The following is a 56519-nucleotide window of genomic DNA, read 5'->3' on the forward strand; positions in this document are numbered from 1 at the left end:
AACTTTCTTTTCACGAAACCGCTCCGGAAGGAGCGGCGGAGGCGGCTATCTAGTGAGAGCCGATCTCCTTGTCAACCGGGCTTTTCAGCCTTTCTGCTTTTTCCGAAACCGAAGCTCCGAAGGCCGCAGTAAACCGCCGGGAAAACCGAGAGGCTATCCCTCAACTCAATCCAGCGATTCGATTGAAGCGCGGAGCCTAACCGATCCAACCACCCGAAGCAAGACGCTTTTTCAAACCCTTGCCCCGAACAAAACCCCGAAAACACCGTCTCCGAAGCCCGCTGGGCCAGCCCGTCTCCGAGCGAGGCGGCGATATACGAGACGCTTTTCCCGCTGGCAAGCGCCTAAAACGGCTTTCCCGATCTATCCACAGAACGGGCGCTTATGCACAGGATGGGGCCGCCCTACCCCGCCGCTATATAGGTGCGCAGGCTCTCAGCTTCCTGCGTGGCCTGGGCGATCTGGCATTTGACTACGTCGCCGATCGAGACGACGCCGGCCAGCCGCTTGTCCAGCAATACAGGCAGATGGCGGATTCGGCGATCGGTCATGCGCGCCATCAGCGCCTCGACCGTTTCGGCGGGATCGGCGAAGACCACTTCGCTCGTCATATAATGGGAGACGGGACGCTTCAGCGCCTCGGGGCCGTCGCGGGAGATGGCGCGGACGATGTCGCGCTCTGACAGGACGCCGACCACGCCTGCGTCCTGACAGACGATCAGCGCCCCGACCTGGCGTCGCTCCAGTTCGGCGCAAGCGTCATTCAGAGAGGCGTCCGGCGCCAGGGTGAAGACGGCGTCTCCCTTGCCCTTGAGAATCTCGGCGACCAGCATGGCGACTTCCTCCTTATGGGCAGGCCGTCGTCCGCGCGTGTCGCGGACCGGCCGCAAGGCGGACAGGTTCGCTCAGACGCCGCCGATAGGCAAATCACGGCGCGCGGCGAACCAGCCGCCGATGGGGCCGATGGCGAGGATGCCGAACAGGAAGCCGACGGCATGCGCTTCCCAGGCGATGCGGGCGCCGTCCGCGCCCGGCGCCAGGCCGATCAGGCCCACAATGAGATTCACCGCCATCCACGCAGCGGACGCCTTCAGAACCATGGGATGAAACAGCGGCAGGACGCGCCCATGCCCGCCCATCAACCGGGTCGCGGCGCCGATCAGGCCGAAGACCGCGCCCGAAGCTCCGACCAGCGGCGCCATACTGGTGGGATGCACTAGGCCATAGCCCAGCGCCGCCACGGCGCCCGCCGCTATATAGAAGACAATGAAGACCAGCGGCCCCGGCCCGCGCTCCATCAGCCGCCCGACCGGCGCGCCGAAGGCCAGAGCCCCCACGGCGTTCATCGTCACATGGGCCCAGCCGCCGTGCAACAGCATGGAGGTGAACAGGCCCGCCCATTGTCCGCCCCACAGCTCCGCCGGGACGAAGGCCATGGAGAGTCCCTGATCGGGAAGCCGTTCCTGCAGATAGAAGAGCACCGGCATGGAAGCTGCGATCAGCAGAGGCAGGAAGGGCGCGTTGAAGATCTTTTCGCGCGGCGGCCGCGGCGAACGGGCGTCAGATTGGGACATTCGCCCTTGATGGGGCCAGTCGCATCCGATCTCAAGACGCCGTTTTGCGCCAATACGACACTGAAACCGTATGGCACGGTCATTGCGTGAGCCGTTCCAGAAGTTCTCGGGAGCGCCTTATGTCGTCTCATAGCCTGACACCCATGACCCTAGCGGCCGCCGCCGTCCTGGCGGTCCTGCCCGCCGGCTCGGCCGCCGCGCAGTCGACCGGCTCGGCTGGAGCGGGCCAGTTCCAGGCCGGCTACGGCGCCTCGCGCTACACCACGGCCCAGGCCAGCCGCGGCACGACCCGCGACGCCAACGGCAATCGCCTGGTCGTCGACGGCATCATTCAGCAGAACGGCAGCGCCTATTCGCGCAGCGACAGCAACGCCTCGTCCAGCTACCTCAACGGCGGCGTCGGCTCGGGCGGCGGGACCAACATCGGCGGCTCCACCGCCATCGGCAACAACCTGAATGTGGTGGTCCAGGGCAACCGCAACACGGTCGTCGTCAACTCCAACCAGACCAACAACGGCGCCATCAACGCCGGCACCACCCTGAACGGGCCCCGTCCATGAACATCTCCGCCATCCGTCGCTCGCCCGTGCGCGCCCTCGGCTGCGTCGCCGCCGCCGCTGCTCTGCTGAGCGGCTGCGCCACCTCGGCCGGTCCCTCGGGCCATTACGCCAAGCCGATCGGCAATGCGCCGGTCACGTCGAACCCGACGCCCTATTCGACCGCGCTGTACTGCCTGGCCGACTATGCGCGCCGCTACAACCTGCCCTCGCCGCGCATGGCGGTGGGCCGGATCAGCGACTACACCGGCTCCATCTCCTCGGACGGCGGCCGCCAGATCACCCAGGGCGCGTCCCTGATGGCCAACACCGCCTTGGCGAAGGCCGGCGCTCGCATCGTTGAACGCTACGACACCTCGGTGTCCGAGCTTGAGCTGCGCTACGCCAACAACAAGCTGATCGGCGACGACGTGCCGAACGGCGCCCCCCAGGACGCCGCCTTCCGCCGCATCCTGGCCGGTCAGGTGCCGGGCTCGGACTTCTATGTGGTCGGCGGCATCACCGAGGTGAACTACAACATCCGCTCGGGCGGCTTCGACATCGCCGGCGGCGAAGTGGGCCAGAACGGCGGCTCGGGCCTGCTGACCGGCAAGGTGTTCGTGATGAATGTCGCGATCGACCTGCGCCTGGTGCAGACCACCACCCTCGAAGTCGTGGACGTCGTCTCCTATCAAAAGCAGATCGTCGGCCGCGAAGTGTCGGCGGGCGTCTTTGACTTCCTGAACGGCAACGTCTTCGACATCTCGGCCGGCACCAGCGGCCTGGAGCCCGTCCAGTTGGCGGTTCGCGCCCTGGTGGAACGCGCCACGGTCGAATTCATGGCCAATCTGTACGGCGCCCCCGGCCCGGAAATCTGCCTCAATCCCGCCAATGACCCGCTGGGCGACAGCCCGGTCGGCGCCACCGGCGGCTACTATCCCGCTTACGCAAACACGGACACGAACAATGGCCAAACTCGCGCCGACCCGTCTCGCTGGCACGATCGCCGCGACAGCGCTGTGCGTGGCGGCGGCCGCTGAGGCTTCCGCTCAGGACCGCGGGCTGGTCCTGAATGAACAGCTCAACCTGGGCGACGTCATCAGCGGTCAACGCCTGAACGTCGTCAACGTCAACGACAACGTCGCCGTGTCGAACGCCGCCATGGGCAACGCCCTGTCCGGCGGCGCCGACGGCCGCGCCGCCGACATCCGCTCGACCCAGGACATGCAGGGCGCCGCCGTGGCGGACACCTCCCTGACCCTGCGCGGAGAGACCGGCTATGTGAACAGCGTGACCCAGGCGCGCGGCAACTATCTGGCCGGGACTGCGGTCAACACGGGCATCGATGTCGACGCCGGTCAGAATCTGAACGGCGACGTCACGGCGCGCAGCCAGATCGTGGAGACCGGCGCTCGCCTGAACTACGGCGGCCACGTCTCGGCCGACGCCATCGGCAACACCGTCGCCCTGGGCGCAAGCGGCACGGGCGAACAGCGCGGCGCCGTCACCGGCCGCACCGATCAGAACTCGACCGGCGAGATCTACGCCGAGAACGAGGCCCGCTTCACCTACGCCCCGGCGCCGGCCGTCTTCAGCAGCCAGGCTTCGGCCAACGCCGTGCAGGCGACCTCGACGCCGAACTCGCACCAGAATCTGGCGGTCAACCAGAACGCCTCGGGCGCAGGCGTCACCGCCTGGACCGGCGTGTGGGCGGGCAACGCCTGGGACATCGCCGCGCGCAGCCGCGCCGCCTCCAACCAGGCCGCCTTCTACAACCAGGGCGGTTCGCTGGTCGTGGACGTGGATCAGCAGAACGCGGCGGAAGTGCTGTCGCGCACCGAGCTCAGCTCCTATGACTTCGGCGCCGCCCATTCGACGGCCGAGGCCGTGGGCAATGAGGTTCATGCGGGCAACAACGACATCTATGTCAGCATCGACAACACCCAGATGAACACCGGCGGCGTCACCGCCAGCGCCGGTTTCACGGGTCGGAACGGTTACGACGCCTACGTCGGCGCCAATGCGGCGGGCAACGCCGTCACCGGCTTCGGCTGCTCGACCTGCGGCAGCGACCTGAACGTGCGCAACAGCCAGACCAACATGGGCGACGTGCGGGCGACGGCGACGACCAACATCAACGGCTGGGGCCGCAATGTCGTCGCGGGCGCCAACGCCGTCGGCAACACGGCGAGCTTCTACGTCACCAATCCGGGAAATTAACTTTCGGTAACTTGAGGTAGTCAAGCTCGTTTGTCACCGTGAACAGGCGTGGGGCTGAAGAAGCTTCGCGCCTGTCTTACGTGCAGGGCCGCAATCAGTCCCGGGGGCCGCCCGCTCGCACGTCGCGGAGACTACTGAATGCGATCCCCTCGCCGCCTGCTCCTGCTTGCCGCGTCCAGTCTCGCCCTGATGGGCGGAGCCGCGCTTCCCGCCGTCGCCTTGACCCCGCCGTCAGCGGTCGCGACGCAGGACGCCCAATCTTCCAGGCCCTGGGCCCAGGCGACCAGCGACATTCCCGCCGACGCGGCCGTGCGCTTCGGCGTCCTGCCCAACGGCATGCGCTACGCCATCCTGAAGAACGCCACCCCGCCCGGTCAGGCGTCGCTGCGCCTGCGGATCGCGGCCGGTTCGCTGATGGAGAACGAGGACCAGTTGGGTCTGGCCCACTTCATGGAGCACATGGCCTTCAACGGCACGACGAACGTGCCTGAAAACGAGCTGCTGCGGATTCTGGAACGTCTGGGCCTGGCCTTCGGCGCCGATACCAACGCCTTCACCAGCTTCGACCAGACCGCCTATACGCTGGAGCTGCCGCGCACCAACGACGAGACCGTCGACACCTCGCTGCGGATCATGCGCGAACAGGTCTCCGAAGCCCTGATGAAAGCGGAAGACATCGACGCCGAACGCGGCGTGATCGAGGGTGAAGAGCGCCTGCGCAACACCCCGGCCCTGCGCTCGCTGAAGGCGCAGATCGCCCTGCTGGCGCCCGGCCAGCGTCTGTCGAACCGTCTGCCGATCGGCGACCTCAGCATCATCCGCAGCGCCCCGCGCGAGCGCTTCGTCGAGTTCTACGAAGCCTATTACCGCCCCGAGCGCGCCACCATGATCGCGGTCGGCGACTTCGACGTCGATCAGATGGAAGCCAAGATCAAGGCGACCTTCTCGGACTGGACGCCCAAGGCCGCCGACGGTCCCGAGCCCGATTTGGGACAGGTCGCCCCGCGTCAGCCCGAGACCCGCATCCTGGTCGAGCCGGGCGTGCAGTCCTCGGTCCAGTTGAACTGGATCCGCAACCCCGACCTTGATCCCGACACGGCCGCACAACGTCGCGACGCCCTGCTGCAGAACCTGGGCATGGCCGTGCTGAACCGTCGCCTGGGCGAACTGGCCCGCGCCGACAACCCGCCCTTCATCGGCGCCGGGGGCGGCCAGGGAACTCTGTTCAAGACCCTGGACCTCGGCAGCGTCTCGGCCGCCTTCAACCCCGGCGGCATCAAGCGCGCGCTGGAGACCATCGAACAGGAACAGCGCCGCCTGGTGCAGTTCGGCGTCTCGCAAGTCGAACTGGATCGCGAAGTCGCCAACACCCGCACCGCGCTGGAAAACGCCGTTCAGGCCGCAGCGACGCGCAGCACCCCGGCGCTGGCCAACGCCCTGCTGGGCGCCGCCAACGACGACAAGGTGTTCTCGGCGCCCGCCACTGACCTGGCCCTGTTCGAGGCCGCAGTGAAAGATCTCAAGGCGGAACAGGTCAGCGCCGAGGTCAAGCGCGCCTTTGAAGGTCAGGGCCCGCTTGCCCTGGTCATCACGCCCGAACCGATCGAGGGCGGCGAGGCGGGCGTCACCGCCCTGCTGGAAGCCAGCCGCGCCACCCCCGTGACCGCTCCGGCCGCCCAGGTCGAACTGGAATGGCCCTACGCCGACTTCGGCGCCGTCGCCACGCCAGCCTCGACCATTGAAGTCGCCGCGGTCGGCGCCACCGTCGTCACCTTCCCCAACGGCGTGCGTCTGACCGTCAAGCCGACGGCCTTCAAGGACCAGCAGATCCTGATCTCGGTCCGCACCGGCATCGGCGAAATGGGTCTGCCGACCGACCGCTTCACGTCTCAGTCCCTGGCCCCCATGGTCTTCACGGCGGGCGGTCTGGGCAAGCTGACGGCGGACGAGCTGAACCGCGTCCTGACCGGCAAGATCTACGGCGCAGGCTTCGCCATCGACGGCGACGCCTATCAGCTGTCGGGCGCCACTCGCCCGGCCGATCTGCAACTGCAGATGCAGGTGCTGGCCGCCTATCTGACCGATCCGGGCCTGCGCCCGGCGCCGTTCGAGCAGATCAAGGCCGTCCTGCCGCAGTTCATGGCTCAGCAAATGGCGACCCCCAGCGGCGCCTTCAGCCTTCAGGCCAGCGGCCTGCTGGCCAGCGGCGATAAGCGCGAATCCATGCCCTCGCCGCAGGAAATCGCGGCCTTCACCCTGGATGAGCTGAAGCAAGGCGTGGTTCAAGGCCTGGCCTCCGGCCCGATCGACATCGTCATGGTCGGCGACGTGAAGGTCGAGGACGCCGTCGCCTCGGTCGCCTCCACCTTCGCCGCCCTGCCCGCCCGCGCTCCGGCCGCCCAGCCGACGGCCGGTTCGGATCAGCGCCGCTTCCCGGCGCCGACGGCCCAGCCGATCCGCCTGACCCACGCCGGTCCGGCCGAGCAGGGACTGGCCTATATCGCCTGGCCGACCACGGATGCGGTCAACGATCGCACCGAGTCGCGCCGGGCCGCCATCCTGGCCGAGGTGCTCAAGCTGCGCGTCCTGGACGAAATCCGCGAGAAGCAGGCCCTGGCCTATTCGCCCAGCGTCCGCGCCTCGGCGTCCGACGTGTTCCAAGGCTATGGCTCCATCTCGATCACGGCGGACACGGCTCCGGACAAGTTCGGCGCCTTCTTCACCGCCGTCGACGCCATCATCGCCGACCTGCGCGACAAGCCGGTCAGCGAGGACGAGCTGAACCGCGCGCGCCTGCCGGTGATCGAGTCCCTGCGCCGCAGCCAGGCCGGCAACGAATACTGGCTGGGCCAACTGGAGGATCTGGCCGCCAAGCCCGCCTCCCTGGAGCAGATCCAGACGCACATCAGCGACCTGGAATCCTTCACCGCCGCCGACATCCAGGCGGCTGCGCGTCAGTATCTGAAGCCGGATACGGCGTGGAAGGCCGAGGTCGTCTCGGCCAGCGCCGCGCAATAAGACGGCCTTAGACGAAGAAAGGGCCCCGTTCCGCAAGGAACGGGGCCCAGTCGTTTAGGCCTATCGACGGAGAGTCGATGCCTGGACCTTAGGCGTCTGCGCCTGTCGCCAGACTGAACAGCCGGTTCAGAAAACCCGGCCGCCCACCCCGCCGTCCATCATGATCATGCCCGTGGACGCCGCGCCCTCGACCATTTCCTCGCGATACTCGGTGTAGGTCTCTTCGCGCATCATGGTCAGCACCTTCACGCCGGCGCCGTAGCGACGCAGCAGCGAACGTTCGTTGCACTGACGCGCCTGCTTTTCGGGACGGCATTCCAGACGCCCGCCCGCGCCGTGCCACAGGGCGTCGCCCTTGTTGCAGGCCACGGTCTCGCCCGGCGCGCCTTCGGCGTCGCTGATGGTCCATTGCAGCTTAGTGCCGGCCAGGCAGCGATACAGTTCGCCGTCATAGCTGTTGGCGACGTCCCGGCCCGGCGTCACCTGGGACGCGGGGTGCGGCACATTGCGGTCGTCGATGCAGACGGCCTGCAGCACGACCTGCTTCTCGATGCGGCGCGTGGCGGTGAAGGGCACGCGCACCGACTGCATCCCGCCCTGGACGTTCAGGCCCTGGATGGTGGTCGGATAGGGCTGGTCGACGTTGAAGTAAGCGCCGCCGCCGCCCGCGACGATGACCGTCGAAGCCGCGCGCGATCCGGCCCAGGCGCGCGCCGAGGCGTTGGCGCTGGCGTTCGCATTGACGTTCACGTTGACGTTCACATTGCCGCCGCCCGAGCCGCAGCACGGAGGGGGCGGAGGCGGCAGGCAACCGCCCCCGGCGCACGGCGGCGTCACCGGCGGACGCGGCGGCAGACAGCCGCTGGGGCCGCACCCCCCGCCCGGCGGCGTCACCGGCGGGGTGATCGGCGGCGAAGGCGGCAAGATCGGAGGGTTGGGCGGCGGAGGCGGCAGGCAGCTCGAAGGCCCGCACTGCGCCGCAGCGGCGTCAGCGACCGCCATCAGCCCCACAAAGGCCACGGCGCCCGCCAGCATTTTCGTAATCCCTATCCGCATGGGATCGGACTCCTGCATTGATCGTCAGCAGGGGCGATGCAAGCGCCGGGCCGTTTCAAGCGTCCGACATTGGGCGGTTTCATCCCCCTTGAGGCGAGTTTGCGCCATTCCGCCTCGCCTAAGGGGCCGCCTGTCTCATTGTGAGCCGTGCCATTGTGGGGCGGCGGATCAGTCGAGACGTTTCAACCCACCCGCATAACGACGCCAGTTCTGCACATAGTGCTGGGCCGAGAGGCGCAGCGCCTGGATCTGTCCTTCATCCAATTCCCGGACCACCTTGCCGGGCTGGCCCATGACCAGGCTGTTGTCGGGAATGACCTTGCCCTCGGTGATCAGGGCGTTGGCGCCGATCAGGCAGTTCTTTCCGATGCGCGCCCCGTTCAGAATGACCGCGCCGATGCCGATCAGGCTGTTGTCGCCGATCTCGCAGCCGTGCAGCATCACCTTATGCCCCACCGTCACCCCGGTGCCGATGGTCAGGGGAGAGCCGACGTCAGTATGCAGGATGCCGCCATCCTGAATATTCGTGTCCGCCCCGATGACGATGGGGTCGTTGTCGCCACGCAGCACGGCGTTGAACCAGATGCTGGCGCCCGGATGCAGAATCACGTTCCCTAGAACGGTTGCATTCGGCGCGATCCAGTATTCGCCCTCGGGCGGAAGCTGAGGCTTGTTGTCGCCCAGACTGTAAACACTCATCCGCACACCGCCTATTCTTCTTAAAATGAAGGCTTTAACCCTTCAGAAACTACGTTAGCATCAGACTGTTGATGCGATTCGGCAGGCCCCATTCGCCCCCGGATCCGAAGCCGGATCAAGCCCGGTCCGGTCAGACGCTGGAGAATGCGCTTGGCGTGTTCGCGACCAGTTCGGGGACGGCGACGCACCTGTTGCGGCGAAGACCCTGCGACCGTTCGGGACGGCTGCGCGACTTCGGCCCCCACCTCCCCCACCGACGACCAAGGCGAGACCCAGCCGGGCTCGCCTTTTTTCATGCCCTGGAGGCGTCCATGAGCAAACGATCGGCCATCAAGCGTCAGCTGCGCGAAGGCGTGCTGGATTCGCCAGAATTCATTCAGGACGCCAAGGTGCGGCGATTGCCCGCCCGCGTCGGCGGCTGGTCGCCCGTCCCCTCGAACGACGAGCGGGACCAGGGTTATATGAAGACACTGAAGCCCAAGTCGGACGGCCAGGCCGAACTGATGGAGGCGGTCGACCACGCCAATCTGGTGCTGGCGCTGGGGCCGGCGGGCACCGGCAAGACCTATCTGGCCGTCGCCAAGGCGGTCGAGGCGCTGGAGGCGGGCAAGGTCGGCCGCATCGTCCTGAGCCGTCCCGCCGTCGAGGCCGGGGAGTCGATCGGCTTCCTGCCCGGCGACATGGAGGACAAGCTGGCCCCCTATCTGCGCCCGCTCTACGACGCCCTGTCGGACCGTCTGTCCATGAAACGGGTCAAGGCCCTGATGGCCGAGGGCCTGATCGAGATCGCCCCCATCGGCTATATGCGCGGCCGCACCCTGAACAACGCCTTCATCGTCGTGGATGAGGCTCAGAACTGCACCTACGTCCAGTTGAAGATGCTGCTGACCCGGCTGGGCTGGCACTCGACGATGGTGGTGACAGGCGACCCGCACCAGTCCGACCTGCTGCCGGGCGTGTCGGGCCTGTCGGACATCGCCGACAGACTTGAGGCCGTGCCCGAAATCGCCGTCGTCCGACTGGCCGAACGCGACATCGTGCGTCACCCGCTGGTCGCCAGCATGATCGGGGTGCTGTGACCCTCGCCCTCCTCTGATGAGAGAAGGAAAAAATAGAGTCCAATTCGTCTGAATCGTCTGAAATCCCCTCTCGGCCCGGATGCAGTCTAGCACAGGCGCCGAGGGGGGATGGTCGATTGTGATCCGGCGACACCGTGCATCATCCGCTGGCGGCGGGCATGATCAGGGTATTGTGTTCCTTGTCCTTCTCCCCTTGCGGGAGAAGGTGGCGGCCCTCGGGTTTGGCCCGGGGGCTGACGGATGAGGGGTTGCGAGACGTTGGCCTCGCAATCCCTCATCGGATTTCGGAGAAACCCCTCATCCGGCCCTGACGGGCCACCTTCTCCCACAAGGGGAGAAGGAAGATCGGTTTACGCTCGCGCGGCCCGGCTGGCGTCGACGCCCAGCGCCATCACGGCGGCGGCGGCGATGTGTTCGGCGTTCAGACCGGCCTGGGCGTACATGACCTCGGGCTTGTCCTGATCCTGGAAGATGTCGGGCAGGTGCAGGGTGCGAATCTTGAGCCCGCCGTCCAGCGCGCCCTTCTCGGCCAGCAACTGAAGCACGAAGGCGCCGAAGCCGCCCATGGCGCCCTCTTCCACCGTGATCAGCGCCTCATGCTCGCGCGCCAGACGCAGGATCAGGTCGGCGTCCAGCGGCTTGGCGAAGCGGGCGTCGGCGACGGTGGCCGAGACGCCCTTGGCGGCCAGCATGTCGGCGGCCTTCAGCGATTCCTGCAGGCGGGTGCCCAGCGACAGGATGGCGACCGACGTGCCTTCGCGGACGATGCGGCCCTTGCCGATCTCCAGCGGGGCGGCCAGTTCGGGGATGTCGACGCCCACGCCCTCGCCGCGCGGATAGCGGAAGGCGCTGGGGCGGTCGTCGATGGCCAGCGAGGTCGAGATCATCGCCGCCAGTTCAGCCTCGTCCGAGGCCGCCATCAGCACCATGCCCGGCAGAGCGCCCATATAGCCGATGTCGAACGACCCCGCGTGGGTCGAGCCGTCGGCGCCCACCAGACCGGCGCGGTCCATGGCGAAGCGCACCGGCAGGGACTGGATCGCAACGTCGTGGACGACCTGGTCGTAGCCGCGCTGCAGGAAGGTCGAATACAGGGCGCAGACCGGCTTCATCCCATCGGCTGCCAGGCCGGCGGCGAAGGTCACGGCGTGCTGCTCGGCGATGCCGACGTCGAAGGTGCGATCGGGGAAGGCCTGACCGAACAGGTCCAGCCCCGTGCCGGACGGCATGGCGGCGGTGATGGCCATGATGGTCGGGTCGGCTTCAGCGTGCTTGATCAGCTCGGTGCCGAAGACCTTGGTGTAGCTGGGGGCGTTGGAGACGGCCTTGGCCTGCTTGCCCGAGACCACGTCGAACTTGACCACCGCGTGCAGCTTGTCGGCGCTGCTCTCGGCCGGGGCGTAGCCCTTGCCCTTCTGGGTGACGACGTGGACCAGCACCGGACGGTCGGTGATCGCCGCCGCATTCTTGAGGATGGGGACCAGGTTCTCCATGTCGTGACCGTCGATCGGCCCGACGTAGTAGAAACCCAGCTCCTCGAACAGGGTGCCGCCCACGATCATGCCGCGGGCGTATTCCTCGGCCTTGCGCGCGGCGTCGCGGAAGGGGCGCGGCATGTGGTCGACGAACTTCTTCCCGACCTTGCGGATGTTCTGATAGGCGCCGCCCGAGACCTGTTTGGCCAGATAGGCGCTCATGCCGCCGACGGGGGGGGCGATCGACATGTCGTTGTCGTTCAGCACCACCATCAGCTGGCCGCTGGTGGCCTCGGCGGCGTTGTTCATCGCCTCATAGGCCATGCCCGCCGACATGGAGCCGTCGCCGATGACGGCCACGACCCGGTTGTTCCCGCCCTTGGCGTCCCGCGCGGCGGCGAAGCCCAGCGCCGCCGAGATGGAGGTCGAGGCGTGAGCCGCGCCGAAGGGGTCGTATTCGCTCTCGGAGCGCTTGGTGAAGCCCGACAGGCCGCCGCCCTGACGCAGGGTGCGCATACGGTCGCGCCGCCCGGTTAGGATCTTGTGCGGATAGCACTGGTGGCCGACGTCCCAGATGAGGATGTCCTGCGGCGTCTCGAAGACGTGGTGCAGGGCGACCGTCAGTTCGACCACGCCTAGACCCGCGCCCAGGTGCCCGCCCGTCACCGACACGGCGTCGATGGTCTCAGCCCGCACCTCGTCCGCCAGCTGTTTCAGCTGGGCGATGTCGAAGCCCCGCGTGTCGGCGGGAAACTTGACGGTGTCGAGAAGCGGAGTGTGGGGCATGGGGATCGGGGGCCTTCAGACGACGGAGCGTCAACAGTAACCCGCTGAGGGCGGGCGCGTTTCCTATCAGGACCGGCGCTTAAGCACAAAGTCCACGCTGGCCTTGAGGATTTCGGCCTCATGACCGAACAGGTCAAGGTGCGAGCGGGCCTGATCGGCCAGATGCGCGACCCTCTGTCGCGCCGCATCGACGCCCAGCAGGGTCACGAAATTGGTCTTGCCCAGGGCCGCGTCCTTGCCGCCCGCGGCCTTGCCCATCTCCTCGGCCGAACCTTCGGCGTCCAGAACATCGTCGACGATCTGATAGGCCAGGCCGATGTCGTGGGCGAAGCTGGTCAGGGCGTGCCAGGCCGCTTCGTTGGCGTCGGCGATGATCAGCGGAATCTCGAAGGCGTAGGCGAACAAGGCGCCGGTCTTCAGACGCTGCATCCGGGCCACGCCGCCCAGATCGTCGCGCACCCCCATCAGGTCGATCATCTGGCCGCCCGCCATGCCGCGCGCGCCCGAGGCGAAGGATAGACGCCGCGCCAGTTCGCAGCGCACGGCCGCGTCGTCGTGCGTGTCCTCGTCCAGGATGATGTCGAAGGCCGCGGTCTGAAGCGCATCGCCCGCCAGAATGGCCGTCGCCTCATCATAGGCGATGTGCAGGGTTGGGCGGCCGCGCCGCACGTCGTCGTCGTCCATCGCCGGCAGGTCGTCGTGCACCAGGGAATAGGCGTGGACGCATTCCAGGGCGCAGGCGGCGCGCAGGGCCGCGCGCTCCTCGACCTCCAGCATTCTCCCCGCCTCGATGGCGAAGAAGGGACGCAGCCGCTTGCCCGGCCCCAAGGCCGCATAACGCATGGCTTCGGTCAGGCGCGCTTCCGGGCCATCGGCGCGCGGCAGCAGCTGGTCCAGTGCGACAGTGACCAGATCGGCGATCTCGGCCACGCGGTCGATGACGGCCTGTTCCGGCGAATTGGCGGCGAGCATGGTCAAAACAGCCTCCCGCCCAGCGGCAGGTCGCGATCGACGCCGGCCAGGACGACATTCCCCTCCGCATCCGGGAAGCCCAGGGTCAGCACCTCGGACTTCACCGGCCCGATCTGGCGCGGCGGGAAGTTGACGACAGCGGCGACCTTGCGGCCGTGCAGCTCTTCCAGGGTGTAGTGATGGGTGATCTGGGCCGAGGACTTCTTGACGCCGATCGCCTCGCCGAAGTCGATGGTCAGCTTATAGGCGGGCTTGCGGGCCTCCGGGAACGGCTCGGCCTTGATGATCCGGCCGATGCGAACATCGACCTTCATGAAGTCGTCGAAGCCGATCTGCGGCGCGATTTCGGAACCGGACATCAGCCGAACTCGGCCGGTTCGACGCCCTTGGCCTGGCCGTCGGCGCCGACGACGATCTTCTCGACCCGCAGTTGGGCGGCCTTCAGCCGCGCCTCGCAGTGGGCCTTCAGCCGCGCGCCCTCTTCGTACAGGACGATGGATTCCTCAAGCGGCGCCTGACCCGATTCCAGGCGCGAAACGATGCCCTCCAGACGCGACAGGGCGTCCTCGAAGCTGAGATCGGCGGGCACGGCGGGGGAAGCGGATGCGTCAGTCATGATGGGCGCAACCTAGAGAGGCAGGCGCGCCGCTTCAACGGCCTTCCTGACGCCGCGACGTCAGCGCTTCACGAAACGGCGCTGGGACCAGTATTTGAAGCCCTGGTTGTGGGCCAGACGCCAGCCGTGCGCCTTCAGCCGCTGGCCGACCATGTGGTTGAAATAGCCGTGCGCCAGCACCAGCACGTCATGGCCTTCCGAGGCGCGGGCGATCAGGACGCGCGCGGCCTGATCGGCGCGGACCTCGGCCTCGGCGCGGGTCTCCTGGCCCTCGTGGTGGTTGAAAGCGTGCCACCAGATGCGCGAGATCACGCCCCAGTAGCGGGGCGACAGCTTGATCCAGGCCGGAAAATGCGGCGGCGGCAGGGGGGCCTCGATGAACAGGGCGTCGACCAGGACGTCGCGGCCCGGCGCGACGGCGCGGGCGGTTTCCTGCGCGCGCGGCCGGGTGGAGGCGTAGATCGCCCCGGCGCCCTCGGCCGTGCTCAGCAGGGCCTGGGGCGGAGTCTGCCCCGCACGCAGGCCGCCGATCTCATAACGCCCCCACCAGTCGCGATACTGGTCCGAGGTGATCATGCATTTGCGCGACAGCGCCGGCTCGCCATGGCGCGCCAGGGTGATCGCGCCATAGGCGGTCTCCGACTCGGCGGAGCGGGCGGCCGCAACCGGCGTCTGAACTGCGGATTCGGAATGAGTCATGAGTGCAGGAGAAGACATAGCACGGGGATCAGCCTGTGAAACCAAGGCCTTGGCGTCCCTTTACCTCCCCGATCCCAGCATTGGCGTGCGCCGCGAACAGCGCACCTTGGACAAAGGTGGTAGCTTCCGCCGCGCGCCCCTGCAACCACGCAAAGATGACGAGGCTGCAATGAACAGGGCGCGGAGCGTCCCGACGCGCCTTCACCCGGCCTCCGCGCGGCGCTATGCGTCGAAGAATGAGCGAACCCGTGATCCGTCCCGCCCGCCCCGATGACGCCGCCGCCCTGGCCGTGCTGGGACGCCAGACCTTCATCGACACCTTCGTCACCGGCTTTGGCATTCCCTATCCGACCGCCGACCTGACCATGTTCCTGGACGCCAGCTTCAACGCCGAAGCCATCACCAAGAAGCTGGCCGAGCCCGGCGCCGCCTGGTGGGTGGCCGAGCGCGAGGGCGAACTGCTGGCCTTCGCCAACGCCGGGCCGAACACCCTGCCCCACCCTGACGGCCGCGCCAGCCACGCGGAGCTGCGCCGCCTCTACGTCGGCAAGCAGGCGCAAGGCCTGGGCCTCGGCACGAAACTGCTGAAGATCTCGCTGGACTGGATGGAGGCTCACACCGACGGCCCCCTGTGGATCGGCGTCTGGAGCGGCAATCTGAAGGCGCAGAAACTGTACGCCGCCTACGGCTTCGAGAAGGCGGGCGAGTATCAGTATCCGGTCGGCGCCTGGATGGACGACGAGTTCATCTTGCGGCGCGGCTAGGCCGGGGCCAGTCTTAAGCCCATGCTTCTGCCCTTCTTCACCGCCCTGCGCCAGGCCAAGGTGCCTGTGTCGCTCAAGGAATGGCTCCATCTGATGGAGGCCATGGACAAGGGCGTGGGGGGCCGCGACGTCGAAGCCTTCTACCACCTGTCGCGCGCCGTCCTGATCAAGGACGAGAAGCACTACGACCGCTTCGATCAGGTCTTCGGCAAGGTGTTCAAGGGGCTGGAGGGCGTCAGCCCCGGCGAGGAAATCACCGCCGACATCCCCGAGGACTGGCTGCGCCTGCTGACCGAAAAATACCTGACCGACGAAGAGAAGGCGCAAGTTGAGGCGCTGGACGGTTTCGACAAGCTGATGGAGACGCTGAAGCAGCGCCTGGAAGAACAGAAAGAGCGCCATCAGGGCGGCAACCGCTGGATCGGCACGGGCGGCACCAGCCCCTTCGGCCACGGCGGTTACAACCCCGAGGGCGTCCGCATCGGCGGCCCCGGACGTCACGGCCGCGCGGTCAAGGTCTGGGAAAAGCGCGAATACAGGAACCTGGACGACACGGTCGAACTGGGCACGCGCAACATCAAGGTGGCCCTACGCCGCCTGCGCCGCTTCGCCCGCGAGGGCGCGGCGGAGGAACTGGACATCGACGGCACCATCGACGGCACGGCGCGCCAGGGCTGGCTGGACATCCACATGCGGCCCGAGCGGCGCAACACCATCAAGGTGCTGCTGTTCCTCGACGTCGGCGGCTCGATGGACGGCCATATCCAGCTATGTGAAGAGCTGTTCTCGGCCGCGCGGACCGAGTTCAAGAACCTGGAGTTCTTCTACTTCCACAACTGCCTCTACGAAGGGGTGTGGAAAGACAACCGGCGCCGCCACAGCGAGCGCATCCCCACCTGGGATCTGATCCACAAATACCCCGGCGACTGGCGCGCCATCTTCGTCGGCGATGCGACCATGTCGCCTTATGAAGTGACCATGCCCGGCGGCTCGGTCGAGCACTGGAACGAGGAAGCCGGCGCCGTCTGGCTGAAACGCGCCCGCGAACAGTGGGACAAGTCGGTCTGGCTGAACCCCGTCCCCGAACGCCACTGGTCCTACACCCCCTCGGTCAGCCTGATCGGCGAGGTGATGGCGCACCGCATGTTCCCCCTGACGCTGGAAGGCCTGGAACGGGCCATGCGGACCCTGGCGCGCTAAGCCCTAGTTGACGGTGAGAGCCCCGAAGGCAGGCAGGATGCCGGCCGCCGTTTCCTGACGGAAGAAATAGCGGCCAGGGTAAAGGAAGAAGGTCGCCTCCGACGCGTCGGGCGGCAGCAGATAGTGATCCGACGGCGGGCCCGCCGTCCCCTCCCCCATCGGCAGAGCCTGGATCAGCACCCGTTCGTCCGACGGCGGAACCTTGATCGTAACGCGCCGCCGCTCGGGATCCGCCGCCAGCCATCCAGGACGCCCCGCCACAGGCGCCATGCGCGGATGGAAGACCGACAAATCCATCTGTCCGGCATAGTTGGGCGAGGCGATGCTCTCACCATCCTTAGAAACCACGATCGACGCCTCAGGCGCAAAGCGGGCCAGAACAGCCGCCACGTGCGGCGCGTCGTTCTCGGGCGTGATCGCGGGCCAGTTCATCGACTGCTCGATCGTCAACGGATCAACGCGTGTCTTGGCCTTCAGGCGTGCGGCGAACCATGTCCCGCCCCGACCGGGCTTCTCCATCGCGTGACTATAGCCGACGAAGACGAAAACGCGCGCGTCGGGATGAACAGACAGGATGTTGGCGATCAGGTTGTCGGCCTGAGCCTCTTCCCGCGCCGCGATCTGTGCGGCGCCGTCTGCGTCATCAGGCGCCCTCTGATCGAAACGTTGTTCATAGTCCGAGAAGCGATAACCTAACCGAGCCGCCTCCCTCACCGTTTCGGCGAAGACCGGATCGTGAGTGTAGTAGCCGTAGCTGGCCAAAAAAGGCGCGCCCCTAGCGTAGACGCCGATTCGGACATAAGGCTCGGGCTGGGGCGGAGTGAAGGCCTCAGCGGCGAACCAGTCGTAGCCCAGCGGGCGCAACGCACGCATCACCCGGGCGGCGAAGGCGCGATGTCCGGAAATGTTGTGCGCCTCGTTCAGGATGACAATGCGGGTGTTGCGGGCCGCCTCGACGATGGCTTCGATCGCGTCACGCGCCACTGCGCCGTTTAGGTCGGGTGGACTCAGCGACGGCCGCGGAGGCCGCTCATCCAAGCCGACGGCCGTCGCCTCGTCCCCTAGGAAGGACGCGAACTGGCTTAACATCTGTCGCGCCGCTTGATCACCCGCTTCAGCCTTGGCCTTCAGATAGAGGTAGGTCGGCAGATAGCGGCCTTCAGTGAAGAACTGATCGTCGTTCGAAAGCGCTTCCTGCGCCAGGACGGACGCAGGTAGCCCCACGCTCAAACCCGCCGCTCCCAACAAGATCGATCGACGTGCCCACATCTGCTCTCCCCCTCGAGAAACTGACATGACAACGATACTAGAAAAGATCCCGGCGGGACTGTGGCGAAGCGTCCCTGAACAGAAGCGCTCCGTTCACACCCCGACAGCCTGACTTTCAAGAGTGAAAGCCGAGTTGGTCAGAAGGCGCGCGTCACGCCGAAATTCACCTGGGTGTAGTCATAGGTGTAGCCACGGGCGACGGGGGTGTTGCTGTAGGTCAGGCCCGCTGTGAAGGCCCATTCGCGGACAGGGGGGCTGGTGACCTGAGCGTTGAAATAGCGGGCGTTGCGCCAGTCGCTGCCCGTTTCCTTCTGAGCGCCCAGGCCGCCGGCGATCACATAGCGCCAGCCGCCGTAGTAGCGGCGCACCTGCAGCACCGGCATGACCTCAACATAGTTCTTGGGCGAGAAATAGTCGTACTCGCCGGGGTCGCTGCTGTGGAAGTAGCGGGTGCGAAGTTGGGCGGACAGGCCCCATTCAGGCTTCAGCACATGGATGTAGTTGAGGCGCAGATGGGTGCGGACGTTATCGCCCGTGAAATCCTGAACGCCCGCCATGACGGTGAAGTTGTTGCGATCATTGACCGGCAGGTCGAAGGCCCCGCCGAGGAACGTATAGTAGAGCCCCTTCTCCAACCCGAGCGGCGTTTCCAGAATCTCGCGCTCGATGAAGTATTCCTGGCGGAACCGGGCGTCGTTGTGAACGCTGACCGCGCCCAGGACGGTGTCGCCGTCCGTGCCGACCTGCCCCTTCCACGACCAGTCGCCGGTCTTGTCGGCGAAGCGCAGATAGACGCGCTGGTCCTCGGTCGACTTCTGGCCCAGCGGCTTGAAGCTGGCCGTCTCGATCCGCAGGCCGAGGTAGTCGTCCGGCCCCCTGTAGCGCCAGTCCAGGTTCACCCCCGCCTTGATGACGTCCGTGTTGTCGGCGTCGGTCGAAGCGAACAGGTCCGCGCCCACCGCGTAGCGCGGCAGGAAACCGGCCGCCACGCTGTCGGGATGGTCGACGCGGGCGGTCTGCTGGGCCGTCTCCGGCGCGGACTGAGCCTGGGCGGAGGCGGCCGCCGCCAGAATGAGCGCCACGACGGCGCCGCCGGTCAGGGCGTTCATTTGGTGTCCCATTTCTTCCGCATCCCCAGCAGTTCGGCGCCATAGCCCCATACGCAGACCGGTTGCATCACCAGACTGTAGCCCAGGGCGTAGAAGAGAAAGCCCCCGAAGTTGCGGCGCACCTTCAGCCCCTCGCGATGGAACATGCGGCGCTGGATACGGAAGATGAAGATGTTCCACAGGGCCGCCAGCGGCAGAACCGCCAGCGTCAGCGGTCCGGCGATCCAGAAGATGCCGAACATCGCCAGCACCAAACCGGGGATGAAGACGAAGGTGTAAACCAGATCCAGCGGCAGGAAGCACAGGTTCCACCAGATGAAGATGGTGGTCAGGCGCGGCTTGAGCAGCAGGCCGCCGTGCGCCTTGAACGCCTCGATCAGGCCGCGCGACCAGCGTTTGCGCTGCAGGGCGAACTGCTTGAAGCGCGTCGGCACATTGGTGAAGGCCAGGGCGTCCTCAGCGTAGCCGATGCGGTATCCCTTTTCGAGCAGGGCCCAGGACACGACGATGTCCTCCCCCACGCACTCGGGCCAACCGCCGACCTGTTCCAGGGCCTCCCGCCGATAGAGGGAGAAGGCGCCCTGGGCCACCAGGGTGCCATGATACATGGACTGCATCCGCTTCACGGCGGCGATGCCGTGGAAGTAGTCCCATTCCTGGGAACGGGTCAGGAAGTTCTCACGCGAGTTGCGGACCATGACGGCGCCGGCGATCGCCTGGGTGGACGGCGGATCGGTCAGCAGACGCTCGACGATCTGGGCCAGGCCGTCCTCGCGCACCCAGGAATCGCCGTCGATGGTGACGATCAGGTCGTGCCGCGCCTCCTTCAGACCGCGGTTGAGCACCGCCGCCTTGCCCGCATTGACCGAATAGTCGAGCACGCGCACGGCGGCGTTGGGCGGAAAGTCCAATTCGGCGATCGCCCGGCGCGCGACTGCGACCGTGTCGTCGGTCGAACCGTCGTTGAGGATCAGAATCTCATAGGAGCCGGGATAGGTCTGATGCGCCAGACTGGTGAGGGTGTCGCGAATGCCGGCCGCCTCATTATAGGCGGCGACAAGAACGCTGACCGCCGGATAGGTCGTCGGGCGGATGCGAGGCGGCCTTCGATCGAACATCAGCGTGCCGAGCAGGAAGGCGTTCATGAACCCCGGCACATAGGCGATGAAGCCGATGGCGATGAGGGCGAATACCCAGCTGCTCACGCTCGCCAGGTCCGCCAGCCAACGCTGGGAAAGCCAGACGCTGAGCGCCGTCCATGCGATCGCCAACGTCAGCGCCAGAATGAATTTTGCGGGAACCGGCAGATACAATCGCCGGTAGGGGTGCGACAGCCCGGTCGCGCCTTGCACGCCGACCATCGGCTCCGTGCTCGTCTCAGACACTCTATCGGACATCGCTGCCCCCGTGAACGCCTTGTGAATGACGACGGAAATCTTGGTTTTTGAACTTTTACCGCTAACCGAAAGTAACCATCACCCGAATATTACACCGTCCATATCGAATAAATCGTAAATTCTCTTATCAAGCGAGCAACGGGCGTCATGCACAGACAACGCCCGCCTCGACGTCTTAGTCTCGCTCGTCCTTCAAGGCGTCCTTGACGCCGCCAACGGCGTTCTGGACCTTGCCCGCGACCTGATCGGCGCGGCCTTCGGCTTTCAGCTTTTCATCGCCGGTCAGCTTGCCGGCGGCTTCCTTGAGCTTGCCGCCCATGTTCTTGGCGGCGCCTTCGATACGGTCGTGGTCAGGCATGGGGAGCTCCCTGTCTTTGGGATCGCCGGGACTGGCGGTCCGTCAGGAAAACAACCCTTTTTCTCTAGCGAGGTTCCGAAGCGGAGGCCGAGGCGTGACGATCGCGCAACCAGCGCGCAACGGCCCAGCTGTGCGCCTCGTGCCGCAGGCTGAACAGGGCGCGCAGCGGCTCCAGCCAGACCAGCTCATGATCCGCTTCCTGCTTGGCTAAGGGGTCGGCGCCGGTCACATTGACGAGCCAGACGCCGCCGACGTTGTTGACCGGCGTCCCGTCCGACTTGAGGAAATACTGCGCCGCCTCGGTCAGGCGATCAACCGGCTGGATGATCAGGCCCGTCTCCTCGGCGAACTCACGTGCCAGCGCCTGCTGCTCCGTCTCTTCGCCGTCCAGGGCGCCGCCGGGCAGATCGAAATAGGCGTGCCCGTCGCCGCGATCCACACGCACGCAGGCCAGACGGCCGTCACGCTCGGCGATGCCGAAGACGGCGGGACGGTGGATGTAATCGAGACCGGGACGGGCCGTACCGAACTGAAGCTTCATCGTGGGAGATTAACCCTGCCGCGTCGCCGGGCGAAACCCCCAAAGCGTCGTCAGAGATCAAACGCCAAAAGGGCGCGCACGCCGCGATGCGCCGGGTCCACCTCGATCGCCGAGCGCAGTCCGCCGGCCATGGCCGAGATGATCTTGGAGCCCAGGCCCGTGCCCTTGGGCTGACCGTCGCCCAGGCCGGGCCCGTCATCCTCGACCGTCAGCTGGGCGCGTCGCCCATCCTCCAGACGCCTCAGGATCACGCGGATCTCGCCCGCAGCATCCGGCTCATAGGCGTATTTGACGGCGTTGGTGACAAGCTCGGTCACGATCACCCCCAGGGAGACGGCCTGATCGGTCGTCACCTGAAGAGACTCGGCCTGTAAAGTCAGTCGCGGACCACCGCTGTCCGGGCCGATGGACTTGCCCAGTTCATCGACCAGACCGGCCAGATACTCATCCATCTGCACCCGCTCGACATCGGCCGAAGTGTAGAGGCGGCGATGGACATGGGCCACGGCCTCGATCCGCACCTGGGCCTCGCGCAGGGCGTCGCGCGCGCCCTCGTCCGCCAGTTGGCGCAATTGCAGGGAGATGAAGCTGGACACCAGTTGCAGCGAGTTGCCGACGCGATGGTTCACCTCGCGCAGCAAGGCCTCGGCGCGGTCGCGGGCCTGACGCACTTCCTCGTGCGCCTGTTCGTTCTCACGCTCCAGACGCCGCCGCAGCAGCGCGTCTTCGAGGGCCGAACGCAGCAGGGCGGTGAAGTCCTCGGACACGTCCTTGATGACGTAGTCGGCGGCCCCGGCGCGCAAGGCGGCGACGGCGATGCGGCCGTCCTGAGCCCCCGTCACATAGACCACCGGCGGCGGCGTCGGCAAGGCCAGGATGTCAGGGAGGACGTCCAGGCCCTCACGGCCCGGCATGTAGTGGTCCAGGGCGCAGACATCGAACTGGCCCGCCTTCAGCACCTCGTAGCCGCTGTCCGCATCGGGCGCGCAGACGACCTCGTAGCCGTGGCGGCCGAGCTCCTTCTGGACCAGGCGGGACAAGCCGCGGTCGTCGTCAATGTACAAGAGACGTATGGCGGCCCCCGGTTCCGTCACGGCGTCAGATCTCGGGCGCCTGCATGACCGACAGGAACAGGCCCAGCTGGCGGATGGCGCCTGCGAAGGCTTCATAGTCCACCGGCTTGGTGATGTAGACGTTGCAGCCCAGGTCGTAGCAGCGCTGGATCTCGACCTTGTCGTCGGTGGTGGTCAGCACGACCACGGGCGCGCGGCGCAGATTGTCGTCGGACTTGACCCGATCAAGGATGTCCGTACCCGACATGTCCGGCAGGTTCAGGTCCAGCAGGATCAGCAGGGGGCCGGTGCGCCCCACCTCGTCGCTGAACAGATAGTCGAGCGCCGCTTCGCCATGATCGAAATGGACGATGTCGTTGGCGATGTTGGCCCGCCGAATGTTTTTCTCAATGAGCTTGGCGTGCCCATGATCGTCCTCGACCATGACGATCTTCACCGAGTGGCTCACAGGCGATCTCCTTGGTAGTCACCCAGCATAGTCAGACGTTTCGGAAATTTCAGATGAAATGTCGACCCCTGGCCGAGTTCTGATTCGACGTCGATGGAGCCCCCGAGACGCCGCACGATGTTGCGCACGAAAGCCAGGCCCAGGCCCTCGCCCGGCGTGTCCTGCTTGCCCGAACGACGGAACAGCTCGAAGATCCGCTCATGATCCTTGGGCGAGACGCCCCGGCCGTTGTCGCTGATGCGGTACTCGAGCCAGCCGCCGGATGTCTCCCGCCCCTGGATCTCGACCCGGATGGGGCGGTCGGGCTGCTGATACTTCACCGCATTGTCGATCAGATTGCCGAAGATCTGCTCCACCGCCAGACGGTCGCTCTCCAGCACCGGCAGACGGCCGACGACGATCTCGCCCCCCGTCTCCACGACCTGATGGTGAACCGTATCGGCGATGGTCTGGACCATGGCCGTCATGTCCAGTCGTTCGGGCGCCAGGGCGCGGCGACCTTCGCGCGACAGGCGCAGGATGGCGTTGATCAGACGATCCATCTTGGCCGTCGAAGTGCGGATGAAGCCGACCGCCTCGGGCGCATCCTCGCGCACGCCCCGCAGAACCTCCGGATCCACAGCGCCGGGGCGAGCCGCCTCGATCTGCGTCAGTTGCTCGTCCACCTGCTTGGCGACCTGCTCCAGTTCGGAGGTGTAGCCCATGACGTTGACCAGGGGCGCGCGCAGGTCGTGGCTGACGATATAGGCGAAACGCTGGATTTCTTCGTTGGCGCGGGTCAGCTCGGCGGTGCGGTCGCGGACCTCGTTCTCCAGACCGGCGTTGACCCGGTCCAGCTCGAAATGCGCGGCCTCGATCTCGGCCACATAGCGTCGCACCAGCCAGACGCTGATTCCCGCCAGCACCAGGATCAGCAGCCCGGCCAGAGCGTTGACCGCCACCGTGACGGCCTGAGCCCATTCCGACTGGCGGGTGCGTTCGGCCAGGCGTTTCGCTTCAATGGCGTCGATGGCGGCCAGCTCGACGCGCATGGCGTCCATCAGAGCCTTGCCCTGCCCCCCGCGAATGCGCGAAACGGCCTCGCCGATACGGCCCGTGCGGGTGAGGTTGACGGTTTCATCCATCAGGGCCAGCCGGTCCCGCGCCATCTGCTTGACCTTGACCACGCGCGCCGAGGATTCAGCGTCGCCCTCAACCAGGGCTTCCAGCCGAGCGATCACGGCCGGCAACTTGGCGACCGCATTGTCGTGCACGCCCAGATACTCGGTTCGCGCCGTCAACATGAAGCCGCGCTGCCCGGTCTCTGCGTCGGTCAGCAGCATCAGCGTGTCCTTGGCCGCCAGGCGCACCTGCTGGCTGTGGTCCACGGTGTCGTTGTAGTTGGAGGTTCGCTGGATCATCACCAGCGTCGCCGTATTGACGGCCAGCAGCAGCAGCAGCGCCAGGGCCAGAAGGGCGATGATCGAGCGACTGAGGGTCGGGGTGCGCAGGAAGATTCCGAAGGTGCGCAGGGCCGGCCGAATGCGTTTCATGCTCCGAACCTTATTCGCCGTCGAAGCCGTGTCCAGCCTTTACCACGCCGCGACCTAGACTGAGCCGACCGTCCTGAGCCGAGCCTTGGGATGAATCTCATTCTGGCTCATCACCACCGTCTGACCGCGGAAGCGTTCGATGATGGAGCGGACGTAGGGGCGCACCTGCGGCCCGGTCAGCAGGACCGGGTTCTCGCCCGTCATGGCGGCGCGTTCGAACACGTCGCGGACGGCGCGGATGAAGTCCTGAAGCTTGCTGGGCGCCATGGCCAGCTGCTTGTCCTCGCCGGGACCGATCAGGCTTTCGGCGAAGGCCTGCTCCCATTCCGGCGACAGGGTGACGATGGGCAGGGCGCCGTCGTCGGCCTTGTGCTGCCAGCACAGCTGGCGCGCCAGGCGACCGCGGACATGCTCGACCAGGGTGGCGACGCTGGTGGTGTGCGGCGCCGCCTCGGCCAGGCCTTCCAGGATGGCGGGCAGGTCGCGGATCGACACCTTCTCACGCAGCAAGGCCTGCAAGACGCGCTGCAGCGTGGTCACGGTGACGACCGAGGGAATCAGCTCCTCGACCAGCTTCTGCTCCTCGCCCTTCAGCTCCTTCAGCAGCTTCTGCACCTCGGCGTAGGAGAGCAGCTCGGCCATGTTCTCCTTGAGGATTTCAGTCAGGTGGGTGGTCAGCACCGTCGAGGGGTCGACGATGGTGTAGCCGCGGAAGGTCGCCTCTTCGCGCAGGGACTCGTCAATCCAGGTCGCGGGCAGGCCGAAGGCGGGCTCGCGCGTGTGCTCGCCGGGCAGTTCGACCTGACGCCCCGCCGGGTCCATCGCCATCAGCGAGCCGAGGCGCACCTCGCCCGAACCGGCGTCCATCTCCTTGATGCGGATGGCGTAGCCCTGATTGGACAGGCGCATGTTGTCGAGGATGCGCACGCTGGGCATGACGAAGCCGTACTCCTGGGCCAGCGAGCGGCGCAGGGCTCGGATCTGATCCGTCAGGCGACGGCCTTCCAGATCATTGATCAGGGCCAGCAGGGCGTAGCCCAGCTCGATCTTCACCTCGTCGATGGTCAGGGCGGTGGAGATCGGCTCCTCCACGTCTTCCTTCGGCTTCAGGTTCACCGGCTCGGCGGGCGGCGGCTTCAGCCGGTCGCGGCCCAGCTTCCACGCCATGAAGCCCGTCCCCAGCGCCAGCGCCGCGAAGGGCAGCAGCGGCATGCCCGGAATCAGGCCGATCAGGCCCGCCGTGCCCGACACCACGCCCAGCGACACCGGATTGCTGGCCAGCTGGGCGACGAAGGCCTTGTCGGCCGAACCCTCGACCCCGGCCTTGGTCACCAGGAAGCCCGCAGCCACCGACACGATGATGGCCGGGATCTGCGTCACCAGGCCGTCGCCGACGGTCAGCTGGACATAGGTGTTGGCCGCCTCCATGGCGGGCATGCCGTGCTGCACCACGCCGATCAGCAGGCCGCCGATGGCGTTGATGAAGGTGATGATCAGACCCGCCACCGCGTCGCCGCGCACGAATTTGGAGGCGCCGTCCATGGCCCCGAAGAAGGTCGATTCCTGCTCCAGTTCCTTGCGGCGCAGCTTGGCCTGATCCTCATTGATCAGCCCCGCCGACAGATCGGCGTCGATGGCCATCTGCTTGCCCGGCATGGAGTCCAGGGTGAAGCGGGCCGAGACCTCGGCGATGCGGGTCGCGCCCTTGGTGATGACCACGAAGTTCACCACCAGCAGGATGGCGAAGATGATCACCCCGATGATGAAGTTGCCCCCCATCATCAGTTCGCCGAAGGCCTGGATGATCTTGCCCGCGCTGTCGTGGCCTTCCTGACCGTTGCTGAGGATCAGCCGCGTCGAGGCCAGGTTCAGCCCCAGGCGGAACAGGGTCGAGACCAGCAGCACCGTGGGAAAGATGGCGAAGTCCAGCGGCCGCTTCATCATCACGGCCGTCATCAGGATCAGCACGCTGGACACCAGCGAGATCGCCAGCAGCAGATCCAGAAGCATCTTCGGGATCGGCAGGATCAGCAGCATGATGACGGCGATGACGCCGACCGCCATGCCGACCTCGCCGCGCATCAGCCAGCCGAGCGCGTCACGCCCCGTGGGGCGCGCCATGCCGTCCTTCATCAGGATGGGCGCGTCAGCCATGACGACGTGCGAAGGTCATGTCGCCTGATGACAGGATTCGGCGGCCCTCAGCCATGCCCCAGCGCCTTGAGCGCCTGCCGGGTCGCATCGGCGATCACCGCCTCGCGCTGGGCGTCGGTCGAATCCTTCGTGGCGTGGAAATAGACCGCGATGGCGATGGGCGCCGCATTCGGCGGCAGGATCAGGCCGATGTCGTTGACGGGGCCATAGCCGCCGGTGCCGGTCTTGTGCGCCACGGTCCAGCCTGCCGGGACGCCCGCCTTGATCCGCCCCTGCCCTGTCGGCGTATCAACCAGCCAGCGCATCAACAGAGCCTTGGACGCCGGGCTCAGCGGCGTATCGGCGGCGACCAGCAGGCGTTGGATGTTCCGCACCGACTGACCGGGCGTGATGGTGTCCTTGTCGCCGTCCTGGCGATTCATCTCAGGCTCGAGGCGATCGACGCGGGTGCTGTCGTCGCCGATGCCGCGATAGAAGGCGCGCAAGGCGTCCAGCCCGCCCATTTCACGGATCAGGATGTTGGCGGCGGGATTGTCGCTGACTTCGACCGTGCCCTTCATCAACTGCTTGACCGTCAGGGTCGAACCCACCGCCGGTTCCGTGACCGGGGCGTGGCTGATCATGTCGGCCTGCGTCACCGGGATCGCCCGGTCCAACCGCTCCTGCCCCGCCTGGACGCGCAGCAGGGTCGCCGCCGCCAGATACATCTTGAAGGTCGAGCAGTAGACGAAGCGTTCGTCGCCGCGCCAGGCCGCGCGCAGCCCCTCGGTCGCGACCGACACGCCCAGACGACCGCCGTGGCGCGCCTCCAGCGCCGACAGGTCGAGGCCGAGCACGGCCGGTTCAGCCGCCGCAGGCTCCGTCGCACGCGCGCAAGCCCCCAAGGCGAGGGCGCCCGCGCCGATCAGCAGGGTGCGGCGGTCGGCGCGCATCCGATCAGCCCGCCGCGCCGTAGGCGGCCGCGACGCCCGACTGAGGTGCCGGGATCGGCGTGCCTGCGTCGGCGTATTCGTTCAGCTTGTTGCGCAGGGTGCGGATGGAGATGCCCAGGATGGTCGCCGCGTGGGTGCGGTTGCCCAGGCAGTGGCTGAGCGTGTCCAGGATCAGGGTCTTCTCCATCTCGGCCACGGTCTGACCGACGAAGCTGCGGGTCACGGCGTCGGCGACCTGAGCCGCCTGACCAGCCACGCCGGCGTCATAGGCCGAGGCGGCGGGCGTCGAGGCCCCCTCCCCTCCGCCCAGCAGCGGGCGGCCGTCCGGCAGACGAATGGCGTCGACGTCGATCTCGGTCCCCGCCGCCAGCAGGACAGCGCGGTGCATGGCGTTTTCCAGCTCGCGCACGTTGCCGGGCCAGCGGTGGGCGACCAGGGCGCGCTTGGCTTCAGCCCCGATGGCGCGCGGCGGCACGCCGTTGGCGGCGGCGTATTTCTTGACGAAGTGATCGGCCAGCACCGCGATGTCGCCGGGACGTTCGCGCAGGGACGGCAGGCGCAGGTTCACCACGTTCAGCCGGTACAGCAGGTCTTCGCGGAACGTCCCCTCGGCCACGGCCTTGGCCAGGTCGCGGTTGGAGGTGGCGATGATGCGGATGTTCACCGGCACCGGCTTGGCGCCGCCGACGCGGTCGATCACCCGCTCCTGAATGGCGCGCAGCAGCTTGGCCTGGAGCCGGGCGTCCATCTCGCTGATCTCGTCCAGCAGCAGGGTGCCGCCGTCGGCCTCTTCGAACTTGCCGATGCGGCGCGCGACGGCGCCGGTGAAGGCGCCCTTCTCGTGGCCGAACAGTTCGGATTCCAGCAGGTTGTCGGGAATGGCGGCGCAGTTGACGCTGATGAAGGCCTTGTCCGCGCGGCGCGAGTGCGTGTGCAGATAGCGCGCCATCACCTCCTTACCCACGCCGCTTTCGCCGGTGATCAGGATGGAGGCTTCCGACCGCGCCACCTGATCGGCCAGTTGGATGACGTGCTTCATCGCCGGATCGGCCGAGATCATCGGCCTCTCGTCGTCGGCCACGGCCGACAGGACGGCGGCGATCAGATCCGCCTCGGGCGGCAGGGGGATGAACTCCTTGGCCCCGGCGCGGATGGCGTCGGCGGCTTCGCGGGCGTCAGCGTCGACGCCGCAGGCCACGACCGGCACATGAATGCGCTCGGCGTCGTTGGCGGCGATCAGGGCGGCGATGTCGATGCGATAGTCGACCATCAGCAGGTCCGCGCCCTGCCCCCGGCGCAGTTGCTCGGTCGCCTGATCGGCGCGCTCGACGTGCTGGACCTTGGCGCCGTGCGCCATGGCCATCTTCACCGCCGTCGCCAGCTGGCCGCTTAAACGACCCACCACCAGAAGACGCATCGCCCTACTCCTTCAAAATCCTGTCCGTGACGGGGCGGCCGATCAGGCGCCCTTGTCCTCGGTCTTGATGATTTCCGTCATGGTCACGCCCAGCCGGTCCTCGACGACGACGACCTCGCCGCGCGCCACCAGGCGGTTGTTGACAAAGATGTCGATCGCCTCGCCGACCTTGCGGTCCAGTTCCAGCACCGAGCCCTTGTTCAGCTTCAGCAGTTGGGCCACCGACATATTGGCCTTGCCCAGCACGGCCGAGATGTTGACCGGCACGTCGAAGACGGGCGCCAGGTCGACGGCGGACTTCTCGCCGCCCTCGTCGGCCAGGTTCAGAGCGGTGGACTCGCCGAACTCCTCAAGCGAAAGATCGTCGGTGGCCATCAGAAGCCCCTTCTGTCATGAGCGCCGCCTTCAAGTGGCGGCTCGGCGTGGCCGGCTTCGGCGGCCAGGGCGGCGTTAAGCGCGGCGGCCACGCGGGCCTCGGCTTCGGCCGGATCGAATTCAGCGCGGCCGTCAGCCCATTCCAGGGCGAAGGCGGCGGCGGGCAGGTGCGGCTCGTCGCGGAACACCACCAGTCCCGAGAAACCCGCCTGGGCGCACAGGGCCTCGATCTGGGCGCGGCCTTCGTCATCCAGCCCCGAGGCGCGGACCAGAAGGCGCGGCGTCGCGTCCATCTCCTGTCCCAGGGCCTCGATGGCGGCCTCGAGCGGGCGGCGCGGAAAACGATCGAAGGCGGCCGAACCGATGACCCGCGCGGCGGCCAGCGCCAGTTCGGCGGATTCGCGACGGTGCGACTCGGCCACGCCGCGCAACAGGGTCGCGGCCTGCGCCGTCGACTGGGCGACGATCGACAAGGCGTCGGCGCGCAGGGCCTCAACCTCGGACAAGGCCTGCTGACGGGCCTCCAGCCTCGCCTGGGCGACCAGGGCCTCGACCTCGGCGGGGGCGAAGGATCGTTTGGCCGGCTGCCAGGTCGAAGCGCGCAGCACGGCGCCGTCGGCCCCGAACTCGGTGTCGAAGGCGAAAGGCACGGCGTTGGCTGGTTGGGCGCTCATGTCAGTAGATCAACTCGTCGTCGCCGCCCTGGCCGGCCAGCATGATGTCGCCGCGCGCCGCCAGATCCTTGGCCACCTGGACCATGGCCATCTGGGCGTTGTCGACGTCCTTAAGGCGGACAGGCCCCATGGAATCCATGTCCTCGCGCATGATCTTCGAGGCGCGCTCGGACATGTTGGAGAAGAACATTTCGCGTAAGGAATCCGAAGCGCCCTTCAGCGCCAGCCCCAGTTGGTCCTTCTCGACCGCCCGCAGCAGGGTCTGCACCCCGCCCGGATCGAGGCGCGACAGATCCTCGAACACGAACATCAGGGCGCGGATACGCTCGGCCGCGTCGCGGTTGCGTTCCTCCAGCGCGCCGATGAAGCGGGCCTCGGTCTGGCGGTCGAAGCTGTTGAAGATGTCGGCCATCAGTTCATGGCTGTCGCGCTTGGAGGTGCGCGCCAGGTTGGACATGAACTCGCTGCGCAGGGTCTGCTCGATCTTGTCGAGGATGTCGCGCTGCACCGGCTCCATGCGCAGCATCCGCTGGACGCATTCCAGGGCGAAATCCTCGGGCAGGGCCGTCAGCACGCGCGAGGCGTGGTCCGGCTTGATCTTCGACAGGACGACAGCGACCGTCTGCGGATATTCGTTCTTCAGATAGTTGGCGAGCACGGCCTCGTTCACATTGCCGAGCTTGTCCCACATGGTGCGGCCGGCCGGACCGCGGATCTCCTCCATCAGGGCCTCGACCCGATCGCCGGGCATGAAGGAGGCCAGCAGGCGCTGCGTCTGCTCATAGGAGCCCATCAGCGAGCCGGACCCGCCGATGCCGGAGACGAACTCGACCAGAACCTCTTCGACCACGGCGGCGGTGACGGTGCCCAGCCCCGCCATGGCCTGAGAGACCTCCTTGATCTCTTCATCGTCGAGCTGCTGCCACAGGGCGGTGTGCTCTTCGCCCAGAGACAGCAGAACGACGGCCGCCTTTTCAGGCCCCGTCAGCTTCTTTGCGTCGTCAACCGCAGCACCCTTTGACACCAGCCGCGCCGCCATCAGCTTTCATGCATCCACGAGCGCAGGATCGCCGTGGATTCCTCTGGATGGCTGTCGACGAAATCGGCGACCTTCTTGATGGAGGAGGCCTTCACCTGCCCCTCGATGCGGGCGATGTCGATGCGCTGCTCCATGTCGCTGGGGCCCGCCAGCATGGGCGCGCCGCCCGGCAGGGTTCCGCCGACGATCTGGGTGTCCAGGGCGGTCACGGGAATGCCGCCGGCGCCGGCCAAGGCGGGTGCGCCGCCAGAACCCGTCGCCGCTTTCAGCAGCGGACGCAGGACGAAGAAGACCAGCACGAAGCCCGTGACGGCCAGGATCAGCAGCTCGACCCCGCGCATGATGTCGTTCTTGTCGAAGGCGAACATCGAGGAGCCTTCCTCGGCGCCTGGCGCGGCCGACGGCTCGCGACTGAAGCGGACGTTGACGACCTCCAGCTTGTCGCCGCGCGTCTCGTCGATGCCGACGGCGGCGGCGACCAAGGCCTTGATCTGTTGCACTTCCTCGGCCGTGCGGGCGGCGTAGGTCGGCTCGCCCTTGCCGTCGGCGGCGGGGGTGTATTTGCCGTCGACCGCGACCGAAACCGACAGCTTCTTGACCTCGCCCGGCTCCTTCACCGTCGTGGTGGTGGTGTTGGAGATTTCGTAGTTGGTCGTCTCGGTGTTTTCCGAGTTGGTCGAGCCGATAGGCGTGGTGTTCGGGGCCTGCCCGCCGGGAATGTTGTTGGTGGCGGTGACGCCGCCGTCCTGCTGACCGGTCGTGTCCTGCGACTGCGAGCCGTTGGTCGAGGTCGAGCGGACGACCTGGCCGTCCGGGTCGAACTTCTGCTCCTGCGTCGTCGAGCGGCTGTGGTCGATGTCGGCCGTGACCTGGACGCGGGCGGCGCCGGCGCCGACGACGCCCTCGACGATGTCCTTGATGCGAGCCTGCATCTGGGCCTCGGTCGAGGCCTTGGACGCCTCGGCGGTGGCCGAGGTGAAGCCGGTGTCCTCAGACCCCGCCGCCAGGGTGCGGTTGGCCTGGTCCGTCACCGTGACCTTGTCCGGCTTCAGGTTCGGCACGGACGAGGCGACGACGTTGCGGATGGCGCGGACCTGATCGGCCGACAGGTCGCGGCCCGACAGGCCCACGACCACGGCGGCGGTCGGGTCGATGGCGGCGGCCTGGAACATCTCGCGCCGGGGCATGGTGATGTGGACGCGGGCGGAAGAGATGCCGCGCATCGACATGATGGTGCGCGCCAGCTCGCCCTGCAGGGCGCGCTGTTCGTTCAGGTTCTGCTGGAACTCGGTCTGGCCCAGCACCGACTGGTTGTCGAAGATCTCGTAGCCGACGCTGCCCGAGGTCACGAGCCCCTTGCCCGCCAGCATCAGGCGCGCCGTCCCGACCTCGTCGCGGCTGACGAAGATGGTCGAACCGTCGCCCTTGGACGAATATTTGATGCCCGCCTGATCCAGGGCGGCGCTGATCTCGGAGGCTTCGCGCAGGTCGAGATTGGAATAGAGCAAGGCGTCCGGCGCCTGGCCCACGCGCAGCATGACGGCGACCAGCACGGCGGCCACGCCCGCAGCCACGCCCAGGATGGCGGCCAGGCGTCCGATGCCGAACCTTTTCAAAGCTTCCGTGAAGCCGCCCACGCGCCATCGCCCCTGCACACGCGGGACGAACCGAACCCGCTAGGCAGAAACTGCCGCCTGGATGGTAAATGCGGCGTTAAGAGGCGTTAAAGAGATGGGAGGCGGGGCCGCTGGCGCAGGCCCAAAATGATAAAGGGGCGCGGACTTATGGCCCGCACCCCTCAGGCGCCCCCCGGCGCCCGCCTGCCTCTCGAGAGAGGCAAGCTAGCTGGTCAAAGGTCGATCAGACCTTAAACTTTAGATCTTTAGGGCCGCGGCCTTCTTGTCGGCGGCGGCCTGGATGCGAGCCTCGGCGATGGCGTCGGCGATCAGGTGGGTCGGCTTGTTCTCGGAGACCGAACGCTCGAGGATTTCCTCGAAGGTCTCCATCAGGCGCGACAGCTTGCCTTCGACCCACGAGGCGTCATAGGCGCCGCCGGTCTGACGGGCGTTCATTTCCGAGGCGACGTTGATGATGCCGCCGCCGTTGATGACGTAGTCCGGCGCATACAGCACGCCGCGCTTGAACAGTTCGTCGCCGATGTCGGCCGTGGCCAGCTGGTTGTTGGCGGCGCCGCACACGGCCTTGACCTTCAGGCGATCCAGAGTCTGCGGGTTCAGCGTCGCCCCCAGGGCGCACGGGGCGTAGATGTCGGCGGCGACGTCATAGATGGCGTCCGGGGCGACAATCTCGGCGCCGGTCTTGGCGGCGACGGCTTCCAGATTGGCCTGGTTGACGTCGGTGATGATCAGCTTGGCGCCGGCCTTGTGCAGCTTCTCGGCCAGATAGGCGCCGACGTGGCCCACGCCCTGAATGGCGACGGTCAGGCCGGTCATGTCGTTCTGGTTGAACAGGCGACGCGCGACGACCAGGTTCGAGCGGAACACGCCCTCTGCGGTGACGGGGCTGGGATCGCCCGAGGCTTCCGGACCGTCCTTCAGGCCCAGAACGAATTCGGTCACCTTGCGCGCTTCGGCGATGTCCTCGACCGAGGTGCCGACGTCTTCAGCGGCGTAATAGTGGCCGCCCAGGCCGTTCAGATAGCGACCGAAGGCGTGGAACAGCTCCGGCGACTTCTGGGTGCGGCTGTCGCCGATGATGACCGACTTGCCGCCGCCCATCTCCAGATCCGCGACGGCGTTCTTGTAGCTCATGCCCTTGGACAGGCGCAGCACGTCTTCCAGCGCCTCGGCGGCGGTGGCGTAGTTCCACATGCGGGTGCCGCCGACGGCCGGACCGCGCGCGGTCGAGTGCACCGCAACAATCGCTTTCAGGCCGGTTTTCTCATCATAGAAGGCGTGGACGCCTTCATGGTTCGAGAAAGAAGGAGAATCAAACAGCGTCATGCCCATGACAGGCCTTTCCTGGGGTATTTTTTGTGCGGAAGGACATACGCGCAGCCTGACCAAACGGCAAGCATCACCATGCGGCCGCCCTCAGGTTCCGCGCCGCCTGCGGAATTCCCGCCTGATTTCCGTGATTTTTGCGATCAGCCTTCGGCCAAAGCGGGTCGTTTCGGACTCGCGAAACGCGCCATCACCCACCCCCGCGCCGGCGTCTCGAACACCTTCCAGCACAGCCAACTGACGGCCAGCACGCCGACCAGCCACGCCAAGCCGACCAGAGGGGACGGCGTCAGGAACGGGATACGCTTCACCACCACGCTGGTCGCCTCGAGCAGGGAGCCATGCAGCAGATAGATGGAGTAGGACGCGCCGCCCAACACCACGCCCGGCCCTCGGCTCAAGATCTGCGGAGCCGACACGGCTGTCAGCCAAACGACGGCCGGGAAGACCGCCGCGAGCAACAGGAGCTCAACCCCCAGGACGGTAAACTGCCGGTCCAGCGCCACATAGGCCCCCGCGACCGCGACCAGGGCCAGCGCCGCAAGAGCCAGCAAGGGCCGCGCCCTCGCCGGCGAACCTTCGACACGGCGCGCGAGAAAGCCTCGCGCCACCATCATACCCAGGCAGAAGCCGGTCAGCGCGCGCAAGCCGCCGACATGGAAGTTGGCCAACTGCCATCCGCCGTCCACCGATCCCATCGACCAGGTCGCCGCCCCCAGCGCCAGGAAGGCGAAAGCACCGACCACGGGCAGGAACCGCAACCCCGACTTCGCCCAGAAGACGAAGACCACGGACATGACGATTTCCCAGAAAATCGACCAGCCCAGGTCGACATAGGGAAATAACACCTGGGCGTCATGCAGCCCAGAGGTGTCGAGAACAGCCGGGATCATCAGCAGCCCGCTGATCAGGGCATAAGCCGACGCCCCCATCTCCGCGCCCAGATTGCCGTTCGCCGCCAGCCACAGGGTCGTCAAAGCGAACCCCATCAGCGTCGCCAGCACATAGAGGGGATAGAGCCGAGCGATTCGCCGCAGCATGAAGGCTCCTGCGCCCATCGATCGCCCAGCGCCAGGCAGCAGCACATGGGCGTAGCGGTAGTAGAGAACGAAGCCGCTCAGCACGAAGAAGAAGTCCACCGCCACATAGGCGTGGGGCGCCAAGGCGCTGAGCCCAAACAGCGGCGTCGCGTGCATCAGGCAAACGGCCAGGGCGGCCAGTCCGCGCAGGCTGTCTAGGGCGGGCAGATGGGGACGAGAAACGGTCATCCCGCTCGGTTACGACGACCGCGGTTATCATATGCTCAATATTCGGGCGGCTCAGACCTCAGCGCGCCTTCGGATCGGCCGCCAGCGCCGACAGCACGGGCGGCGCGCCGGACGGCAGGGGCCGAGTCGGGTCGCGCAGCCAGGCTTCGATGTCGGCGAAGACGATCTCGGCCTGAAGATCGCGATTCAGGATGTGCCAGCCGTCGGCGTAATAGCCCGTCGTCAGGTTCGCCCGTTCGCCCGCCTGTTCCAGGGCGCGGCGCATGGGGCGTTTGGTGATGATCTGATCGTGCGCGCCGTAAAGCAGGAGGGTCGGTTTCTCGACCTGTCCTAGCCGCTGGGTCGCCTTCTCCATCAGATCGACCAGGCCGTAGAGGGAATCGAAGCGCGTCGACAGGATCGACAGGGGGTCGCGGCCGTTGCGGATCAGCTCCAGCGTATTGTCCGAAGCGCGGATGTCGCGCACGGCGAAGGACGGCGGCTCGACCCGCTTGGCGCCCATCAGGCGGGCGGCGGTCCATAGCCCTGCGCGGTTGAAAGCGCTCTGGCTGGACCAGCCCCAGACGCCGGGCGCCAACAGCACCACCCGATCGGCGTCGGGCGGCGCGTCGGAGCCGAAGGCGGCGATGGCTGAGGAGCCGCCCATGCTCTCGCCCGCCACCACGATCAGGGCGTTCGGCCGCTCGGCCCGGACCAGGGCGACGATCGTGCGCAGATCCTGACTGGTCAGGCTTTCGGCCGCGAACTGGCCCCGGTTCGGGGCCAGGCCGAAGCCGCGCTGATCATAGGCCCAGGTCTCGATGCCCCGCTGCGCCCACCACGGCCCGGCGAAGCGGAAAGAGGCGTAGTGGTCGTTGAAGCCGTGCAGGGCGACGATGACGGCCCAGGGCGCCTGGCCTTCCGGACTCCAGCGCAGATAGGGCAGCCGCGCCCCGTCCTGCACCACAAAGGCGCCGCGCCCCAGGGTTCCCGCCTCGATGTGCGGCCCGTTAAACCCGTTGGGCGGCGTCAGCGGCGGCTGGACGTGCGGCGTGGCGCAGGCGGCAAGGAATAGACAGAGGAACGTGACGGCGATGACTCCTCTCCCTTCTCCCCTTGTGGGAGAAGGTGGGCGCCGAAGGCGCTCGGATGAGGGGGCTGTGTCAGCGAGCCGAACGGCCGATGATGAAGGCGCAGCAGGCCGCCCCCCCATCCGTCTCGCTCCGCGAGCCACCTTCTCCCACGAGGGGAGAAGGAAAGACCGATATGTCACGCCAATATCTCCCCTGTCCGCTGTCGAAGGTAGGGCAGAACCTCGGCCTCGAACCACGGGTTTTTCTTCAGCCAGGCTGTATTACGCCATGACGGGTGCGGCAGAGGCAGTATGGCGGGGGCGTAGTCGCGCCAGGCGCGGACCGTCTCGGTCATATTGGCCCTGGCCGCCGCACCCAACGCCCAGGCCTGGGCGTAGCCGCCGACCAGCAACGTCAGTTCGACCTTCGGCAGTTCGGCCAGCAGGCTCGGCCGCCACAGCTCGGCGCAGCGGCGCGGCGGCGGATAGTCGCCGCCCTTGGGGTCCGTACCCGGAAAACAGAAGGCCTGCGCCGCCACGCCGAGGCGCGGATCGCCGTAGAAGGTCGCTTCATCCACCCCCATCCAGTCGCGCAGGCGAACGCCGGACGGGTCGGTGAAGGGCAGGCCGCTTTCGTGCACCCGCCGCCCCGGCGCCTGGCCGCAGATCAACAGGCGCGTCTCAGGCGCGACCATGACCACCGGACGCGGCGTATGGGGCAGCTGCCCCAGGCACGCCCGGCAGGCGCGGATCTCGGCCAGGAGCGCGTCCAGGCCGTTGTCCGGGTCAGTCGAAGTCGTCATCCGAAGCTTCGACCGGCGGCAGGGCCGCCAGGGCTGCAGCCGTCTCGGCCTCGGTCGGCAGGCGCAGGCGAATCACGCCGCGGAAGTTGTTGGGATCGACCGCCTTGCCCTTCTTGGTGATGGTCAGCTTGCCCTGACGCATCAGGCCCAGGGCCGTCGCCTTCACCTTGGGCAGCATCCGTTGCCACTGCTCGGGCTGCAGCTCCTTGGCCACTTCGGCCGGCTCAATGCTCTTGCCGCCGACGTTCTTGGGGTCGGCCTTGGCCAGTTTTTCGAAAATGGCCGCTTCGATTGGATCGCTCATAGGCGCTATATGCTGCACCGCGAGATCGGAAAGAAGGCAAAACCGACATGGCCGAGATAATCACCGTCACCGAGGGCGAGTTCGCCGGTTGGCAGACCTATGACCTGCGCGACACCTTCGACGTGGTGGTGGGGCCCTTCTACGGCAAGCCCGATCCCGACGGGCATATGCGCTGCGCCTTCCGCGCCGAGCAGAAGCACATGAACGCCGGCGGCCGGATGCACGGCGGCTGCCTGATGACCTTCGCCGACATCGCCATGTTCCAGATCGCCTATCAGGAGATGGAGGGAGCGTCGGGCGTCACGGTGCAGCTCGACTCCACCTTCATCGACGGCGCCTATGTAGGCGAACTGATCGAGGCGACCGGCCAGGTGACCAAGGCAGGCAAGAGCCTGATCTTCGTGCGCGGCCAGATCACCACCGGCGAACGGCTGCTGATGACCTTCTCCGGCGTAATCCGGAAGTTCACGCCGCGCGGTTGAACCGTACGCTCAAGGCCAGGGCCATAGCGACGGCGGCCGCCGGCCACAGGGCGGTCAGTCCCAGGCGGCCGTAGACGACCGCGCCCATCAGCGCGCCCCCGGCCAGCCCCGCCCACAACGCCATATAGGGCCGGAACGCCCAGGGGTCGCCGCCGCGCACGGCCGCGGCCAGGGCGTGGCCGGTCTTGATCAGGGTTCCGGTCATATAGGTCAGGCTGACCCCGACCTCGCCGTCGCGCAGGAAGACCGAGTTCTCCACCGCCATGGCCACGACCATCAGGCCGATCGCTAGGGGCGCGATCCCCGCCCCTGCCGCCACGGCGGCCCCGGCCAGCAGCGCCGCCTCGACCGCCAGCACCCGGCTGCGCGAGCGCGCGCCCTCGCCGCCCGCGACCAAGGCCCCGAGCATGGCGCCCAGCACGAACAGCAGCAGGACGCCCGCCACCGCGCCCGCCGCCAGCCACCGTCCCTCGGCCAGACTGACGGCCAGACGGGTGGTGTTGCCGCTCATGAAGGAGACGAACACCCCGCCCAGATGCAGGAATCCCAGGCTGTCGACATAGCCCGCCAGCCCCGCCAGCATCAGAGCCAGCCCGCGATCCGGCGCCGTCAGAGTCCGCAAGGCCGGCTCACATCCCTGCCGCCGCCGCCGGACGGGCGCGGCAGGCCTCTAGCCAGCGAGCCAGATGCGTCAGCTCCTCGGGCGGCCGGTATTTGACCAGGCGGGCGAAATCCAGCCCCACGGCCCCCACGATGTCGGCGATGGTGAAGCGGTCGGCGGCGATGAACTCATGCTCCGCCAGGTGGCGATCCAGCGTCTTCATGAAGCGCTCGGCGCCCAGGCGGTTGTATTCGGCGACCTGCGGCTGGGGCGCCTCCAGCGCGGCCAGGGCCGGGTGGGTGAAGCGCACGTTCAGCATCATCGGATTGGCCAGATACATCTCGCACCGGCGCATCCACATCTCGATGACGGCCTGCTCCTTCGGATCGCAGCCGAACAGGTTCGGCTCTGGATGCAGGGCCTCCAGATAGCGGCAGATGGCGATGGATTCTGTCAGACAGGTTCCGTCGTCCAGTTCCAGCGCCGGAACGTGCGGCACGCCGAACTTGGCGCGATAGGCCACGGTGCGGTGCTCGCCCGCCAGCAGCTCGATCTCGACCTGCTCGACGTCGGTCACGCCCTTTTCCGCCATGACCCAGCGGACGCGGCGCGGATTCGGCGCGCGACGGCTTTCATAGAGCTTCATCAGAGGGTTCCCTTCGGCTGCCCTCGGAACGCTACTAGGCGAAGACGGCGGCGGGCAAGGCCCCGACGATGCAGGCCGTCATCAGGGTCGCCAGGAAGCCCGCCAGCAGCGCCTTCCACACCATGCCCAGCACCTCCTCGCGGCGTTCGGGCATCAGCACCGACAGGCCGGTGACGGTGATGCCGACCGAGCCGATGTTGGCGAAGCCGCACAGGGCGTAGGTCATCAGCATCCGCGTGCGCTCGCTCATCTCGGCGACGGGCACCTTGCCCAGCTCGATGAAGGCGACGAACTCGGTCAGGGTCAGCTTGACCCCCAGCAGCCAGCCCGCCTTCTGGGCGTCGGCCCATTCCACGCCGGTCAGCCAGGCCACGGGGGCGAACAGCACGCCCAGGATGCGCTCGATCGTCAGCGGCTCTCCGGCGATGACGAAGCCGCCCAGGATGACGTTGGCCAGGGCCACCAAAGCCACAAAGACGATCAGCACGGCCGAGATGTTCAGCACCACCATCAGGCCGTCGGACGTGCCCTTGACGATGGCGTCGACGGCGCTGTCGTACTTCAGCGCCGAGTTGTAGTCGGCGACCGCCCCGCCCTCGCCCGGCTTTTCCGGAATGATGACGCGGGCCAGCAGGATGCCGGCGGGCGCCGAGACGATGGAGGCCACCAGGACGTGGCCCGCCGCATTGGTCAGCACCGGCGACAGAATGGTCGCATAGGCCACCATGGTCGAGCCGGCGACCGTGGCCAGACCGACCACCATCATCAGGAAGACCTCGGACCGGCTCAGCTTGTCCAGATAGGCGCGAATGACGATCGGGCTTTCGATCATGCCCAGGAAGACGTTGGCCGCCACCGCCAGGGCCGAGGCGCCGCCCAGCCCCATGGTCCGCTGGAACAGGAAGCCGAAGCCGAGCGTGATCCACTTCAGTATCTTCCAGTGCCACAGCAGGGCCGACAGGGCCGAGATCACCAGGATCAGCGGCAGCACATTGAAGGCGAAGGTGAACAGGGCGCCCTCATTGGCCACGGCGTAGGGCTGATCCCCGCCCGCCAGATAGCCGAAGACGAAGCGTGTCCCCTCCGCAGTCGCCAGCTCCAGCCCCTTCACCGCATTGTTGATGCCGTCCAGCACCACCTGCGAGCCGGGAATGGCGAAGGTCGCCAGCACCAGCGCCGCCTGCACCAGCACCGCCCCGATCGCCAGCCGCCACGGAAAGGCGCGACGGTTCTCGGAGATCGCCCAGCAGACGGCGACGATGACGACCAGGCCGAACAGGCTCTGGAGGTTCAGGAGGCTGAACATGGAAAGGCGGCTCCGCGACCGGCGCTATGGAGCCGGCTTCTTCAGTGCGCATCAACGACAGCAGAACGCCGCTGGCAAGGGGGACGACGAAACTCGTCGATGGAAGCCGCCTAGAGTTGGCCGCGCACCAGCTTGCCATAGTCGTCCATCAGGCTCAGCGACAGCGCGCCCGGCGTGAAGCGATAGTCGCCGACCTGGCCCACCGGCGTCACCTCGGCGGCCGAGCCGGTCAGGAAGCATTCGGAGAAATCGCCCAGCTCTTCCGGCAGGATGTCGCGGACAATGACCTCGATCCCGCGCGCCTGGGCCATTTCGATGACGGTCTGACGGGTGATGCCGTTCAGGATGTGATCGACACGCGGCGTGTGCAGGACGCCGTTCCGGACGAAGAAAACGTTGGCGCCGGTCGCCTCGGCCACATAGCCGCGCCAGTCCAGCATCAGGGCGTCGGCGAAGCCGCGCTTCTCGGCCGCCGTCTTGGACATGGTGCAGATCATGTAGAGGCCGGCCGCCTTGGCCGTCGACGGGGCCGTAGCCGGGTCGGGACGGCGCCACTTGGCCCACTCCAGGGCGATGCCCTTCTTCTTGACCTCGGGGTCGAAATAGCTGGGCCACTCCCAGGCGGCGATGGCCAGATGAACCTTGCTGTTCCTGGCCGAAACGCTGAGCTGTTCCGGCCCCAGATAGGCGACGGGGCGGATATAGCAGTCGATCAGGCCGTTGCGCGCGCAGGTTTCCTTGCAGGCGGCGTCGATCTCGGCCACGCTATAGGGAATCTCGAAGTCGAGCAGCTCGGCGGAGCGCTTCAGGCGTTCGCTGTGCGCGGTCAGCTTGAAGATTTCACCGCCATACATACGCTCACCCTCGAACACCGACGAGCCGTAGTGAAGGCCATGGGTCAGAACGTGCGTTTTCGCCTCCCGCCAGGGGACGAATTCTCCGTCAAACCAGATCCATCCGTCACGATCGTCGAAAGGAACGAAGGCCATTGAAAAACATCTCCCGCGCAAGATATTTATTTAGACGCCCGTCGCACGCCCGCGTCAACGGCGCCTCGCGAGGAGATTCGCAGTGAGCATGATCGAGCCTCGCGCCAACGGCCGGTCCGGCCCCATCGCGCCCGCCGGCAGCGGACGGCACATCCTGGTCGTCGACGACGACGACCGCATCCGCGAACTGCTCAAGGAATTCCTGAGCCGCGAGGGCTATCGCGTCACCGGCGCCGCCCATGCGGGCGCGGCGCGGCGCATGGTCGAACTGATCGAGTTCGACCTGATCGTGCTGGACGTGATGATGCCGGGCGAAAGCGGCTTCGACCTGACCACCTGGATTCGCAGCCAGGCGGCCCTGTCCAAGACGCCGGTGCTGCTGCTGACGGCCAAGGGCGACCCGGACGACCGGATCGAGGGCCTGTCGCGCGGCGCCGACGACTATATGTCCAAGCCCTTTGACCCGCGCGAGCTGTCGCTGCGGATCGAGGCCATCCTGCGCCGCACCGGCGGCAAGCTGATGACGCCCAAGGAGATCCGCATGGGCCCCGCCGTCTTCGACATGGAGCGGCTGGAGTTGACGCGCGACGGCGAACTGCAACGCCTCACCGAGGCCGAGGCGCAACTGCTCAAGACCCTGGCCATCCACGCCCATTCGCCGGTCGAGCGCATGACCCTGTCGCCCGACACGGCCGATGTGACCGGCCGCGCCGTGGACGTGCAGGTGACGCGCCTGCGCCGCAAGCTGGAGGCGGACCCCAAGAATCCGCGCTACCTCCAGACGGTGCGCGGCGTCGGCTATATGCTGGCGCCGGACTGACGACAGGACCGGAACGCTCCTCATGCGGCTGATGCCGTTCAACGTCTGGACGCGGTGGATCAAGCGTCGGCTGCCGACCTCGCTGTGGGGCCGGTCGCTGCTGATCATCGTCCTGCCGGTGCTGATCATGCAGGCGGCGGTGACATGGGCCTTCTTCGACGCCCACTGGCAGGCGGTGACGGCGCGCCTGTCCGAGGGTCTGGCCGGCGACGTGGCCTGGGCGGCCGAAAGCTATCGCGACGATCCCTCGCCCCAGAACCTGGCCCTGATCTCCGAGCGCGCTGAACGATCGATGCAGTTGTCCATCGCCTTCCAGCCCGCCGCCTCCCTGCCCGACGAAGAACGGCGCGGCGCCCTGGGCCTTGTCGACCGGACGCTCGAGAAAGCCTTGGCCTCGCGGCTGGACCAGCCCTTCTGGTTCGACACCACCCGCTACCCCGCCTATGTCGACATCCGGGTGCAGGAGGCCGACGGCGTGCTGCGCGTCATCGCCCCGCGTGAACGGGCCGTGGCGACCCAGGCCCACATCTTCGTCCTGTGGCTGATGATCGCCACCATCCTTTTGCTGGGCGTGGCGGTGCTGTTCATCCGCAACCAGGTGCGCGCAATCGAGCGCCTGGCGTCGGCCGCCGAGGCTTTCGGACGGGGCGAGAGCGTGCCCCGCTTCAAACCGCACGGCGCGCGCGAGGTACGGGCCGCCGCCACAGCCTTCCTGGACATGCGTTCGCGCATCCAGCGCCACATCGACCAGCGCACGGCCCTGCTGGCCTCGGTCAGCCATGACCTGCGCACGCCCCTGACCCGCCTGCGTCTCGAACTGGCCCTGGCCCCGCCGTTCAAGCGCGCCGAGGCGATGAAGGGCGACCTGGACGAGATGGAGCACATGATCGACGAATACCTCGCCTTCGCGCGCGGCGAGGCGGGCGAGGCGATGCAGACGATCTCCGTACCCGAAATGCTGCGTCGCGCCGCCGAGGACGCCGCTCGCTCCGGCGCCGTGGCCGAAGTCGAGACCCCAGACGATCTCAACATGCTGGCCCGCCCCCTGGCCTTCCGTCGGGCGATCAACAATCTGGTCGGCAACGCCGCCTCGCACGGCGAAAAGGTGCGGCTGTCGGCCCGCCCCCTGCCCTCCGGCGGACTGGAGATCGTGGTCGAGGACGACGGCCCCGGCATTCCCGACGACATGCACGAAGAAGCCTTCCGCCCCTTCTCGCGGCTGGACGCCTCGCGCAATCAGAACCGCAAGGGGGTGGGTCTGGGCCTGGCCGTGGCGCGGGACGTGGCGCGCAGCCACGGCGGCGACATCATCCTGGGCCGCAGCGACCTGGGCGGGCTGAAGGCGTCCATCCGGCTGCCGGCGGATCGTCGCGCCGCCTAGATCTTTGCTTCGCGCCCCTAGCGGAACCGTAAAATCGTCGCCATCTTGTCCTGTGTTCCAGGGGGGCCTGGAATCAGGAGCCCGTACTATGCGTCGTATCGCTTTTCTTGCGCCGCTCGCCGCCGCCCTCGCCATTTCCGGCGCCGCTGCGGCCCAACCCTCGGCCGTCGTCGTGACGGTCAGCCCCGACTTCGCCCAAACCGCCCAAGAACTGGGCGAACGCGACGTCCAGCAACAGGTCAGCGACCTGACCCGCACTGTCGAGCGGGTGCTGACGGATCGTCACGCCCTGGACGGCGCTCGCGTCGAACTGGTCATCACCGACCTGAAGCCCAACCGCCCGACGATGCAGCAACTGTCAGACAAGCCGGGCCTGGATTCCATGCGCAGCCTGTCGATCGGCGGTGCCGCGGTGGAAGGGTCCGTGACCATGGCCTCGGGCGAGGTCCAGCCGGTCAAGTTCGACTACTACACCCCGACCCTGGCCGATGCGCGCGGTTCGACGACCTGGACCGACGCCCAGCGCGCCTATGACCGCCTGGCCCGCAACCTGGCCGAGGGTCGTTTCGTCAAACGCTGAAGCGCCTGACGATCAGCCGCTGAGTTCAGTGGACTTGGCGACCGCCGCCTTCACGGCGCTTTCGACAGAACGGTCGAGGGCGCCGTTTTCATTGAGGGCGACCAGACCGGCCTGCGTCACCCCGCCGGGCGAGGCCACGCGGTCGATCAGGGCGTTCAGAGCCTCGTCGCCCTCCACGCCCGCCGCAGCCGAACGCAGGGTGGCGCGCGCCAGACGGGCGGCGGCCTCGGGCGACAGGCCTTCCGCCTCTCCAGCCTCGGCCAGGGCGCGCGTGAAGGCGAAGAAATAGGCCGGTCCGCAGCCCGACACCGCCGTCGCCGCGTGCATCAGCTTTTCGTCATCGAGCAGGACCGTCTCAGCGATCGGCTCAAACAACTCGCGCCCAACCGCCAGGGCCTCCGCCTCCGCCGCCCACAACGTCGCCACGCCGCGCGCCTGGGCCACGCCGGTCGTCGGCATGACGCGCACGACGGGGCGGCCGTCGTAGCCGTTAGAGATCGTCTCGCCGCGCACCCCGGCCATGACCGAGACGATCACGGCGTCCGCCGCCAGATGCGGCAGGACGGCCTGCGCGGCCTCCAGCCATTTGGCGGGCTTCACCCCGATGACGAAGGCGCGGGCGTCGGCCAGCGCTTCCAGCGGCGGATTGATCCGTGCGCCCCTCGCCCGCGCCGCCTCGGCGACCGGCTTTTCGGACGGCGTCAGGATGATCAGATCGGCCGGATCGACGGCGCCCGTCGCCAGCCAGCCTTCCAGAATGGCCGAGCCCAGGCGTCCCACGCCCTGAAGCACGACCGGACGTCCCGAACCGCTCATCAGGCGTTGCCCACGGTCTCGAACAGGCAGGCGTCGATCGCCTCCTTCGGCTTCTTGGAGCCGCGCACCATGAAGTCGAAGGCCGGATAATAACGGTCCGCCGCCTCGACCGCCGCGTCGATCATGGACGCGGCCTGGGCCAGGGTCGGCCGTTCGGTGTGCGGCAGGGCCAGGGCGTGGCGGAAGACGATCTCGCCCTCGTCCGGCCAGATCTCGAAATGGCCCAGCCAGGTGCGCTGGTTGATCATGGAGACCAGTTCATAGGCCGCCGCGCGGCGCGTCTTGGCCACCCGCAGGTCCAGCGCCAGGCACAGCTGAAGGCAGTCGCCCTCGGGCCGCCAGGCGAACCACAGCTCATAGTCCTTCCAGTCGCCGGCCAGGGCGAAGGCCAGATCGCCCTCGTCCGTGCGGTCGAACGGCAGGTTCTCCGCCGTCAGGACGTGTTCGACCACATCCAGCGGATCAAAGGGCAGGTCGACCTCTTCGGGTCTCACAGCATCCATCAGGCGTTCAACTTCTTCAGCAGCGGCAGCGACTCAAGTGAGCGCTTTCGAGGACGGTAGGCGTGTTCGCAGATTCGGCTCAACCGGCTGAATCCGGGGTCGAAGCCGCGTCTGTGGACGATCCCTTGGCGGCCTTCTTCGGGGCGGGGGCCGCAGCCTTCAGCGCCGCGATCTCGGCGCGCAGGGCGGCGATCTCGTCCTTCAGCACATCGAACTCGTCGCGACGGACCAGATCCATTTCAGCGACGAAGCGGTCGGCCTGGGCGCGCCAGGCGGCCTTGGCCTCTTCACCCGCGGCCTGGGCCAGGCCCATGGCGCCGGTGGTCAGCTTGGCGAACTCATCAAGGAGGGGATTGCGCGTCTGCATGGCGGCCTCTTGAGAACTCTCGGACCATCGGCCCGAACGTGGTTAACGGTGCATTGATTTGGGTAAACCAAATCTTACCTGCCTGCGGCCTATAGACTGCTTCGCGGGAAAAGCGCGCGACGAATGTAGTCCCGCTTGCTAGACGATGGACAACTTCTGAAGGCGCAGACGGAGGCCCCGTGCCCTTTCCCGAATTCGACCCTGTCCTGATCCACCTCGGCCCCCTGCCCATCCGCTGGTACGCCCTGGCCTATGTCGCCGGCATCGTCCTGGGCTGGTGGTACGCCTCGCGTCTGGCCAAGACCGAGCGGCTGTGGGCGCCGGGCAAGTCGCCGGTGAATGGCCAGCAGTTGGACGACCTGGTTCTGTGGATCACGCTGGGCGTCATCCTGGGCGGTCGTTTCGGCTACGCCCTCTTCTACAAGCCGGAGATGTTCGCCCAGTTGTTCACCGGAGACAGCTGGGGCGAGCGGCTGGAGCTGCTGCAGCTGTGGACCGGCGGGATGAGCTTCCACGGCGGCTTCCTGGGCGTCGTCATCGCCATCACCCTCTACGCCCGTCGCCAACAGGTGAACCCGCTCAGCCTGGGCGACCTGATCGCCCCGGTCGCACCGCTGGGTCTGTTCTTCGGCCGCATCGCCAACTTCATCAACGGCGAGCTGTGGGGCCGCGAGACGACAGTTCCCTGGGCCATCCGCTTCTGCAACGAACGCATCCAGCAGATGTACGGCTTCTGCCCCGCCGGCAACGAGCCGCGCCACCCCAGCCAACTGTATGAGGCGGGCCTGGAGGGCCTGCTGCTGTTCGTCATCCTGTCGCTGGCGATCTGGAAGTGGCGGATGCTCAAGCGTCCGGGCTTCGTCACCGGCCTGTTCCTGCTGGGCTACGGCGTCTGCCGCGCCGCGCTGGAGAACGTGCGTCAGCCCGACGCCGGGCTGGAGAACCTGCCGCTGGGTCTGACCATGGGCATGATCCTGTCGATCCCGATGATGCTGGTCGGCGCCTGGCTGATCTGGCGGGCGCTGAAGAAGCCGGCCGTCACGGAGGCGTAAGACCATCATGGCGGAGACGCTCAAGGACCGCCTGGTCCGCGAGATCGTGCTGACCGGGCCGATGACGGTGGCGGACTACGTCACCCGCTGCCTGCACGACCCCAAGGGCGGCTATTACGCCACTCGCCCCGCGCTGGGCGAGTGGGGCGACTTCATCACCGCCCCCATGGTCAGCCAGATGTTCGGCGAACTGATCGGCCTGTGGGCGGTCGAGACTTGGACCCGTCTCGGCGCGCCCGAGCGTGTGCGGCTGGTCGAGGTCGGGCCGGGCGACGGCACGCTGATGTCCGACGTTCTGCGCGCGGCGCGGCTGGTCCCCGGCTTCCTGCAGGCGGTCGACCTGATCCTGATCGAACCCAGCGCCCCCTTGCGCGCCGAACAGGCCCGGCGGCTGGCCGACGCGGATGTCCATCCGCGCTGGCTCAGCGCCCTGCACAAGATCGAGACCGACGCCCCGGTCATCCTGATCGCCAACGAGGTGCTGGACTGCCTGCCCGCGCGCCAGTTCATCAAGACCGAGGGTGGCTGGGCCGAGCGTCGCATCGGCGTCACCGACGACAACGAGCTGACCTTCGGCCTGACCGCCATCGCCGACGGCTTCGAGGCGCCGAGCTTTGACGTCGAACCGGGCCAGATCATCGAGATTTCCGAACAGCAGGCCGCCTTCGGCCGCGATCTGGCCAGCCTGATCCGCGCCGCATCCGGCGCCGCCCTGCTGATCGACTACGGCCGCAGCAAACCCGAGGCGGGCGACACGCTTCAGGCCCTGCGGCGGCACCAGAAGGTCGATCCCTTGTCCACGCCGGGCGAGGCCGACCTGACGCAATGGGCCGACTTCCCCCTAGTGCTGGAGGCCGCCGTGCGCGGCGGCGCCGACGTCACCGGCTGCGTCGGCCAAGGCGCCTTCCTGAAGGCGCTGGGGATCGAAGCCCGCGCCCAGCGGTTGATGCAGGGACGCCCCGAAGCCGCCCCGGTCATCCAGCGCCAACTGGATCGCCTGACCGCGCCGGACCAGATGGGCGAACTGTTCAAGGCGGCGGCGATCTTCTCGCCCCGTTCACTGGCCCTGCCGGGCTTCTGACGCGGCCCGCCCAAGGATGGAGGCTGATGCGGCCATGACCTTCACCGAGCATGAGCGCCAGATCCTGCTGGCGACCAAGGGCGTCGGCCCCAAGGTGATCCAGCGGCTGGAGGAACTGGGCGTCGGCGGCTTCGCCCGTCTGGCCCAGGCGGATGCGGCCGTCGTCTGCGCCGGAGCCGCCGCCAGCGTCGGCTCGACCTGCTGGAAGAACAGCCCCCAGGCGCGCAAGGCCGTTCAGGCCGCCATCGACGCCGCCCGTTTCGAACTGGAGGGCGCCGCATGAGCCTGAACCCGATCACCCATCCGCTGCTGACCAGGGCCGGGGTGCGCCACGGCTTCTTCACGCGCGCGGGCGGCGTATCGGACGGCATCTACGCCGGATTGAACGCGGGCGTCGGCTCCAAGGACGACCCGGCCCATGTCGCCGAGAACCGCCGCCGCGTCGCCGAGTGGATGGGCGGCGCCGCCGACGACCTGTGCGGCTGCTATCAGGTCCACTCCGCCGTCGCCCGCGTGGCCGAAAGCGGCTGGGCCGGAGAACGCCCCGAGGGCGACGCCGTGGTCGCGGGCGTGAAGGGGCCCGTGCTGACCGTCCTGACCGCCGACTGCGCCCCCGTCCTGTTCGCCGACGCCGAAGCGGGCGTGGTCGGCGCCGCCCACGCAGGCTGGAAGGGCGCCCTGGGCGGCGTCATCCACTCGACCGTCACGGCCATGCAGGCCCTGGGCGCCGAGCCGTCGCGCGTCGTCGCCGTCGTCGGCCCCTGCATCGCTCAAAGCTCATACGAAGTCGGTGCCGACTATCAGGACCGCTTCGCCCACCACGATCCCGGCAGCGAACGCTTCTTCGCCCCCGGCGCGGCCGACGACAAACGCCAGTTCGACCTGCCCGGCTTCGTCCTGTGGCGACTGGAGCAGGCGGGCGTCGGCGAGGCCGCCTGGACCGGCGACGACACCCGCATGGATGCAGAGCGCTTCTACTCGAACCGCCGCGCCTATCTGGCGGGCGAACCGGACTTCGGCCGGTTGATCTCAGCAATCACCCTCACCTGACCCTTCTCCCCTTGTGGGAGAAGGTGGGCGCCGGAGGCGCTCGGATGAGGGGGGTCAGCGCGGCATTCGGAAATCACCTCGGCAAGCGGCGCCCCCATCCGGATACCAGGGCGGTCACACCCCTCATCCGTCAGGCTCCGCCTGCCACCTTCTCCCACAAGGGGAGAAGGGAACCTACCCCGCCATCGCCATGTCGGGCACGTGCACCGTTTCGCGCCAGGCATCCGGCTGGGCCAGCAGGGCGCGGACCAGCTTGTTGTTCAGGGCGTGGCCCGCCTTGACACCTTCATAGCGACCCAGCAGCGGCGCGCCGAGGACATACAGGTCGCCGATGGCGTCCAGCGCCTTGTGGCGCACGAACTCGCGTTCCATGCGCAGGCCGCCGGGGTTCAGGATGTGATCGCCGTCGATGACCACGGCGTTCTCCAGCGAACCGCCGCGGGCCAGACCGGCCTGACGCAGGGCCTCGACCTCATGGGCGAAGCCGAAGGTGCGAGCGGCCATGATGTCCGTGCGGAAGGTGGCCTCGTCCACCACGAAATCCACCACCTGATGGCCGATGACCGGCGTGGGGAAGTCGATCTCGAAGCGCATCTCATAACGGTCGCAGGGCTTAAGGACAGCGGACTTGTCGCCCTCCTCCACCCGGATCGGCTTCAGAATCTCGATATAGGTCTGGGGTGCTTCCTGACGGCGGAAACCCGCGCGATCCAGCAGTTGCACGAACTGCAGCGCCGAGCCGTCCAGGATCGGCAGTTCCGGCCCGTCCACCTCGATCACGGCGTTGGAGACGCCCAGGGCGGCCAGGGTGGCCATCAGGTGCTCGATCGTCGACAGGCGCACGCCCGCCGCGTTCTCGATCATGGTGTTCAGGCGCGCGTCCACGACCGCCTCGCCCGAGACGGGGATGCGGTTGTCGCGGTCGGTGACGTCCGTGCGCACGAAGACGATGCCGTGGCCGGGCGCGGCCGGGCGCACGACCAGACGCACGCGGCGGCCGGTGTGCACGCCGACGCCGGCGCAGATGGCCGGGGCGACGATGGTCTGTTCGTACTGGTCGTTGCGGACCGTCACTCGGATACTCTCTGTTGCGCGACCCGCCCCAAACAGGACGGTCTTCGCCTCACCTGTCGTTTACGCCTCAGGCCTCAAGCCCGAAATGAAAGTCGGGTTTCGGATTGTTTCGGTTCGACGACACGTCCCGACCCCTGTCCCCACGCGCAAAAACGCCCCGGAGGTCGGCTCCGAGGCGTTTCTGTTTCAGGGCTTCTTAGGCCGATCAGTTCGCGAGGCGGCGGAGAAAGGACGGAATCTCCAGGTCGTCATCCTCGGACTGGCCCACCTGCGGATCTTGCTGCTGGGGCTGCATCGCCTGGGTCTGGCGCAGTTGCTGGGTCGTGCGGTTCGACGACGGCGGCGGCGCATAGGACTGTTGCTGCTGCGGCTGCTGACGCTTGCGGCCGAACAGGCTCCAACCGCTGCGGCGATGGTCGCGCTCGTCGTAGAAGGGCTCCTCGGCGGGCTCTTCATGACGGGCGGCCGGACGCTGGGCCGGTTGCTGCGGCGCCGGCTGTTGACGCTGCGGCGCACGGTCGAAATAGAGGTCGCCCTGCTCGGACGAGGCGGCGGGCTGGGCCCGACCGGCGCTCTGCTCATATTCCTCGACCCACGGATCGACGATCGGCTCCAGATTGCGCGGCGCGTCACGGATGACCGGCTCGGGCTTGGCTTCGATCTTCGGCTCAGGCGCGCGCGCGGCCGGGGCTTCATAGACCGGAGCGGGCGCCGGCTGCGGCGCGGCTTCGCGCACCGGATCGATGCGGACTTCCGGCTGACGCGGCGCTGCGTTGGGCAGGCCGCCCGTGCGGCCGAAGCTCTGGCCCTGCGGCTCGATCTGCTGGATGACGGCTTCATCCATGCCGGTCGCGACGACCGAGACGCGAATCTTGCCGTCCAGGGCCGGATCGAAGGCCGCGCCGAAGATGATGTTGGCGTCGCCGTCCACTTCGCCGGCGATGGCGTTGGCGGCCTCGTCGACTTCCAGCAGGGTCATGTCCATGCCGCCGGTGATGTTCACCAGCACGGCCTTGGCGCCCTTCAGGCTGGTCTCGTCCAGCAGCGGGTTGGCGATGGCGTTCTGGGCCGCCAGCAGGGCGCGGTCGTCGCCCGTGGCCTCGCCCGTGCCCATCATGGCCTTGCCCATCTCGCTCATCACGGCGCGGACGTCCGCGAAGTCGAGGTTGATCAGGCCCGGCAGGATCATCAGGTCGGTGATCGAGCGCACGCCCGAGTGCAGCACCTGGTCCGCCATGCCGAAGGCGTCGGAGAAGGTGGTGCGTTCGTTGGCGACGCGGAACAGGTTCTGGTTCGGAATGACGATCAGGGTGTCGACGTAACGCTGCAGCTCGGCCACGCCCGCGTCGGCCAGGCGCATCCGGTGACGCCCCTCGAAGGTGAAGGGCTTGGTCACCACGCCGACGGTCAGGATGCCGCGATCACGCGCGCATTTGGCGATGACCGGCGCCGCGCCGGTGCCGGTGCCGCCGCCCATGCCGCAGGTGATGAAGACCATGTGCGCGCCTTCCAGGTGCGCGTGGATCTCGTCCGCGCTCTCTTCGGCGGCGTTCATGCCGACTTCGGGGTGGGCGCCCGCGCCCAGCCCTTGCGTGATGGTCTCGCCCAGCTGGATGCGGCGGTCGGTCTTGGCGAAGCTCAGATGCTGGGCGTCGGTGTTGGCGACGACGAACTCCACGCCTTCAAGGCCGGAGTCGATCATGTTGTTGACCGCGTTTCCGCCCGCTCCGCCCACGCCGAAGACGACGATGCGGGGCTTCAATTCCGTAGCTTCCGGCCTGACCAGCGAGAGAGACATTGTATTATTCCGACCTAAGGACCCTGCCCTTCGTCCCCGATGCGAACTCCCCGCCGAATCGCATTGGTTATGAGCGCGTTAAGGAAAACCCTGACTGCGTTAACGAAGGGTTACCATGAATAGCGTGAGTCGGACGGATATGAATGCCGCTGAGGCAATTTTGCCCGCAGATTGCATTACCCATCATCGACTCCACGGCCACAATCTAGAGCCTCCAAAGGGGCGGCCCTAAAAACCGCCCCACCAAGCCACCTGAACGATATCGCTTACAAGCCGTCCGGCCCGCACGAGGTTTTAAGGAACTCCTCAATGGAGGTCAGAATCAGCTCGGTATTCTCCGGCGTCCAGGTATTCATGGTGTGCTCCATGTTCGGCAGAATGCGGAGTTGAACAGGCTTGCCCAAACGCTCCAACGCCGAAGCGAAACTCCTCGATTCCGCCGGAATGACGCGGGTATCACGATCACCAGTGTAGAGGTAGATTGGGATCGTAACCTCTGCAATGCGCCGCAGCGGATCTTCACCGCTCGCGGTCGGATGCTGGAATTCACGCAAAAAACGACTATTGTAAGTTCCCTTCTTGAACAGGTCGATTGTGGCCGGTCCCGCGCCGGCGATCGCGCACTGGTACAGTCCGTTCGGACGAACCGCCGCCATCATCGATGCGTAGCCGCCGTAAGAGTAGCCGTGCATCGCAATGCGATCTGGCGCCGCGATTCCTTGCTCAATCAACCAACGTGCTCCGTCGTCGTTATCATCCTGCATTTTGCGTCCCCATTCGCCATCACCTTCGCGCCAAAGGCGCTGGCCCCAACCTTCGGAACCCCGGAACTGCGGCTGCAACACCGCATAGCCGCGCGTGGCGAAATATTGAGTCCAACCTGTGGGATCCCAGTCCAAATTGTCGCGCGACCATGGCCCCCCGTGCGGAGTAATAATGGCTGGGTGTGGCCCTGGACCATAGATTTCCGGGTCCGGCTTAGTGAGAATCCCAGGAATAATAAGGCCATCCCGTGCTGTGTACTGGATAAGTTCCACTGGCCCTAGCTTTGCTTCACGCAGTTCAGGATAAGCACGGCCGAGCAGCGTAACGCTTCCGTTCTGTAAGACATAGTATTCCGGCGGCGTAGAACCGCCCGACTTGCGGATAATGAACTTAGTGCGATCGTCCGAAACAGAGACGATATCGATATCCGCGCCATCGCCCACGTTTATACGAGCAATCTGACCTGAGGCGATGTCCCTCCACTCCACCGAGGTGTCGGTGACGCCCAGAGCCTTGCGGATCTGTTCAAACGACGATTCCATCTGCGGATCGACCCAGTAGACCCTATTGCGCTCGCCGCTGTAGGTGAAGCCGAGCACTTCGCCAAAGTCCTGGGAAGCTCGTGATCGCACGACGCCTTCTGCATTGAAATAGGGATGCGCAAACGCGACTTCGCCTAGCTTCTTCTGACTGATATCATATTCGTAGATCGCGTTATGATCGCGCCCCTCGACACTACTGACGAAGATAATGTTTGGATCATTAGAGAAGCCCGCTATCTCTATCGGCTTGCGGTCGCGCGCATACCATCGGAAGTGCTCAGCCCAGTTACCTCCAGCGTCCTTAATCCATTGAGCAATGTAGGCCGCGCCATTGTCGAAATCGAACTGCTGGCGCGCCCGGATGTCACCGTTCAAATCAGCCTGAGGACTGCTGAATCGGTCAGAGCCACGCTCACGCCGTTCAGCTCGCCCCGTATAGAGGTTGAGCACATAGGTGTCGCCTCGCATCGGATCGCGCACGAGAATGGACTGCGGATCTTGAGGAAGACCGCTTACTAGACCGCCAACACCCACAAACTGCTGCTGTGCCTCTGTCAGACCATCGAATTTGAGCGAAGTGCGAACTGGATCACCAGCAAGATCCAACACCTGCGTGCGGGTTGCATATGAGCGCTCAGCCTGGCCGCTGAGATTGAAGTCCGTCAATTGTTGTGTGGTGACGAATAGTCGATCGTTCTTGATAAACTGAGCCGCGATGATCTCAGAGCGCGCATCGGACCCCACAGTATGAGGCGGGCTCCGCAAATCGTCCGCCTTCCAAATGGCCATAACACGGCGCACGCCATCGGGCGATATTACGGCAACAAGATGCCGTCCGTCTGGAGAGAACGACACGCTGCTGATTGCCGGCCGCCGCCCGAAAGCGGAGGCGGCCGGAAGTTCATTCGTCTGCGCCCAGACGCGACTCGAAGTCAAAGCTCCGCATGAAATCAACGCAGCAGACATCAACACGATGAATTTTCGACGCATTTTCTTAGTCCACCCAATTCTCTGAGCTATATTATGGAGAGCCGCCCAAACAAGGCAGGCGCAAATCTGCTCCGAACGGACGCCCCAACTCGATAGTGTCCTATTTACGACATTCTTGCCCCATTCAACCCCAATATCGTCATTATTGTGTTGGCATTACGTCGTCATGCCGTATGAATGAACCATCTCGTGGGATTGGCATAATCGCGGGCAAATGCCTTCGCGAGAGTGACATTCGAGACAATTCCAAATTGAGTTGGGGAAGGCAGAACTTCATGTACACAAACAAAAGGGGGCTGCTTGCCTCGACCATCATTGCAGGCGCCATCGCGATAGCGCCTGCCGTCTGGGCTCAGGACGCAGCCCCTAGTCAAAACGAACAGGAAAAAGCGTCACAGGTTTCGGACGTTGTCGTCACTGGCTCTCGCATCCGCCGGAACGAGTTCAGCAGTTCGCAACCCATCCAAGTAATCACTTCCGAGCAGGCCACCCTTGAAGGTCTTGCGGATACGACTGAAATTCTTCAGTCCTCCACTGCCGCCAACAATGCAACGCAAATTAACAACTTCTTCACCGGTTTTGTGACGACTGGCGGCCCCGGCGTGAATACCATTTCGCTGCGCGGCCTCGGTGAACAGCGTACTCTGGTTCTAGTCAACGGCCGTCGCGTTGGCCCAGCTGGCGTTCGCGGCACGGTAGGTCCGACCGACCTGAACACTATTCCGAGTTCGCAAATTGAACGCGTGGAAATACTGACCGACGGCGCCTCTTCGATTTACGGTTCGGATGCCGTAGCCGGTGTGATTAACATCATCACCAAAACCAATCAGGACGGAGGCAACGTCGAGTTTTTCACGAACCAACCCCTCGAAAGCGGCGGCGCGGAATACCGCGTAAACGCCAGCTACGGGAAAGCTTGGGATCGTGGTTACCTGACGGCCGGCGCCGACTATTACGAACGCAAGGAACTTCTTTTCGGGGACCGCGACTACTTCCAGTGCCCCCAAGAACGTGTATTCCTGGATGAGAATCTGCTCATCCGTGGCGACGTCGTTGACCCCAACACCGGCACATACAAGTGCACAGGCACCCTCAATGCTATCTTGCGGGCCCAGTACGCTGGCGGCGGAGCCAACCGCGCCGGGGACTTCACCTTCAGCCCGGCAGCCGTTTTGGGCGGCGGTTACACAGGCTGCGACATTAAGGGCTTTCACCTCGTAGCGGGCGGCTCAGGGGCCTGTTCAATTACGGCGCAGCCAACTGACGTTCGCCGCGCGGCGACAGCCGAATATCCGCTGCACTCGGATCGCTACGATAGCCGCACCGCCATTTCGCCAGTTAAGCGCACTAGCTTGAGCTTGTTTGGCGGTTATGATCTGACTCCGAACATCGAAATGTTTGGCGAGTTGCTCTACAATAAGCGCGAGTCGGAGCAGCGCTCCTGGCGTCAGCTATTCCCGACCACTTCTCCGATGCACACGCTCAACCCCTTTGGTGGAGTCTGCAATGGCACCAGCGGCATCGGCTGCCACTACGTAACCCCGGTCGCGTTGGTCAATTCAAACAACGATCAGGAGGTTGAATATTGGCGTGGAGCCGGCGGTTTCCGCGGCGACTTCCAGTTCGCTGGACGTACTTGGGATTGGGAACTGTCTGGACAATACTCCAAGTCGAAGGGAACCTACGGGAGCAACTTCTTCTATAACGACCGCGTCGAAGCTACAGCAGGACTTTTAGCTTGGTACGGCGAAGACTTGGAAGGCAACACTATCGTCGATAACGCCGGAAACACGATCTATCGTGACGACGATTTCGTGGCTGCCGGAAACTGTGACGTCTTCCTTCTGAAGACCGCTACCGCCTGCCCCACAGGCGGCGTCAACTGGTACAGCAAGGATCTAGTCGAAAACGGAATTCTGACACCCGAAGAACTCGCTTTCCTAATGGGCTACGAGCGAGGCACCACCACCTACGAACACAAGTATGTGGAAGGTGTTATCTCCGGCGAGCTCTTCAACCTTCCCGCCGGCCCGTTAGGTATGGCCCTAGGCTTTCATATCCGGAAGGAAGAGATCGACGACAACCCCGGAGAACAGGAGCGCACCGGCAACCTGTGGGGCGCCACCGCTGCGGGGCGCACCGTGGGTTCGGACACGGTCAAAGAGTTGTTCGCCGAATTCGAAGTTCCGCTCATCAAAAACGTTCCAGGTATCGATAGCCTCGATCTAAACGTGTCCGGGCGATTCTCCGACTACGACTCTTACGGTGAGAACTC

The 56519-nt window shown here is 66.4% G+C and carries 55 protein-coding genes (1 of these 55 running past the window's edge); 16 read left to right on the plus strand and 39 right to left on the minus strand.

Annotated elements, in window-relative coordinates; all coding sequences use genetic code 11:
* Positions 1-404 precede the first annotated feature (404 nt).
* Both B3D50_RS03160 and B3D50_RS03165 read right to left on the minus strand, forming a co-directional pair.
* Complete coding sequence (locus B3D50_RS03160) at positions 405-833, minus strand: CBS domain-containing protein (RefSeq protein WP_046651600.1); 429 nt, start codon at positions 831-833, stop codon at positions 405-407.
* Positions 834-905: 72 nt separating this feature from the next.
* Positions 906-1574 carry a rhomboid family intramembrane serine protease gene (locus B3D50_RS03165; RefSeq protein ID WP_286949385.1) on the minus strand — a complete coding sequence of 223 codons (669 nt, stop codon included), beginning with the start codon at positions 1572-1574 and terminating at the stop codon, positions 906-908.
* Between the two features lie 143 nt (positions 1575-1717).
* On the opposite strand from B3D50_RS03165, the gene hfaA reads away from it, so the two are divergent.
* From hfaA to B3D50_RS03185, 4 genes are all read left to right on the plus strand, one after another.
* Entirely contained in the window at positions 1718-2134 is a 417-nt protein-coding gene (gene hfaA, locus B3D50_RS03170; protein WP_286949386.1) for a holdfast anchoring protein HfaA, read from the plus strand.
* Positions 2131-3150 carry a holdfast anchoring protein HfaB gene (hfaB, locus tag B3D50_RS03175; protein ID WP_286949387.1) on the plus strand — a complete coding sequence of 340 codons (1020 nt, stop codon included), beginning with the start codon at positions 2131-2133 and terminating at the stop codon, positions 3148-3150. The genes hfaA and hfaB overlap by 4 nt, the downstream gene beginning before the upstream one ends.
* Positions 3077-4330 carry a holdfast anchor protein HfaD gene (gene hfaD, locus B3D50_RS03180; protein WP_286949388.1) on the plus strand — a complete coding sequence of 418 codons (1254 nt, stop codon included), beginning with the start codon at positions 3077-3079 and terminating at the stop codon, positions 4328-4330. Before hfaB ends, hfaD begins: the two co-directional genes overlap by 74 nt.
* Positions 4331-4468: 138 nt before the next feature.
* A complete protein-coding gene (locus tag B3D50_RS03185) occupies positions 4469-7348 on the plus strand; it encodes a M16 family metallopeptidase (RefSeq protein ID WP_286949389.1) in 2880 nt (959 codons plus the stop codon).
* 126 nt (positions 7349-7474) lie between these two features.
* Here B3D50_RS03185 and B3D50_RS03190 read toward each other — a convergent pair whose 3' ends face one another.
* Complete coding sequence (locus tag B3D50_RS03190) at positions 7475-8404, minus strand: hypothetical protein (RefSeq protein ID WP_286949390.1); 930 nt, start codon at positions 8402-8404, stop codon at positions 7475-7477.
* A 168-nt stretch (positions 8405-8572) separates the two neighbouring features.
* Complete coding sequence (locus B3D50_RS03195; RefSeq protein WP_286949391.1) at positions 8573-9103, minus strand: gamma carbonic anhydrase family protein; 531 nt, start codon at positions 9101-9103, stop codon at positions 8573-8575.
* Between the two features lie 299 nt (positions 9104-9402).
* Between B3D50_RS03195 and B3D50_RS03200 the strand changes: the two genes are divergently transcribed.
* Complete coding sequence (locus tag B3D50_RS03200; protein WP_088412108.1) at positions 9403-10182, plus strand: PhoH family protein; 780 nt, start codon at positions 9403-9405, stop codon at positions 10180-10182.
* A gap of 350 nt (positions 10183-10532) precedes the next feature.
* Here the strand turns inward: B3D50_RS03200 and dxs are convergent, their stop codons facing one another.
* The 5 genes from dxs to B3D50_RS03225 all read right to left on the minus strand — a co-directional run bounded on the left by dxs (position 10533) and on the right by B3D50_RS03225 (position 14730).
* Entirely contained in the window at positions 10533-12443 is a 1911-nt protein-coding gene (gene dxs, locus B3D50_RS03205) for a 1-deoxy-D-xylulose-5-phosphate synthase (protein ID WP_286949392.1), read from the minus strand.
* A 66-nt stretch (positions 12444-12509) separates the two neighbouring features.
* Complete coding sequence (locus B3D50_RS03210) at positions 12510-13415, minus strand: polyprenyl synthetase family protein (RefSeq protein ID WP_046651608.1); 906 nt, start codon at positions 13413-13415, stop codon at positions 12510-12512.
* Between the two features lie 2 nt (positions 13416-13417).
* Positions 13418-13774, minus strand: a complete 357-nt coding sequence (locus B3D50_RS03215) for a tRNA-binding protein (protein WP_286949393.1) — start codon at positions 13772-13774, stop codon at positions 13418-13420.
* On the minus strand, positions 13774-14031 hold the full coding sequence (locus tag B3D50_RS03220; RefSeq protein ID WP_286949394.1) for an exodeoxyribonuclease VII small subunit: 258 nt from the start codon (positions 14029-14031) through the stop codon (positions 13774-13776). Before B3D50_RS03220 ends, B3D50_RS03215 begins: the two co-directional genes overlap by 1 nt.
* Positions 14032-14091: 60 nt before the next feature.
* Positions 14092-14730, minus strand: a complete 639-nt coding sequence (locus B3D50_RS03225) for a histidine phosphatase family protein (protein ID WP_269300140.1) — start codon at positions 14728-14730, stop codon at positions 14092-14094.
* 236 nt (positions 14731-14966) lie between these two features.
* Here B3D50_RS03225 and B3D50_RS03230 point away from each other — a divergent pair, with 236 nt between their 5' ends.
* The gene (locus B3D50_RS03230; RefSeq protein WP_286949395.1) at positions 14967-15494 is read left to right on the plus strand and encodes a GNAT family N-acetyltransferase; all 528 of its coding nucleotides are present in this window, start codon (positions 14967-14969) and stop codon (positions 15492-15494) included.
* Between the two features lie 21 nt (positions 15495-15515).
* Positions 15516-16694: a vWA domain-containing protein gene (locus B3D50_RS03235; protein WP_286949397.1), complete on the plus strand. Its 1179-nt coding sequence runs from the start codon at positions 15516-15518 to the stop codon at positions 16692-16694.
* 3 nt (positions 16695-16697) lie between these two features.
* Here B3D50_RS03235 and B3D50_RS03240 read toward each other — a convergent pair whose 3' ends face one another.
* The 20 genes from B3D50_RS03240 to B3D50_RS03335 form a co-directional block, all read right to left on the minus strand.
* The gene (locus tag B3D50_RS03240; protein WP_286949520.1) at positions 16698-17918 is read right to left on the minus strand and encodes a hypothetical protein; all 1221 of its coding nucleotides are present in this window, start codon (positions 17916-17918) and stop codon (positions 16698-16700) included.
* Positions 17919-18100: 182 nt separating this feature from the next.
* Complete coding sequence (locus tag B3D50_RS03245; RefSeq protein ID WP_286949398.1) at positions 18101-19072, minus strand: hypothetical protein; 972 nt, start codon at positions 19070-19072, stop codon at positions 18101-18103.
* A complete protein-coding gene (locus tag B3D50_RS03250) occupies positions 19069-20469 on the minus strand; it encodes a glycosyltransferase (protein ID WP_269300136.1) in 1401 nt (466 codons plus the stop codon). The genes B3D50_RS03245 and B3D50_RS03250 overlap by 4 nt, the downstream gene beginning before the upstream one ends.
* A gap of 175 nt (positions 20470-20644) precedes the next feature.
* Positions 20645-20827, minus strand: coding sequence for a CsbD family protein (locus tag B3D50_RS03255; protein ID WP_128719677.1), 183 nt, complete (start codon positions 20825-20827; stop codon positions 20645-20647).
* A 64-nt stretch (positions 20828-20891) separates the two neighbouring features.
* Positions 20892-21368, minus strand: a complete 477-nt coding sequence (locus B3D50_RS03260; RefSeq protein ID WP_269300135.1) for an NUDIX domain-containing protein — start codon at positions 21366-21368, stop codon at positions 20892-20894.
* A 50-nt stretch (positions 21369-21418) separates the two neighbouring features.
* Complete coding sequence (locus B3D50_RS03265; protein WP_286949399.1) at positions 21419-22462, minus strand: sensor histidine kinase; 1044 nt, start codon at positions 22460-22462, stop codon at positions 21419-21421.
* Positions 22463-22466: 4 nt separating this feature from the next.
* Positions 22467-22865 carry a response regulator gene (locus B3D50_RS03270; protein ID WP_040344682.1) on the minus strand — a complete coding sequence of 133 codons (399 nt, stop codon included), beginning with the start codon at positions 22863-22865 and terminating at the stop codon, positions 22467-22469.
* Between the two features lie 20 nt (positions 22866-22885).
* Entirely contained in the window at positions 22886-24421 is a 1536-nt protein-coding gene (locus B3D50_RS03275; protein WP_286949400.1) for a sensor histidine kinase, read from the minus strand.
* Positions 24422-24475: 54 nt separating this feature from the next.
* On the minus strand, positions 24476-26575 hold the full coding sequence (flhA, locus tag B3D50_RS03280) for a flagellar biosynthesis protein FlhA (RefSeq protein WP_286949401.1): 2100 nt from the start codon (positions 26573-26575) through the stop codon (positions 24476-24478).
* Between the two features lie 47 nt (positions 26576-26622).
* Complete coding sequence (gene bla, locus B3D50_RS03285) at positions 26623-27507, minus strand: class A beta-lactamase (protein WP_286949402.1); 885 nt, start codon at positions 27505-27507, stop codon at positions 26623-26625.
* 4 nt (positions 27508-27511) lie between these two features.
* Positions 27512-28924: a sigma-54 interaction domain-containing protein gene (locus B3D50_RS03290; protein WP_286949403.1), complete on the minus strand. Its 1413-nt coding sequence runs from the start codon at positions 28922-28924 to the stop codon at positions 27512-27514.
* Between the two features lie 42 nt (positions 28925-28966).
* Complete coding sequence (gene fliN / locus B3D50_RS03295) at positions 28967-29299, minus strand: flagellar motor switch protein FliN (RefSeq protein ID WP_003163531.1); 333 nt, start codon at positions 29297-29299, stop codon at positions 28967-28969.
* On the minus strand, positions 29299-29973 hold the full coding sequence (locus B3D50_RS03300) for a flagellar assembly protein FlbE (protein WP_286949404.1): 675 nt from the start codon (positions 29971-29973) through the stop codon (positions 29299-29301). Before B3D50_RS03300 ends, fliN begins: the two co-directional genes overlap by 1 nt.
* Position 29974: 1 nt before the next feature.
* Positions 29975-31012, minus strand: a complete 1038-nt coding sequence (gene fliG, locus B3D50_RS03305) for a flagellar motor switch protein FliG (RefSeq protein WP_269300128.1) — start codon at positions 31010-31012, stop codon at positions 29975-29977.
* Complete coding sequence (fliF, locus tag B3D50_RS03310; RefSeq protein WP_003163535.1) at positions 31012-32649, minus strand: flagellar basal-body MS-ring/collar protein FliF; 1638 nt, start codon at positions 32647-32649, stop codon at positions 31012-31014. The genes fliG and fliF overlap by 1 nt, the downstream gene beginning before the upstream one ends.
* Positions 32650-32886: 237 nt before the next feature.
* Positions 32887-33975, minus strand: a complete 1089-nt coding sequence (locus B3D50_RS03315; protein ID WP_128719670.1) for a Glu/Leu/Phe/Val family dehydrogenase — start codon at positions 33973-33975, stop codon at positions 32887-32889.
* A gap of 143 nt (positions 33976-34118) precedes the next feature.
* Entirely contained in the window at positions 34119-35243 is a 1125-nt protein-coding gene (locus tag B3D50_RS03320; RefSeq protein WP_286949405.1) for an acyltransferase family protein, read from the minus strand.
* Positions 35244-35301: 58 nt separating this feature from the next.
* Positions 35302-36186 carry an alpha/beta fold hydrolase gene (locus B3D50_RS03325; protein WP_286949407.1) on the minus strand — a complete coding sequence of 295 codons (885 nt, stop codon included), beginning with the start codon at positions 36184-36186 and terminating at the stop codon, positions 35302-35304.
* Positions 36187-36491: 305 nt separating this feature from the next.
* Positions 36492-37097: a uracil-DNA glycosylase family protein gene (locus tag B3D50_RS03330; protein WP_286949408.1), complete on the minus strand. Its 606-nt coding sequence runs from the start codon at positions 37095-37097 to the stop codon at positions 36492-36494.
* On the minus strand, positions 37081-37401 hold the full coding sequence (locus B3D50_RS03335) for a DUF3253 domain-containing protein (protein WP_286949409.1): 321 nt from the start codon (positions 37399-37401) through the stop codon (positions 37081-37083). The genes B3D50_RS03330 and B3D50_RS03335 overlap by 17 nt, the downstream gene beginning before the upstream one ends.
* A 47-nt stretch (positions 37402-37448) precedes the next feature.
* Between B3D50_RS03335 and B3D50_RS03340 the strand changes: the two genes are divergently transcribed.
* Positions 37449-37883 carry a PaaI family thioesterase gene (locus B3D50_RS03340; protein ID WP_003163540.1) on the plus strand — a complete coding sequence of 145 codons (435 nt, stop codon included), beginning with the start codon at positions 37449-37451 and terminating at the stop codon, positions 37881-37883.
* Here B3D50_RS03340 and B3D50_RS03345 read toward each other — a convergent pair.
* The 4 genes from B3D50_RS03345 to B3D50_RS03360 form a co-directional block, all read right to left on the minus strand.
* Positions 37867-38505, minus strand: coding sequence for a YoaK family protein (locus B3D50_RS03345; protein WP_286949410.1), 639 nt, complete (start codon positions 38503-38505; stop codon positions 37867-37869). The two genes, B3D50_RS03340 and B3D50_RS03345, sit on opposite strands and share 17 nt — an antisense overlap.
* Positions 38506-38512: 7 nt before the next feature.
* A complete protein-coding gene (locus tag B3D50_RS03350; protein ID WP_286949411.1) occupies positions 38513-39130 on the minus strand; it encodes a glutathione S-transferase family protein in 618 nt (205 codons plus the stop codon).
* A gap of 34 nt (positions 39131-39164) precedes the next feature.
* Positions 39165-40436 carry a NupC/NupG family nucleoside CNT transporter gene (locus tag B3D50_RS03355; RefSeq protein WP_003163544.1) on the minus strand — a complete coding sequence of 424 codons (1272 nt, stop codon included), beginning with the start codon at positions 40434-40436 and terminating at the stop codon, positions 39165-39167.
* Positions 40437-40546: 110 nt separating this feature from the next.
* A complete protein-coding gene (locus B3D50_RS03360) occupies positions 40547-41425 on the minus strand; it encodes a branched-chain amino acid aminotransferase (protein WP_286949412.1) in 879 nt (292 codons plus the stop codon).
* Positions 41426-41513: 88 nt separating this feature from the next.
* Here B3D50_RS03360 and B3D50_RS03365 point away from each other — a divergent pair, with 88 nt between their 5' ends.
* From B3D50_RS03365 to B3D50_RS03375, 3 genes are all read left to right on the plus strand, one after another.
* Entirely contained in the window at positions 41514-42245 is a 732-nt protein-coding gene (locus tag B3D50_RS03365) for a response regulator (RefSeq protein WP_003163547.1), read from the plus strand.
* Positions 42246-42267: 22 nt separating this feature from the next.
* The gene (locus tag B3D50_RS03370; protein WP_286949413.1) at positions 42268-43626 is read left to right on the plus strand and encodes an ATP-binding protein; all 1359 of its coding nucleotides are present in this window, start codon (positions 42268-42270) and stop codon (positions 43624-43626) included.
* Between the two features lie 88 nt (positions 43627-43714).
* Entirely contained in the window at positions 43715-44206 is a 492-nt protein-coding gene (locus B3D50_RS03375) for a hypothetical protein (protein WP_286949414.1), read from the plus strand.
* Between the two features lie 12 nt (positions 44207-44218).
* On the opposite strand, the gene B3D50_RS03380 is transcribed toward B3D50_RS03375, so the two are convergent.
* The 3 genes from B3D50_RS03380 to B3D50_RS03390 all read right to left on the minus strand — a co-directional run bounded on the left by B3D50_RS03380 (position 44219) and on the right by B3D50_RS03390 (position 45892).
* Positions 44219-45022, minus strand: coding sequence for a pyrroline-5-carboxylate reductase family protein (locus tag B3D50_RS03380; RefSeq protein WP_286949415.1), 804 nt, complete (start codon positions 45020-45022; stop codon positions 44219-44221).
* Positions 45022-45525 carry a YbjN domain-containing protein gene (locus B3D50_RS03385; RefSeq protein WP_004370784.1) on the minus strand — a complete coding sequence of 168 codons (504 nt, stop codon included), beginning with the start codon at positions 45523-45525 and terminating at the stop codon, positions 45022-45024. Before B3D50_RS03385 ends, B3D50_RS03380 begins: the two co-directional genes overlap by 1 nt.
* Before the next feature lie 79 nt (positions 45526-45604).
* Positions 45605-45892 carry an accessory factor UbiK family protein gene (locus B3D50_RS03390; RefSeq protein ID WP_046651628.1) on the minus strand — a complete coding sequence of 96 codons (288 nt, stop codon included), beginning with the start codon at positions 45890-45892 and terminating at the stop codon, positions 45605-45607.
* 179 nt (positions 45893-46071) lie between these two features.
* Here B3D50_RS03390 and lgt point away from each other — a divergent pair, with 179 nt between their 5' ends.
* The 4 genes from lgt to pgeF are packed head-to-tail and all read left to right on the plus strand — an operon-like array spanning position 46072 to position 49075.
* On the plus strand, positions 46072-46944 hold the full coding sequence (gene lgt / locus B3D50_RS03395) for a prolipoprotein diacylglyceryl transferase (RefSeq protein WP_286949416.1): 873 nt from the start codon (positions 46072-46074) through the stop codon (positions 46942-46944).
* A 7-nt stretch (positions 46945-46951) separates the two neighbouring features.
* The gene (locus B3D50_RS03400; RefSeq protein ID WP_286949417.1) at positions 46952-48025 is read left to right on the plus strand and encodes a class I SAM-dependent methyltransferase; all 1074 of its coding nucleotides are present in this window, start codon (positions 46952-46954) and stop codon (positions 48023-48025) included.
* 34 nt (positions 48026-48059) lie between these two features.
* Positions 48060-48308, plus strand: a complete 249-nt coding sequence (locus B3D50_RS03405; protein ID WP_286949418.1) for a helix-hairpin-helix domain-containing protein — start codon at positions 48060-48062, stop codon at positions 48306-48308.
* Entirely contained in the window at positions 48305-49075 is a 771-nt protein-coding gene (gene pgeF / locus B3D50_RS03410) for a peptidoglycan editing factor PgeF (protein ID WP_286949419.1), read from the plus strand. The genes B3D50_RS03405 and pgeF overlap by 4 nt, the downstream gene beginning before the upstream one ends.
* A gap of 174 nt (positions 49076-49249) precedes the next feature.
* Here pgeF and lpxC read toward each other — a convergent pair whose 3' ends face one another.
* The 3 genes from lpxC to B3D50_RS03425 form a co-directional block, all read right to left on the minus strand.
* Positions 49250-50149, minus strand: a complete 900-nt coding sequence (gene lpxC / locus B3D50_RS03415) for a UDP-3-O-acyl-N-acetylglucosamine deacetylase (protein WP_286949420.1) — start codon at positions 50147-50149, stop codon at positions 49250-49252.
* Positions 50150-50354: 205 nt separating this feature from the next.
* Positions 50355-51947, minus strand: coding sequence for a cell division protein FtsZ (gene ftsZ / locus B3D50_RS03420; protein ID WP_128115333.1), 1593 nt, complete (start codon positions 51945-51947; stop codon positions 50355-50357).
* Positions 51948-52213: 266 nt separating this feature from the next.
* Complete coding sequence (locus tag B3D50_RS03425) at positions 52214-54244, minus strand: alpha/beta hydrolase family protein (protein WP_286949421.1); 2031 nt, start codon at positions 54242-54244, stop codon at positions 52214-52216.
* Between the two features lie 275 nt (positions 54245-54519).
* Between B3D50_RS03425 and B3D50_RS03430 the strand changes: the two genes are divergently transcribed.
* Positions 54520-56519, plus strand: the 5' portion of a protein-coding gene (locus tag B3D50_RS03430) for a TonB-dependent receptor plug domain-containing protein (RefSeq protein ID WP_286949422.1). 1066 nt of this gene lie beyond the right edge of the window; 2000 of the gene's 3066 nt are visible here — the first part of the coding sequence; its start codon is at positions 54520-54522; its stop codon lies off the right edge, out of view.

Source organism: Brevundimonas sp. UBA7507, assembly GCF_002478355.1.
GTDB lineage: Bacteria > Pseudomonadota > Alphaproteobacteria > Caulobacterales > Caulobacteraceae > Brevundimonas > Brevundimonas diminuta_D.

What these genes read in the sequence shown, in the direction of transcription:
- B3D50_RS03260 (WP_269300135.1), bottom strand. Translation starts at nt 21,368, where the DNA reads ATGAAGCTTCAGTTCGGTACGGCCCGTCCCGGTCTCGATTACATCCAC.
- B3D50_RS03350 (WP_286949411.1), bottom strand. Translation starts at nt 39,130, where the DNA reads ATGAAGCTCTATGAAAGCCGTCGCGCGCCGAATCCGCGCCGCGTCCGC.
- B3D50_RS03185 (WP_286949389.1), top strand. Translation starts at nt 4,469, where the DNA reads ATGCGATCCCCTCGCCGCCTGCTCCTGCTTGCCGCGTCCAGTCTCGCC.
- B3D50_RS03290 (WP_286949403.1), bottom strand. Translation starts at nt 28,924, where the DNA reads ATGCGTCTTCTGGTGGTGGGTCGTTTAAGCGGCCAGCTGGCGACGGCG.
- dxs (WP_286949392.1), bottom strand. Translation starts at nt 12,443, where the DNA reads ATGCCCCACACTCCGCTTCTCGACACCGTCAAGTTTCCCGCCGACACG.
- B3D50_RS03365 (WP_003163547.1), top strand. Translation starts at nt 41,514, where the DNA reads ATGATCGAGCCTCGCGCCAACGGCCGGTCCGGCCCCATCGCGCCCGCC.
- B3D50_RS03195 (WP_286949391.1), bottom strand. Translation starts at nt 9,103, where the DNA reads ATGAGTGTTTACAGTCTGGGCGACAACAAGCCTCAGCTTCCGCCCGAG.
- B3D50_RS03160 (WP_046651600.1), bottom strand. Translation starts at nt 833, where the DNA reads ATGCTGGTCGCCGAGATTCTCAAGGGCAAGGGAGACGCCGTCTTCACC.
- hfaA (WP_286949386.1), top strand. Translation starts at nt 1,718, where the DNA reads ATGACCCTAGCGGCCGCCGCCGTCCTGGCGGTCCTGCCCGCCGGCTCG.
- B3D50_RS03230 (WP_286949395.1), top strand. Translation starts at nt 14,967, where the DNA reads ATGAGCGAACCCGTGATCCGTCCCGCCCGCCCCGATGACGCCGCCGCC.
- B3D50_RS03400 (WP_286949417.1), top strand. Translation starts at nt 46,952, where the DNA reads ATGGCGGAGACGCTCAAGGACCGCCTGGTCCGCGAGATCGTGCTGACC.
- B3D50_RS03165 (WP_286949385.1), bottom strand. Translation starts at nt 1,574, where the DNA reads ATGTCCCAATCTGACGCCCGTTCGCCGCGGCCGCCGCGCGAAAAGATC.
- B3D50_RS03190 (WP_286949390.1), bottom strand. Translation starts at nt 8,404, where the DNA reads ATGCGGATAGGGATTACGAAAATGCTGGCGGGCGCCGTGGCCTTTGTG.
- ftsZ (WP_128115333.1), bottom strand. Translation starts at nt 51,947, where the DNA reads ATGTCTCTCTCGCTGGTCAGGCCGGAAGCTACGGAATTGAAGCCCCGC.
- bla (WP_286949402.1), bottom strand. Translation starts at nt 27,507, where the DNA reads ATGCGCGCCGACCGCCGCACCCTGCTGATCGGCGCGGGCGCCCTCGCC.
- B3D50_RS03300 (WP_286949404.1), bottom strand. Translation starts at nt 29,973, where the DNA reads ATGAGCGCCCAACCAGCCAACGCCGTGCCTTTCGCCTTCGACACCGAG.
- B3D50_RS03315 (WP_128719670.1), bottom strand. Translation starts at nt 33,975, where the DNA reads ATGACGCTGTTTGATTCTCCTTCTTTCTCGAACCATGAAGGCGTCCAC.
- B3D50_RS03360 (WP_286949412.1), bottom strand. Translation starts at nt 41,425, where the DNA reads ATGGCCTTCGTTCCTTTCGACGATCGTGACGGATGGATCTGGTTTGAC.
- B3D50_RS03215 (WP_286949393.1), bottom strand. Translation starts at nt 13,774, where the DNA reads ATGTCCGGTTCCGAAATCGCGCCGCAGATCGGCTTCGACGACTTCATG.
- pgeF (WP_286949419.1), top strand. Translation starts at nt 48,305, where the DNA reads ATGAGCCTGAACCCGATCACCCATCCGCTGCTGACCAGGGCCGGGGTG.
- B3D50_RS03235 (WP_286949397.1), top strand. Translation starts at nt 15,516, where the DNA reads ATGCTTCTGCCCTTCTTCACCGCCCTGCGCCAGGCCAAGGTGCCTGTG.
- hfaB (WP_286949387.1), top strand. Translation starts at nt 2,131, where the DNA reads ATGAACATCTCCGCCATCCGTCGCTCGCCCGTGCGCGCCCTCGGCTGC.
- B3D50_RS03275 (WP_286949400.1), bottom strand. Translation starts at nt 24,421, where the DNA reads ATGAAACGCATTCGGCCGGCCCTGCGCACCTTCGGAATCTTCCTGCGC.
- B3D50_RS03225 (WP_269300140.1), bottom strand. Translation starts at nt 14,730, where the DNA reads ATGACTCATTCCGAATCCGCAGTTCAGACGCCGGTTGCGGCCGCCCGC.
- flhA (WP_286949401.1), bottom strand. Translation starts at nt 26,575, where the DNA reads ATGGCTGACGCGCCCATCCTGATGAAGGACGGCATGGCGCGCCCCACG.
- fliN (WP_003163531.1), bottom strand. Translation starts at nt 29,299, where the DNA reads ATGGCCACCGACGATCTTTCGCTTGAGGAGTTCGGCGAGTCCACCGCT.
- B3D50_RS03330 (WP_286949408.1), bottom strand. Translation starts at nt 37,097, where the DNA reads ATGACGACTTCGACTGACCCGGACAACGGCCTGGACGCGCTCCTGGCC.
- B3D50_RS03425 (WP_286949421.1), bottom strand. Translation starts at nt 54,244, where the DNA reads ATGCGTCGAAAATTCATCGTGTTGATGTCTGCTGCGTTGATTTCATGC.
- B3D50_RS03210 (WP_046651608.1), bottom strand. Translation starts at nt 13,415, where the DNA reads ATGCTCGCCGCCAATTCGCCGGAACAGGCCGTCATCGACCGCGTGGCC.
- B3D50_RS03380 (WP_286949415.1), bottom strand. Translation starts at nt 45,022, where the DNA reads ATGAGCGGTTCGGGACGTCCGGTCGTGCTTCAGGGCGTGGGACGCCTG.
- B3D50_RS03245 (WP_286949398.1), bottom strand. Translation starts at nt 19,072, where the DNA reads ATGAACGCCCTGACCGGCGGCGCCGTCGTGGCGCTCATTCTGGCGGCG.
- hfaD (WP_286949388.1), top strand. Translation starts at nt 3,077, where the DNA reads ATGGCCAAACTCGCGCCGACCCGTCTCGCTGGCACGATCGCCGCGACA.
- B3D50_RS03390 (WP_046651628.1), bottom strand. Translation starts at nt 45,892, where the DNA reads ATGCAGACGCGCAATCCCCTCCTTGATGAGTTCGCCAAGCTGACCACC.
- B3D50_RS03405 (WP_286949418.1), top strand. Translation starts at nt 48,060, where the DNA reads ATGACCTTCACCGAGCATGAGCGCCAGATCCTGCTGGCGACCAAGGGC.
- B3D50_RS03255 (WP_128719677.1), bottom strand. Translation starts at nt 20,827, where the DNA reads ATGCCTGACCACGACCGTATCGAAGGCGCCGCCAAGAACATGGGCGGC.
- B3D50_RS03375 (WP_286949414.1), top strand. Translation starts at nt 43,715, where the DNA reads ATGCGTCGTATCGCTTTTCTTGCGCCGCTCGCCGCCGCCCTCGCCATT.
- B3D50_RS03335 (WP_286949409.1), bottom strand. Translation starts at nt 37,401, where the DNA reads ATGAGCGATCCAATCGAAGCGGCCATTTTCGAAAAACTGGCCAAGGCC.
- B3D50_RS03385 (WP_004370784.1), bottom strand. Translation starts at nt 45,525, where the DNA reads ATGGATGCTGTGAGACCCGAAGAGGTCGACCTGCCCTTTGATCCGCTG.
- B3D50_RS03270 (WP_040344682.1), bottom strand. Translation starts at nt 22,865, where the DNA reads ATGGTCGAGGACGATCATGGGCACGCCAAGCTCATTGAGAAAAACATT.
- B3D50_RS03320 (WP_286949405.1), bottom strand. Translation starts at nt 35,243, where the DNA reads ATGACCGTTTCTCGTCCCCATCTGCCCGCCCTAGACAGCCTGCGCGGA.
- fliG (WP_269300128.1), bottom strand. Translation starts at nt 31,012, where the DNA reads ATGGCGGCGCGGCTGGTGTCAAAGGGTGCTGCGGTTGACGACGCAAAG.
- B3D50_RS03355 (WP_003163544.1), bottom strand. Translation starts at nt 40,436, where the DNA reads ATGTTCAGCCTCCTGAACCTCCAGAGCCTGTTCGGCCTGGTCGTCATC.
- B3D50_RS03370 (WP_286949413.1), top strand. Translation starts at nt 42,268, where the DNA reads ATGCGGCTGATGCCGTTCAACGTCTGGACGCGGTGGATCAAGCGTCGG.
- B3D50_RS03220 (WP_286949394.1), bottom strand. Translation starts at nt 14,031, where the DNA reads ATGACTGACGCATCCGCTTCCCCCGCCGTGCCCGCCGATCTCAGCTTC.
- B3D50_RS03340 (WP_003163540.1), top strand. Translation starts at nt 37,449, where the DNA reads ATGGCCGAGATAATCACCGTCACCGAGGGCGAGTTCGCCGGTTGGCAG.
- B3D50_RS03250 (WP_269300136.1), bottom strand. Translation starts at nt 20,469, where the DNA reads ATGTCCGATAGAGTGTCTGAGACGAGCACGGAGCCGATGGTCGGCGTG.